Source organism: Ensifer adhaerens (assembly GCF_001270265.1).
Classification (GTDB): Bacteria; Pseudomonadota; Alphaproteobacteria; order Rhizobiales; family Rhizobiaceae; genus Ensifer; species Ensifer adhaerens_B.
Map to the genome: position 1 here is coordinate 1 of NZ_LGAP01000015.1, position 56570 is coordinate 56570.

Below are 56570 nucleotides of genomic sequence, written 5' to 3' on the forward strand. Positions count from 1 at the left end.
GCAGATCACCATACCGGCCAGCGGCTTTTGACATGCCGCATTCAAAGGCCTGACAGAAGACCGCACTCGATCACTGGCATATTTGGGTTAGAAACTTCTTGCCACACGGGCGGCAACCACAGAAGAGACCGCGGTTTGCATTGTTGATGAAACGGGCAAGATTTGCCGGGAGACGAAGGTTGCTACTCACCCCGATGATTTGATCTCGGTGATGAAGGATCCGAAGTGGCAGATTGAGCGGATCGGTCTTGAAGCCGGACCACTGTCGCAATGGCTTTATGAGGGACTTGCTAAGGCAGGTTTGCCGGTGATCTGCATTGAGACCAGGCATGCCAAGGCGTTTTTGAAAGCTCAACCGAATAAGACTGACCGCAACGATGCGCGTGGAATAGCTCAGATGATGCGCGTCAATCTCTATCGGCCTGTGCATGTGAAGACACTGACGAGCCAGAAGCACCGGGCATTGCTGACCGCACGCAAACTCTTGCAGGAAAAAGCCATCGCCATCGAGAATGACATTCGCGGATTGTTGCGCAATTTCGGCCTGAAAGTCGGATTGGTTGGCAAGGTCAAATTCGAGGAGCGGATCAATGAGCTCGTCGAAGACGGGTCTGATCTTCGCGAAATCATGCAGCCTTTGTTGACTGCACGCAAACTGTTGCGCGAAGAGTTCACCAGGCTGCACAAGAAGGTTTTGGATTTGGTCCGTGAGGATGACGTCTGCCGTCGGTTGACGACGATCCCCGGTGTCGGGCCCGTTGTCGCTCTCACCTACACGGCAACCATCGATATTCCCGCGCGGTTTGCACATTCAAAGGCGGTGGGTTCTGTGCTCGGCCTGACGCCGAGGCTGAACGAGTCTGGTGAAAGCAAACGGGTCGGGCGAGTATCCTGTTGTGGTGACGCGATGATGCGATCCCTGCTTTACGAAGCAGCGCAAGTCCTGCTGGCAAATGTTAAGAAATGGTCGTGGCTAAAAGCCTGGGCGATGAATATTGCCAAACGCCGCGGCAGGCAAAAGGCGGTTGTAGCCTTGGCCCGACGGCTTGCGGTGATCATGCACCGCATGTGGAGTGACGGAACCGAATTCTGCTGGACACGGGAGAGCTTGCCTGTTGCTGCGTAATTAGCAATCAGGGTAACGAGAACCAGAGGAGACAAGAAGATTCCGCCGCCGGTGGAACGATGTCCTTCGCAGGACGACGGATGGGGTGAGTTCGCGTGGTTGTCTGTTGCGGTCGCTCATCGCGATCAGGTCGCCGATTAGATTGTTCCGCCCCATTCTTCTGGTCCCATAATGGGAGGGCCACACAGGCCGAGCCCGGAGAGAAGCGCGATACTGCGAAGACATCAATCACCATAGGCACGGATAGGCACGGATAGTCAGAAGGTGCTTGACCTCACCACGCCAAATAGAGAAGACAACCCGCCCCTCAAGGGGCGGGACTTGGCTCTTAAATAGTCTTACTGAACGATTTCCAGATCGTTGATCACGCGCTTGCCGTCGACCTCGGTATAGAACACGAGAACTTTGACGCCGGCGGTGAGGCCTTCGAAGTTGAATTCTTCAGGCGCCTGGTAGCTCTTGCCGTCGTCAAGCTGGAGGCTGAGGCGATCGGTATCGACGCCGGTAATGACAGCCTCTACGTCGGCACTTTCGGCAAGGGCCGACAAAGGCGAAAGCAAGCCGGCGGTGGCCATGAGCGCGGCAATGACAAAACGCATCTTTCTTGCCCTCTTCAATGTATCTGCGATTCTTCTTGTCATCACCCTTTGATCCCCGATTGTGGCAAAAATTGCCTTGCACCGTAGCTTTTGACAGGCATTTCCCCCGTTTTGGGGCTGCCCGGCCGGTCGAGGGAGACTGAACGCCAAGCGTGCAGTTTTCAAGCATTCTGCCGGTGGCGCCGGCGGTGCTTCCGCATTGTATCCCCATGAATTGTAGGGTTTTCCAAAGAAATGTGACGAAAGCCAATCTTAAGACTCGATCGCTACCTTCGGTTGGGGATCGAGGGGAAGAGAGTGAAGATTGTTGACGTTCTGCGCCAACGCATTCGGGCGGCAGCCAGATTTGCGAAACCGTCGCTGATACCGGCAGCCATCGCAGGCATCGTCGTCTTTAGCGGCGGCCACATCTATGAGCGCCAAAATCGCGAAAACTTCCGCAGCGATCTGAGGATCGACGTCGAGAATGAGCTGAACCTCATTGCCAATCGCCTCCAGTCGGAGGTCAACACCAACATCGCCGCCCTCAACGGTTTCGCCAACAGCATCGGCGTTCATCCTGAGATGACCGCCGATGATTTCACGGTCCTGTCGACCAAGCTCTTGTTGCAGAACCCGCAGATGGTGCGCGTGTCGGCCGCCCCGGGCGCTGTGGTGCGCATCGCCTTTCCGCGCGAAAGCCAGCAATGGTTCGTCGGCACCGACTTCAACAAGTTCGGCGCGACCCGGCGTGCCGTGGAGCGGGCTTCGTCCACGGTGAAACCGGTCATGATCGGCCCGATCCGGCTTCCGAGCGGGCGCAGCGGCTTTGAGCTTTTCCTGCCCGTCTTCGCCAAGATCCAGGGGCGCATGGAGCGGTGGGGCTATGTCGAGGCGATTCTCGACGAAAGGGCTGTCTATCGATCCGCCCGACTGCTTGAGGACGGTGTTGAAACGCCGGAAACGACCGGTGACCATCGCCATGTCGACGTACATCTCGCAATCCGCGATGTGTCGGAACCGGAACGCATCCAGGATGCCTTCTTCGGCGATGACAGTGTTTTTCGTGCGGGGCCGGCCAAGCGCCAACTCGTTCTGCCTGGCGGCGTTTGGGAGTTGGCGGCAACCCCGAACGGCGGTTGGGAACAGTTGCCCGAAAACAGCAACGACCTGCGTCTGGCGATTGCGGCCGCGGTCGCCGTCGTCGTCATCCCCATTCTGCTGACAGGCGGCCTGGTCAACGAGCGCCAGCGCAACATCGCCAAGCTCAGGGCGCGCGAAGGCGAAGTGATGACGCTTTCGCATCGCCTCAACCTGGCGCTCGAGGCCTCCAAGATCGGTATATGGGAAATCGATCTGGAAACGCAGGAGCGGTCCTGGGACGACCGCATGTTCCATCTGCACGGGCTGGCCGCCCATGAGGAGGAGCCGACCTATAATGAATGGCGTTCAACCGTTCATCCCGACGATGTCGGCATTGCCGCCAACGCGCTCTTCCGCAGCCTTGACGAGGGCCTCGAGTACCGGTCCCAGTATCGGGTGGCGCTGGCCGACGGCAGTATACGCCACATCCGCAATGTCGGCTCCGGCCATCAGGGGGTCGACGGTCGCTCGAAGATCACCGGCATCAGCTGGGACGTGACCGACGACGTGCTCAAGAACGAAAGGCTCGGGGCTGCCAAGGCCCAGGTCGATCAGCAGAACCTGGAGCTCGAGCGCGCCTTGAAGGGGCTCTACGAGCGCGAGCAGGATCTGGAGAAGCTGTCGCGCCGCCTCGATCTGGCGCTCGACAGCTATCGCTGCGGCATGTGGGAGGCGGATCTCGACAACAACGTCGCCTATTGGGACGAGCGCATGCATCAGCTCTACGGGCTGGTCTATACCGACGGTGCCACCAACGAAGCCACATGGCTCAATGCGCTGCATCCCGATGATCGCGGTTCCGCGCTTCTGGCCGTCAACACGGCGATCGGCGCCCGCGAAACCTATGTGCACCAGTCCCGCGTGGTTCTGGCGGAAGGTGCCGTTCGCCACATTCGCTCGGTCGGCAAATTGCATGTCTCGCCGGAGGGGCGCAGGAAGCTGGTCGGCATCGCGCTTGATGTCACCGACGACGTGGTGATGACCGAACAATTGCGCGCCGCCAAGGCGATGGCCGACGCCAAGAATGCCGAGCTCGAACAGGCGCGGACCCGCATCGAACACAATTCGCTGCACGATCCGCTGACCGGCCTCGGCAATCGCCGCATGCTGGACAAGGCGCTTGAGCGACTGACCGGCCAGAGCACCGATGCGCCCCAGAGTATCGCCATCCTTCACATCGACCTCGACCGTTTCAAGCAGATCAACGACACGCTCGGCCATGCGGCCGGCGATGCGATGCTGGTTCATGCGTCAGAGATCCTGCGCGCCAACATTGCGCCTGCTGATATCGTGGCGCGCATCGGCGGCGACGAATTCGTCGTCGTCGTAACCGGCGCGCCGGGCGATGCGGCACTTGCGGCGCTGTGCGACCGGATCATCGCGGAAATGCGCCAACCCGTCGATTACAACGGGTTTCCCTGTCGATTCGGGGTCAGCATCGGCGTTGCCGTGGTGCGCCAGGCGCACGCCGATGCACGCAAGCTGCTCGTCAATGCCGACATGGCGCTCTACCGTGCGAAGGAGAACGGCCGCAACCGCTATCAGTTCTTCACCCAGGTCCTCCAGGCAGAAGTCGTCACCGCCAAGCGCGTCGCCGATGAAATCCTCGAGGGCATCGAGCGCGACGAGTTCGTGCCCTGGTACCAGCCGCAATTCGATGCCTCGACATTGGCGCTCTCCGGCGTGGAGGCGCTCATTCGCTGGCGCCATCCGCGTCAGGGCATTCTGACGCCGGACAAGTTCCTGGCGATCGCCGATGAACTGAACGTCACCGCGGCCCTCGACCGCCTCGTCCTGGAGAAATCGCTGGCCGACCAGATGCGATGGGCGGCCGCCGGCCTGCGGGTTCCGAAGATCTCCGTCAATGTGTCGGCCAAGCGCCTGCAGGACGAGCGGCTGCTTGCCTCGCTCGAGGGCCTGAGCATCGTGCCGGGGCAGCTTTCCTTCGAACTGGTGGAGTCGATCTTCCTCGATGAAAGCGACGATATCGTCACCGCCAACATCGAGGGCATCAAGAAGCTCGGCATCGACATCGAGATCGACGATTTCGGCACCGGCCATACGTCGATCGTCAGCCTGCTCAGGATCAAGCCGAAGCGGCTGAAGATCGACCGGCAGCTCGTGATTCCGGTGCTCAGCGCCCGTACCGAACAGGCGCTGATCCGGTCGATCATCGACATTGCCCGTTCGCTCGGCATCGAGACTGTGGCCGAGGGGGTGGAGACCATGGCTCATGCCGAAATGCTCGGCATTCTCGGCTGCGATCTGCTGCAGGGCTATGCTTTCTCCAAGCCGCTGAGCGCGGAGAACTTCCTGGCATTCGCTACGGAGCGGGGGCTCAGGCTCGCCTCCTGAGGCGGGCGCAAAATCCCAATGCATGTCGCGCAAAAGTGTGCCGCGGTTTTGCGATAACGACATGCGCAAGAACAAGAGCTTAAAGCGCAACAAGCGAATCCTGGAGATCCCGACGCGCTTTAGCGATGATCGGAAAGACTTCCCCCTGTCCCGGCTTTCCACTAAGAGAGTGGTGCCCGTACATGAAACATGTACGTCCGTTGCTTCTTAGAGTTCGGTTGCCTCATGTCTCACAATACCTTCGGTCACCTCTTCCGCGTCACCACCTGGGGCGAAAGCCACGGCCCGGCGCTTGGCTGCGTGGTGGATGGTTGCCCACCCGGCATTCGTTTCACGCTGGCCGAACTGCAGGCCTGGCTCGACAAGCGCAAGCCCGGCCAGTCGCGCTTCGTCACGCAGCGCCGTGAGGACGATCTCGTCAAGGTTCTCTCCGGTGTGATGCTGGATGAGGACGGCGAGACGATGATCTCCACCGGCACGCCGATCTCGATGTTGATCGAAAACACCGACCAGCGCTCGAAGGATTATTCGGAGATCTCCAAACGCTATCGCCCGGGGCATGCCGATTACACCTACGACGTCAAATACGGCATTCGCGATTATCGTGGTGGCGGTCGTTCGTCGGCGCGCGAAACGGCGGCGCGCGTTGCCGCCGGTGGCATCGCCCGCAAGGTGGTGCCGGGATTGATTGTGCGCGCCGCTCTCGTGCAGATCGGCAAGCACAAGATCGACCGTGCCAATTGGGATTGGGCCGAGGTCAACAACAATCCGTTCTTCGCGCCGGATCCGGCGATCGTGCCCGTCTGGGAGGAGTATCTCGATGGTATCCGCAAGTCCGGGTCGTCCATCGGCGCCGTCGTCGAAGTGGTGGCCGAGGGCGTGCCGGCCGGCATCGGAGCGCCGATCTATGCCAAGCTTGACCAGGACATTGCCGCAAACCTGATGTCGATCAACGCCGTCAAGGGCGTCGAGATCGGCAACGGTTTTGGCGCCGCCGAAATCACCGGCGAGGAAAATGCCGACGAGATGCGCATCGGCGAAGACGGCAAGCCGGCCTTCCTCTCCAACAATGCCGGCGGTATTCTTGGCGGCATCTCAACCGGCCAGCCGGTCATCGCCCGCTTTGCGATCAAGCCGACCTCTTCTATCCTCACCGAGCGTCGTTCGATCGACAGTGACGGCAACGAGGTGGACGTGCGCACCAAGGGGCGTCATGACCCCTGCGTCGGCATTCGCGCCGTGCCGATCGGCGAAGCGATGGTTGCCTGCACGATTGCGGATCACTACCTGCGTGACCGCGGCCAGACCGGCCGGCTTACTGCATAATTCCTCAAATCGGAATCGATTTAAGGGTAAAATTATGCAGCAACTCAAAGTGTTCCAGCGACCTTTGCGCGTCTAAATAGACGCGCGGCGCTGTCAGTAATTCGGGAAGACCAAGATGTCCTATGACCAGAAGCTTGTCGTTGATGCCATCCGTGCCTTCGAAGCCGGCGAGATTGTCGTCGTCACCGACGATGGCGGCCGCGAGAACGAAGGCGACCTGATCGTCGCCGCGGTCCATTGCACGCCGGAGAAGATGGCTTTCATCGTGCGCCACACCTCGGGCATCGTCTGCACGCCGATGCCGCGCGAGGAGGCAAAGCGCCTCAACCTCAACGCCATGGTGGCGGAGAACGACTCGGCGCACACCACGGCCTTTACCGTCTCGGTCGACTTCAAGCACGGCACGACCACCGGCATCTCGGCCGACGACCGGACGTTGACCGTGCGCAACCTCGCCAACCCCAATGTTGGGCCGACCGATTTCGTGCGCCCGGGCCATATCTTCCCGCTGGTCGCCCGCGAAGGCGGCGTTCTGATGCGTTCGGGCCACACGGAGGCCGCCGTCGATCTCTGCAAGCTCGCAAGCCTGCCGCCGATCGGCGTCATCTGCGAACTGGTCAATGATGACGGTACCGTAACGCGCGGCCCGCAGGTCAGCGCGTTTGCTGAAAAGCACGGTTTGAAGCAGGTCTCCGTCGCCGATCTGATCGCCTACCGGCAGCGCAAGGAAACGCTGATCGAGCAGGGCGGTTCGTTCGACATCGAGACACCGTACGGCAAGGCCAAGGGACATTCCTATTCGTTGCCCTGGGATCCGATGCAGCACCTCGCCGTCGTCTTCGGCGACATCCGTGACGGCGTCGATATTCCGGTTCGCCTGCATCTTGAGAATGTCGGCGCTGACGTTTTCGGCAAGGACTGCCAGATCGACCGAATCATGAAGCGCATGGCCGAAGAGGGCAGGGGCGTCATTGTCTATCTGCGCGAAGGCTCGGTCGGCGTCGGCGTGTCGCAGACCGCCCGCAAGGGCAAGCATGAACGCGAAGTCCATGACGAGGCGCAGGCCCGCGAAAGCGAATGGCTTGAGATCGGCCTCGGCGCGCAGATCCTGAAAGATCTCGGCATCAGCTCGATCCGTCTCATCGCCTCGCGCGAGCGCCACTATGTCGGCCTCGAAGGCTTCGGCATCAAGATCGCCGCGACTGACATTATCTAACCCGTTTTCCACCATTCCGATCGGTGAAGCCCGGACGAAAGTCCGGGCTTCTTTGTTTTGCCTGCTTCTCGGCGGCGGAAACGAAAAAGCCGCGCACGAGGCGCGGCTTCGGAAAGCGGTTTGTAATGGCTGCCTTTACGGCAGGGCGTCGTAGCCTTCGCCGAAACCTTTGAGATCGACTGGAATGCCGATGCCTTCTTCCGGCGACTGGAAGACGATGAAGGTTGCCGTCGCGCCCGAGCGGAAGGTCTTCAGCAGTTCGTCTTCAAGCACGACCTCGGCATAGCAGCCATCGGAGAAGCAGCGCACGAAATAGGCGCGGCCGATATCCTTGCCGTCGACATTGAGGCCGAGGCCGTTCGGCAGCAGCACGCCGAGTGGCGCCAGAACGCGCAGGATCTTCGCCTTGCGGTCGGCGGTCTTGAGCACGACGACCGAGAGACCGACTTCCGGCCGGTCTTCGGCGATGACGTTCTGCATCAGGGCGCATTGGTCGGCCGATGCACCTGCCGGCTGATCGCAGACGATTGACCATGCGCCATGGTTGGACTTGACCGTTCCGGGCGCGCCAGCGGGTTGTTGGGCAGCACTCGCCGTGGGAAGGGCGAGAACGGCAAATCCGAGAGCGGCAAGAGCCGACAGTCGGGAGAAAAGGGGCAGGCCCATGTAAACCTCAAAACGTCGAATCATCAGGGCTATTCTTGAAGCGCGCAGGGAGAAATGAAAAGCCCTGTGGGGTACATTCCAGCGCCATATGGCGGAAATTGGGCTCGCTGAGCGCCATTGTCGCGCTGACGTGGCGTGATAGCGCCGTCGGCGGCGCAGATCGAGCCATATAAGTCGATTCGCTTGGGGTTCCGAGGGGTGCCTGTGAGAAAAGTCGCGTTTGTGCAAAAATGCCGCATGGGGTTGATTGCACAGATGTTGCGGCGCTGGGCAAACTGTGGTTTGAAGCGCTGCAGTATCGCAGGGATTCTGCGTTCCGGTTTGATCCTGATCAAGCGCATTGGGGAGACATATTGTGAAAAACAAGGCCTATGCAGTTATGGCAGCGCTTGCCTGTCTGCTTTTTGCTTCGAGCGCCTACGCTGACAAGCCTGTCGATTGGCAGACGAACTTTCAGACGGCTGCGACGGGCATTATGGAAGAAATCACGTGGTTTGAGCACTATACCCTGTGGTTCATTATTCCGATCACTCTCTTTGTCCTCCTGCTGCTGATTGTCGTGGTGGTCAAATTCCGTGAGAGCGCCAACCCGGTTCCCTCCAAGACCAGCCACAACACCGCTATCGAAGTTGTCTGGACCGTCGGTCCGGTCATCATCCTGCTGTTCCTGGCGATTCCGTCCTTCCAGCTTCTGACCGCGCAGCTGACGCCGCCGGCCAATCCGGATCTGACGGTCAAGGCGACGGGCAACCAGTGGTACTGGTCCTATGAATATGAAGTCGGCGAAAGCCCGCTCTCCTTCGATAGCCTGCTGATGAAGGAAGAAGATCGCGCAAGCCTCGGCAAGGAAGACAAGGTCGAGTATCCGCGCCTTCTCGCCGTTGACAACGAAGTCGTCGTGCCGGTCGGCAAGACCGTTCGTCTGCTCGTCACCGCTGCCGATGTTATCCACGCCTTCGCAATGCCCGCCTTCGGCGTTAAGATCGATGCCGTTCCCGGCCGCCTGAACGAAACCTGGTTCAAGGCTGACCGCGAAGGCCTCTACTACGGCCAGTGTTCCGAGCTTTGCGGCAAGGACCACGCCTATATGCCGATCGCCATCCGCGTTGTTTCGCAGGAAAAATACGACGCCTGGCTCGCTGCCGCCGCAACCAACATCGGCGACGCGAACAAGGCGCTCATGGCGTCCATCGACGGCGCGGCCAAGGCCGTTGACGTCGCCGCCAACGCCGCACAGTAATCGGAAGGGGAGCTCGACCCATGGCTGGAACAGCCGTTCATCACGACCAACGCCATGATCACTCCGATCATGGCCACGCAGACCACGCGCACAAGCCGCTGACCTTCTTTCAGCGCTGGTTTCTGTCGACCAACCACAAGGACATCGGCACGCTCTACCTGATCTTCGCGATCATCGCGGGCATCATCGGCGGCACGCTGTCGGTGTTCATGCGCGCCGAGCTGCAGGAGCCGGGCATCCAGATCTTCCACGGCCTGGCGCAGATGGTCTACGGCTTCGAGGGCGACGCTGCCATCGACGGCGGCAAGCACATGTTCAACGTGTTCACCACCGCGCACGCGCTCATCATGATCTTTTTCATGGTCATGCCGGCGCTGATCGGTGGCTTCGCCAACTGGATGGTTCCGATCATGATCGGTGCGCCTGACATGGCGTTCCCGCGCATGAACAACATCTCCTTCTGGCTGATCGTTCCGGCCTTCCTGCTGGTCCTGCTTTCGATGTTCGTCGAAGGTCCGGCAGGCGCCTATGGCGCGGGGGGCGGTTGGACGATCTATCCACCATTCTCGACGTCGGGCATGCCCGGGCCGGCGATGGATCTTGTGATCCTCGGCCTGCACATTGCCGGTGCGTCGTCGATCCTCGGTGCGATCAACTTCATCACCACGATCCTGAACATGCGCGCTCCGGGCATGACGCTGCACAAGATGCCGCTGTTTGCCTGGTCGGTTCTGATCACCGCCTTCCTGCTTCTGCTCTCGCTGCCGGTTCTGGCAGGCGGCATCACCATGCTTTTGACGGACCGCAACTTCGGCACGGCCTTCTTCGCGCCTGAAGGCGGCGGCGACCCGATCCTGTTCCAGCACCTGTTCTGGTTCTTCGGTCACCCGGAAGTGTACATCCTGATCCTGCCGGGCTTCGGCATCGTCAGCCACATCGTTTCCACCTTCTCACGCAAGCCGATCTTCGGTTACCTCGGCATGGCCTACGCCATGGTCGCGATCGGCGCCGTCGGCTTCATCGTGTGGGCGCACCACATGTACACCGTCGGTATGTCGCTCGACACGCAGCGCTACTTCGTCTTCGCGACGATGGTCATCGCTGTTCCGACCGGCGTTAAGATCTTCTCGTGGATCGCGACGATGTGGGGTGGTTCGATCCGCTTCACGACCCCGATGGTCTGGGCGATCGGCTTCATCTTCCTGTTCACCGTCGGTGGTGTCACGGGCGTTCAGCTCGCCAACGCCGGCCTCGACCGTTCGCTGCACGACACCTACTACGTGGTTGCGCACTTCCACTACGTTCTGTCGCTCGGCGCCGTGTTCGCGATCTTCGCCGCCTGGTACTACTGGTTCCCGAAGATGACCGGCTACATGTACTCCGAGTTCCTCGGCAAGCTGCACTTCTGGGTCATGTTCATCGGCGTGAACCTGATCTTCTTCCCGCAGCATTTCCTGGGTCTCGCCGGCATGCCGCGCCGCTACATCGACTATCCGGATGCCTATGCCGGCTGGAACATGGTGTCGTCCTACGGCTCGTACGTCGCAGCCGTCGGCGTGCTGATCTTCCTCTTCTGTGTCGCCGAAGCCTTCGCCAAGAAGCGCGTCGCTGGCGACAATCCGTGGGGCGAGGGTGCGAACACGTTGGAATGGCAGCTGTCTTCGCCGCCGCCGTTCCACCAGTGGGAACAGCTCCCGCGCATCAAGTGATGGGAAAGAAACAGAAGCCGCCGGTTCCGGCGGCTTCACCCCGCCGGAGAGCCGGCAAAAGACGGCCCGTATGGGCAAAAGACGATCAAGGACGAGACATGACGGTCATCGACAATCACGAAGCAGTTGGCAGGGATGGTGCACCGCGCCTGTCCGAGGCCTCTGCACGCGATTATTTCGAGCTTCTAAAGCCCCGCGTCATGTCGCTCGTCGTGTTCACGGCGCTTGCCGGCCTCGTGCTCGCGCCCGGACACATCAATCCCTTCATCGGTTTCATCGCCATCCTGTGCATCGCAGTCGGTGCTGGCGCCTCTGGCGCGCTCAACATGTGGTATGACGCCGACATCGACGCGGTCATGACCCGCACCGCCAAGCGCCCGATCCCGGCAGGCAAGATCCTGCCCGAGGAAGCGCTGGCTTTCGGTCTGACGCTCTCCGCCTTTTCCGTGATCATCCTCGGGCTCGCCGTCAATTGGCTCGCAGCCGGGTTGCTCGCCTTCACCATCTTCTTCTACGCCGTCATCTATACGATGTGGCTCAAGCGCTCGACGCCGCAGAACATCGTCATCGGCGGTGCTGCCGGCGCCTTCCCGCCCATGATCGGCTGGGCCTGCGTGACCGGCAGCGTATCGGTGGAAAGCATCGTCCTCTTCCTCATCACCTTCCTGTGGACACCGGCGCATTTCTGGGCGCTCGCACTGTTCAAGATGGGCGACTACGGCTCCGTCGGCGTACCGATGCTGCCCAATGTCTGCGGCCAGGCGACCACCAAGAAGCAGATCGTCATCTATGCGGTTCTGACGGCCCTGATCGGCATCTGTCCCACCGTGCTCGGCTTTGCGAGCATCGGTTACGGGGCGGTTGCAGCAGCGCTTGGTCTCGGCTTTATCTGGTATTCGATCGGCGTGCTGCGCATGCCTGAGACGGATGAGCGCATGCTGCCCGCCAAGAAGCTTTTCGCCTTCTCGATCATGTATCTGTTCGTGATCTTTTCCGCTCTGATGGCGGATCACCTGATCGTCAATATCTGGCTGAATGCCGGGAGTGTTGCCTGATGGAAACCGTCAAGCTGAACGAAGCCCAGAAGAAGTCCCGCCGCGGCCGCAACATTGCGCTCGGCGTCGTGCTGGCTGGCCTGGTCGTCCTCTTCTATGTCGTCACGCTGATCAAGTTCGGCAACGGCATGGTCAACTGAGGGAAGCGCGATATGACGACCTCCCAGAACCCCGAGCAGAAGCCGCGTTCCAACGGCGTCATCGTCGGTACCTGCCTCGCCTTCGTTGTCGGCATGACCGGCATGGCCTACGCGGCAGTACCGCTCTACGACATGTTCTGCCGCGTCACCGGCTATAACGGCACGACAAAGCGCGTCGAGCAGGCATCGGACGTCATTCTTGACGAGAAGGTCAAGGTCACCTTCGACGCCAATACCTCGGGCGGCCTGCCTTGGGAGTTCAAGCCGGTTCAGCGCGACATTGACGTCAGGATCGGCGAGACCGTGCAGGTGATGTACCGCGCCAAGAACCTTTCGTCGAAGCCGACGACGGGCCAAGCGACGTTCAACGTCACGCCGATGCAGGCCGGCGCCTACTTCAACAAGGTTCAATGCTTCTGCTTTACCGAGACGACCCTGCAGCCGGGAGAGGAGATGGAGATGCCGGTGGTATTCTTCGTCGATCCGGACATGGTCAATGCGGTCGAGACCAAGGACATCAAGACACTGACACTTTCCTACACCTTCTACCCGCGCGAGCCGTCGAAGCCGGTCGCACAGGTGAAGACGGGCGAAACTGAGAACAAACTTTGACTGGAGGCCCGTTTCGGCTATGCCGAAAGGGCGACAAGAGAAAGACCTATCGGGGATTACTGACATGGCCGATGCGCATCAGAAGAATCACGACTACCACATCATCGACCCGAGCCCCTGGCCGTTGCTTGCCTCGATCGGCGCATTCGTCATGGCGTTCGGCGGTGTCGGCTACATGCGCTATCTCTCGGGCGGCTCCTTCAAGCTGTTCGGCGCAGAGCTCGCCAATCCGTGGGTCTTCTTCATCGGTCTCGTCGTCGTTCTCTACACCATGTACGGCTGGTGGTCGGACACGGTGAAGGAAGCGCACGAGGGTCACCACACCCGCGTCGTCTCGCTGCACCTGCGCTACGGCATGATCATGTTCATCGCTTCGGAAGTGATGTTCTTCGTCGCCTGGTTCTGGGCCTATTTCGATGCCAGCCTCTTCCCCGGTGAAGCCATCCAGGCGAGCCGTACGGCCTTTACCGGTGGCGTCTGGCCGCCGAAGGGCATCGAGGTTCTCGATCCCTGGCACCTGCCGCTCTACAACACCGTTATCCTGCTGCTTTCCGGCACGACGGTCACCTGGGCGCACCACGCTCTGCTGCACAACGACCGCAAGGGCCTCGTCTACGGCCTGACGCTGACCGTCCTGCTTGGCGTGCTGTTCTCCTACGTTCAGGGCTTCGAATACGCCCACGCTCCGTTCGCCTTCAAGGACTCGATCTACGGCGCGACCTTCTTCATGGCGACCGGCTTCCACGGCTTCCACGTCCTGGTCGGCACGATCTTCCTGCTGGTCTGCCTGCTGCGCGCGCTGCGCGGAGACTTCACACCGAAGCAGCACTTCGGCTTCGAAGCGGCCGCCTGGTACTGGCACTTCGTTGACGTCGTCTGGCTGTTCCTCTTCTTCTCCATCTACATCTGGGGTGGTTGGGGCGCGCCTGTCGCTCACATGTAAGAGGATTTGAGCTCGAGCTCTTCTCGATCAGGCGGCTGCGACCATGCAGCCGCCTTATTTTTTGTTTGTCTTGTGGTGGCATCGATGGGGCAAGCCGACATGAAAATACGCGTGGCTATGGTGACGGCAGCATGGCTTCTGGCGGGATGCTTTTCAGCCTTTGCCGGCGATCTGGCCGACCGCGTCGTGGTGCACAAGGAAAAGCGGATCCTGCAGCTCTATCGCGGCGGTGAGATGTTGCGCCAATATGCGATCGCTCTTGGTGGCAATCCCATCGGCCACAAGCAGCGCGCAGGCGACCGGCGAACGCCGGAAGGTCTCTATGTCCTGGACTGGCGCAATGACAAGAGCGGTTATCATCTGTCGATGCACGTCTCCTATCCCCGGCCCGAGGATATCACGGCAGCGGCAGCCAAGGGTGTCGATCCCGGCGGCATGATCATGATCCACGGCCAGCCCAATTATTTCGGCTGGCTGGCGTTTATGACGCAGATGTTCGATTGGACGGATGGCTGCATTGCGGTTACGAATGCCGAAATGGACGAAATCTGGGACATGGTTCCCAACAACACCCCGATCGAGATCAATCCGTGAGTGACGACAAAGCCCTCTATCCGCCGGTCGACCCGGTCATGACAGGCATCAAGGGCCTGTGCCCGCGATGCGGCCAGGGAAAGCTGTTCGACGGGTTCCTGACGGTAAAGCCCGCCTGCGCCAGCTGCGATCTCGACTATCGCTTCGCCGATTCGGGCGATGGTCCGGTTGTCTTCGTCATCCTGATTGTCGGCTTCGTCGTCGTCGGCGCGGCACTCTGGATGGAGGTCAATCTCAATCCGCCGCTATGGCTGCATTTCCTGCTCTGGATACCGCTTGCGATCGTGCTCAGCCTTGGCCTGACGCGCATGCTGAAGGGCATCCTGATCAACCTGCAATATCGCAACAACGCGCGGCCTGGCGAGATCGATCGTGGCTGAGATTGAGACCAAGAAGAAGGGCGGCCTTGTCGGGCGCGTCGGCGCATTCCTCCTGCTCGCCATCACCTTCGCCATCCTTATCTCGCTCGGCACCTGGCAGATGCAGCGCCTGCAGTGGAAGGAAGGTCTGCTTCAGGCGATCGCCGCGCGCCGCTCGGCGCCACCGGTGACGCTCGCCGAGATCGAGAAGATTTCAGCCGAAGGCGGGGACATCGATTATCGCACCGTCACCGTTTCCGGCACCTTCGACCACGGCAAGGAGCGACACTTCTTCGCTACCCATAACGGCCGCACCGGCTACTATGTCTTTACGCCCCTCAATATCGAGGACGGCCGTGCCTTGTTCGTCAACCGGGGGTTCGTTCCTTACGAATTGAAGGACGCGTCGACGCGGCTCGCCGGCGAGCTTCCGGCCTCCGTGGCGATCCATGGCCTCGCAAGGCCGAAGCTCACCGAAAAGCCGTCGTCGCTGGTCCCGGACAATGACCTTGCGAAGAACATCTTCTACTGGAAGGACCTCGACACGATGGCATCGTCGGTCGGGCTTTCCGCCGACAAGGTCCTGCCGCTCTTCGTCGATGCCGATGCGACGCCCAATCCGGGCGGACTTCCGATCGGCGGCGTGACCCAGTTCGACCTGCCCAACAGTCATCTGCAATACGCGCTGACCTGGTACGGCCTTGCCGCGGCCCTGGTCGTCGTCAGCGGCGTCTTTGTCATGCGGCGCAAGCCATAGGCGGCCCGCCGACGCCGTGCTATCGCTGACCGACGCAGTTTAGGGGCATGGGCAATGGGCTTGATATCGACGATCCTGATCGCGCTGACGGCGCTTTTGCATCTCGGCTTTCTCGTGCTGGAGATGTTTCTGTGGACCAGGCCTGAGGGGCGTTCGGTTTTCCGCATGACGGTCGAGCAGGCGGAGGCGACCCGGGTGCTCGCCGCCAACCAGGGGCTCTATAACGGCTTTCTCGCAGCCGGCCTTTTCTGGTCCCTCCTGCAGCCGGATGCGTCATTTGCCTTCGAGCTGAAGGTGTTCTTCCTTGTGTGCGTGATCGTTGCCGCTATATATGGCGCGTGGTCCGTCAAGCCGCGCATCCTGTTGATCCAGGGCGGCCCGGCGATTGCAGCCCTTGTTTTCGTTCTACTGGCATCCTGATCCATGGCATCATCCGCGGCAAAATCTCCGATCACCATTCGCCTTTGCGGGCCGCGCGGCTTCTGCGCCGGCGTCGACCGGGCGATCCAGATCGTCGTCCTGGCGCTGAAGGAATTCGGTGCACCGGTCTATGTCCGCCACGAGATCGTGCACAACCGTTATGTGGTCGAAGGACTTGAGGCCAAGGGCGCGATTTTCGTCGAGGAACTCGACGAGATCCCGCCGGAGCATCGCAAACAGCCGGTGGTGTTTTCCGCCCATGGCGTGCCGAAATCGGTGCCTGCGGATGCCGATACGCGCAACCTCTTCTACCTCGACGCCACATGCCCCCTGGTCTCGAAGGTCCACAAGCAGGCGATGCGCCACAACCGGCTCGGCCGCCACGTGGTGCTGATCGGCCATGCCGGCCATCCGGAAGTCATCGGCACGATGGGGCAGCTCCCGGAGGGTGCCGTTTCGCTGGTCGAGACGATCGAGGATGCGGATGTCTACATGCCGCCCGATCCGGACAATCTCGGTTTCGTCACACAGACGACGCTTTCCGTCGACGACACTGCCGGCGTCATCAAGCGGCTGCACGAGCGCTTCCCCAACCTGACGGCGCCGGCAGCCGACTCGATCTGCTATGCCACCACCAACCGCCAGGAAGCAGTCAAGCAGGCGGCACCCGGCTGCGATCTGTTCCTGGTCGTCGGTGCGCCGAATTCGTCGAATTCCAAGCGCCTTGTCGAAGTGGCGCTGAAGGCCGGCGCGAAAAAATCCGTTCTCGTTCAGCGGGCAGCCGAAATCGACTGGGATTCGATCGGCGATATCTCGACCGTCGGCCTGTCTGCAGGCGCATCGGCGCCTGAGGTGATTGTCAACGAGATCATCGAGGCGTTCCGCGAGCGTTACGACGCAGTCGTTGAACTTGCCGACACCGTCGAGGAAAACGAGAACTTCCTCGTCAATCGCGAGATCCGGCACGTGCCGCTGACCGCCGCCGACATGGCCTTCGTCAACGGCGAATAACCCGCATATCTTGAAAGTGAAGAACCGTGGCAGTTTACACCGATATCACGGAAGACGACCTGGGCGCTTTCCTCGAGGCCTATGACGTCGGCCAGCTGACCTCCTACAAGGGCATCGCCGAGGGCGTCGAAAACTCCAACTTCCTGCTGCACACGACGAAGGGCGCCTACATCCTGACGCTCTACGAGAAGCGCGTGAACGCAGGCGACCTGCCGTTCTTCCTGGGGCTGATGCATCACCTGGCCGATGGCGGGCTTTCCTGCCCGCTGCCCTTGCCGCGCGCCGATGGCGAGCTCCTGGGCGAATTGTCGGGCCGTCCGGCCGCCGTGATCTCTTTCCTCGAAGGCATGTGGCTTCGCAAGCCGGAGGCCAAGCATTGCCGCGAGGTCGGCAGGGCGCTGGCAGAGATGCATGTCGCAGGTCAGGGCTTTGGCCTGAAGCGCGCCAATGCGCTTTCCGTCGGTGGCTGGCGGCCGCTGTGGGTCAATTCCGAGGCGCGCGCCGACGAGGTGCAGACCGGTCTCAAGGACGAGATTTCCGCCGAACTCGAGCATCTCGAACGCAACTGGCCGAAGTCGTTGCCGGATGGCGTCATCCATGCCGATCTGTTCCCCGACAATGTCTTCTTCCTCGGCGACCAGCTGTCCGGCCTGATCGACTTCTACTTCGCCTGCAACGATTATCTCGCCTACGATGTGGCCGTCTGCCTCAACTCGTGGTGCTTCGAGAAGAACGGTTCCTACAACATCACCAAGGGCATGGCGCTGCTTTCGGGCTATGAGAGCGTGCGCAAGCTGACGGCGGACGAGGTCGAAGCCCTGCCGCTGCTCTGCCGCGGTTCGGCGCTGCGCTTCTTCCTGACGCGTCTCTATGATTGGCTGATGACGCCGGCCGGCGCCCTGGTCGTCAAGAAGGACCCGCTTGAGTATCTGACGAAGATCCGCTTCCACCGGGCGATCGTTTCCAGCGCCGAGTATGGCCTCCGGCTGGAAGAGGCTTCGGCATGAAGCACGTGGACATCTTCACCGACGGCGCCTGCTCGGGCAATCCCGGGCCGGGCGGCTGGGGCGCGGTGCTGCGCTATGGCGAGGTGGAAAAGGACCTCTGCGGCGGCGAGGCGGAAACGACCAACAACCGCATGGAGCTTCTGGCTGCGATCTCGGCGCTCGACGCGCTGAAGAGCGCCTGCGAGGTCGACCTGCACACCGACAGCAAATACGTGATGGACGGCATCTCCAAGTGGATCCACGGCTGGAAGAAGAACGGCTGGAAGACCGCGGACAAGAAGCCGGTGAAGAACGGCGAACTCTGGCAGGCGCTGGACGAGGCCAACCGACGCCATAAGGTCACCTGGCATTGGGTCAAGGGCCATGCCGGCCATCCGGAAAATGAACGCGCCGACGAACTCGCCCGCAAGGGCATGGAGCCCTACAAGAAAGGGCGCCGTCCAGATCCTCTCTCAATAAAAAACGGGCCGTAGGGGCCCGTTTCTTTTTTGATCGATGTCTGCGCTCAGAGCTGTTCCAGCATCGCGGCTGCACCCGATACCGTCGCCTGGCCCGGGCTTTCCTCGAGGTTGAGCGTCTTCACCACGCCGTCTTCGACGAGCATGGAATAACGCTTGGAGCGGATGCCGAGCGTGCCGGCGGAAAGATCGATATCCATGCCAAGCGCCTTGGTGAAGGCGGCATTCCAGTCCGAGAGGAAATGGATCTTGCCCATGCCGCCCGACGACGTCGCCCACGCGCCCATGACATGCAGGTCGTTGACGGCAACCACGGCAATATCATCGATACCGCGCGACAGGATCGCGTCACGGTTTTCGAGATAGCCGGGAAGATGGTTGAGCGAGCAGGTTGGCGTGAACGCGCCCGGCACGGCGAAGAGCACGACGCGCTTGCCCTTGAAAAGCTGTTCGGTCGTCACTTCCACCGGACCATCGGCGGTCTTTTCCTTGAAGGTTGCAGCAGGCAGCTTGTCTCCGACGGCAATGGTCACGGCATTCTCCTTGCGTTGCGCGCGTGGCCAGACCGGCATTCCGGCAGGCGTTGTCGCGGCTTGAGTTGTCTTGCTTCCGGGCGTCTCCTGCGGGCGTCTTTGGACGCTATCGCCTGAAACCGGCAGGACTATAGAGGCGCATCAATCAAAGGCAAGGGTCGTTTCCATGCTGCGTCCGTCCGCACGCACGGTGACGATGACCGGCTTTCCCTTCAGGCTCTTGTCCTTGCCGGAGAGCCGAACGGGGATCTCCGCCTGGAGCTCGGCGCCGTCCATCTTGGTAATCACCGGCTTGCCGAAGGAGACGCCGGAGGCGCCGGCAAGAAACAGTTCGCGGTGATCCTTGCCGGTATCCGGCGGCAGCCGCACCGAGAGGTGCACGGCTGCCTTCTGCTCGTCATAGGTGGCTGTCGTCACCTTGAAATCTTCGGAGGGAGGTTCCGGCAGGGCAGCGACTGCGTCATCGATGCGGGCGGCATCGAGCGGGTTGTCGAAGTCGTCGTGCTTGAGCGTCAGGTCCAATTCGCCCTGCACCGGAATGCAGATGTCCTCGCATATCCCGAGAAACACCGAGGCGCGGATTTTCACGTCTCCCTCACCGAGCAGGCGCTTTAGGGTGAGCGGGAAGGCAACCGACTTGTCGTAGCCGACATAGCGCACGACACCGTCGTCGAAGGTCTTGGGAACGGGAAAGCCGATCTTCTCAAGAACGACGCCCGCGGCTGGATCGAGCGTGATCTGCGGGGGAATGCCGCTGGCGCCGGGCTCGCGCCAATAGGTCTTCCAGCCGGGGTTTAGCTTGACCTCGAGCGTTGCGCGGATCGTGCCGTCCTGCTGCGGCGGAGCAGCGACAAGTCGGATCATGCCGCCGGCCGACGTCATCCATTCGCTGGTCGCGGCTTGAGCGCCGGCGGGCAGAAAAAATGCGACGAGAAGGCTTGCCGTGCCGATGCGCTGGACCATCTTCTTATATGTGGGGCGTTTGATCATGGCTAAAGCAATATCGCTTTTGCCGGCAGCGCTCCAGCCGCCCCTTTGGGCGCGGAGATCATAAATGTTTGATCAGGCAGGGCACGGCAAACGCGGTACGTGCATTATTTGGCGGTCGCGACGTTGAAGCGCTTTTCATTTCGCGGCGAATTGGTAGGCTGTCTGCATTATGGCAATACCCATGGCACAGAAGAAACGGGAACGCGGTTTCCTTGACGGTCAGTTCTTGATCGCCATGCCTGGGATGTTTGACACGAATTTTGCTCGCACCGTCATCTTCATCTGCGCCCATTCGGATGACGGCGCCATGGGGTTCATCCTCAATCGGCCGCAGCAACTCACCTTCGCCGATGTTCTGATGCACCTTGAGATTCTCGACGAGGACGAGGCGATCCGTCTGCCGGCGATGACGCGCGACTTCCAGATTCAGACTGGCGGGCCGGTCGAGACCGGGCGTGGTTTCGTGCTGCATTCGGACGACTATTTGAGCGATTCCAGCATTCCGGTCAGCGATGACATTTGCCTGACCGCCACGCTCGACATCGTCCGCGCGATCTCGCGCGGGGAGGGGCCGCATCGGGCAACGATGATGCTGGGTTATGCGGGCTGGGGTCCCGGCCAGCTCGAGGCGGAAATCACGCAGAATGGCTGGCTGACCTGCCCGGCGCACGAGGAACTGATCTTCGACAAGGCCCTCGGCGACAAATACGACCGCGCCCTCGCTTTGATGGGCGTCAGCCCGGCGATGCTGTCGATCGATGCCGGCCACGCCTGATACCGGGCGCCGCATTTCCGGACAATTCGCATCATCCACGTTGAGACACAGAGGTAGCGGCAACGTTCGCCACGTCGACGTGGCTCGTCCCGGTTGGGCTTAGAGCAATTCCAGGAAAAGTGTGAAACGGTTTTCCGCCCTGAATTGCGTAGTTTCAAAGAGTTGGATCATTTCGCTGTTTCGATGAAACAATGAAATGATTTAGGCCCGTTTCATCAGCGGAAATCGCTCTTTCAACAGCCGCAGGATCGACTCCGAGCCGATCGGCGGGCCGAACAGGAAGCTCTGGCCGTAATCGCAGCCCATCTGCGAAAGCTGGATCGCGTCTTCCTCGGATTCGATCCCTTCGGCCACGACCTGCATGTCGAGTTCGCGCGCCATGGTGATCACCGAGCGCAGCAGAATACCGCGTTTGTCGCTCGGGTCGCGCACCAGCGCCTTGTCGATCTTGATCGTATCGAAGGGGAAGCGGGTGAGATAGGAGAGCGACGAGTGGCCCGTGCCGAAGTCGTCGAGCGCCAGCTTCAGCCCGGCTTCCTTCAGTTTCTCGAGAACGAGCCGCGCCTGCTCCGGATTCTCCATTACGAGAGATTCCGTCAGCTCCATCTTCACCTTGGCCGGATCGCAACGGTTCTTGTTGAGAACCGCCCGAACGTCGTCATAGAGCTCGTTGTTGAGAAGCTGTGCGCTGGAGAGATTGATCGACACGAAGATCGGCAGGTCGCCGGTCTGGATCTGCCATTCCGTGAGGTCGCTGGTTGCCTTGTCGAAGGCGAACATGCCGAGCTGGTTGATCAGCTCGGAATTCTCGGCGATCGGGATGAATTCGGTCGGCGAGACATTGCCGCGCTTGGGGTGATCCCAGCGCATCAGCGCCTCGAAGCCGGCGATCTCGGCGTCGCTGAGCCGGACGATCGGCTGGTAGACCAACGACAGTTCCTTGCGCTCGATGGCGCGCTTGAGGTCGGCTTCGAGCTGCATGCGATCCGAGCCGGAGGTTCTAAAGGCCGGGCGGAAAGGCTCGACGCGGTTGCCGCCCTCCTTCTTGGCGCGGAACATCGCCAGCTCCGCATCGTCGATCAGGCCGGCAGCACTCTGTTCCTGGTCGAGCCAGGAGACGAGGCCGATGGAGGCGGTGAGGTTGATTTCCCGGTTGCCGTAGTTGAGCGGCACCATGATCGCCTTGCTGACCGCATCGGCGAAATCGGCGACCTTGGCGGGGTCGCGCTCCGACATCAGGATCAACCCGAACTGGTCGCCGCCGAGCCGAGCGAGCGTATCTTGCGGGCGCAGCAGACGGCGCAGCCGGCGCGTCAGTGCGATCAGGATGTTGTCGCCGGCAGCAATGCCGAGCAGGTCGTTGACCTGCTTGTAGCGGTCGATGTCGATCGCAAGCACGGTCGGGCGTGCCGTCGTTGAGCTGTCGGCCATCAGCAGAATGGCCTGCAGGCGGTCGAGGAAGACCTGACGATTGGGAAGGCCGGTCAGATTGTCGTGAAGAGCGTTGTGCAGCAGGCGCTCGACCGAATTGCGCTGCTCGGTGATGTCGATGATCGTGCCGACGCAGCGGATGATCTCGCCATTGGCGCCAAGCACCGGGCGAGCGCGGATCGACAGCCAGTGATAATGGCCATCCTCTGCACGCACGCGGAATTCGTGGTTGAGTTTGCCGCGGCGGTGTTCGAGCAGGACATCGAGAGTGGCGCGAAAGCGATCGCGGTCATCCGGGTGCAGGCGCGGCAGCCAGTTGCGCAAGGGGCCGTGCATCGAGCCCATCGACAGGCCGAGCTGCAGGGAGATGTCGGGAATGGTGACGACGCGGTCACGCGCCACGTCCCAGTCCCAGACCGTATCGCCGGAGCCCGTCAGCGCCAGCGACTGGCGCTCCAGATCGGAAAACAGGCCCTGCTGGTAGGCGCCGCCGGCAAAGGCGTGCTGCATGACGGTGAAACCGATCAAGAGCACGATCAGGACGAGACCACCGCCGAGCGCCGGCTGAACGATGTCGTTGGCCAGCTGGCCGGTGACCGTGAGCCAGGCACCGAAGAGCCAGACCAGAATGAGCAGCCAGGCCGGTACCAGCAGAATGGCACGGTCGTAGCGGTTGAAGCCGAGATAGGCGATCAGCACGATCCCGACCGTTGCCGTAAGTGCGAAAGAGAGGCGGGCGATACCCGACGCGATTGCCGGATCATAGACGGCAACGCCGAAGAGCAGGCCGAGGCCGAGGATCCAGGCGAGCGTCGCGTAGCCCAGATGCTGGTGCCAGCGATTGAGGTTGAGATAGGTGAAGAGGAAGATCACGAGACCTGCCGCCAGGAAGACCTCGGTGCCCGCTCGCCATATTCGCTCGTCGCCGGCCGTCACACTGATGAGCTTGGACAGAAAGCCGAAATCGACGCAGATATAGGCCAGCACCGCCCAGGCGAGCGCCGCCGTCGCCGGCAGCATTGACGTCCCCTTGACCACGAACAGGATCGTCAGGAACACGGCAAGAAGGCCGGCGATGCCGAGCACGATGCCGCGATAGAGCGTGAAGGCGTTGACCGTGTCCTTGTAGGCGTCCGGCTGCCAGAGGTAGATCTGCGGCAGCTCCGGGGTCGCCAGCTCGGCGACGAAGGTGATGACGGCGCCCGGGTTGAGGGTGATCTGGAAGACGTCCGAATCGTCGCTCGGCAGCCGTTCGAGCGCAAAGCCCTCGCTCGGCGTGATCGACAGGATGCGTTGCGACCCGAGGTCGGGCCAGAAGAGCTTGGAATTCACCAGGCGGAAATGCGGCGCGACGATCACGCGATCGAGCTGCTCGCCCGAGACGTTGGCGAGCGCGAAAACCGCCCAGTCGCCCTGATGGTTCTCGGTGCTGGAGCGCACCTCGATGCGCCGGACGATGCCGTCGGCACCCGGCGCTGTCGAAACCTGGAAGGCCTCGCTGCGGCCGCTGTAGATCTCGGTCGTCGCGGTCAGGTCGAGTGCGGTGTCTTCGCGCGAAATCTTGACCGGCTCAAGAGCATGGGCAATGCCGCCAAACGCGCAGAAAAGCGTCGTGAGTGCAATCAGAAACGCTGCCAGCTTCGAGGCTGACCATGCGAAGGGCGAGCGGGTTAGAGGCATCAAAGGGGCAATTTCCTGTTCGGTACGGCATCATCGGACAGGAGAGAGAAAAGCACATGGTCGCGCCATTGCCCGTTTATCCTCAAGTACTGTCTTAAGTAGCCTTCACGCTCAAAACCGGCCTTTTCAAGGAGCCGGATGCTCCTTGAGTTCTCCGGAATACAGGCTGCTTCAATACGGTGCAACTCAAGGCTCGAAAAGATGTAGGGAATCGCGAGCTTGAGGGCGGCAAACATGTGGCCGTGGCCGGCATGGCGCTCGCCCATCCAGTAGCCGATCATGCAGTTTTGCCCGGCGCCACGGCGGATGTGACCGATGGTGAGCCCTCCGAGCAGGGTCTCTGCTGGCTTGTGGAAAAGAAAAAGCGGCACGGCCTGGCCGGACGCGAATTCCTGCTCGTTGCGGATGACGCGGCCGCGGAAGGCGCTCTCCGTCATTTCGTCGGCGCGCCAGGTCGGTTCCCACGGCTCCAGAAAGCTGCGGCTCTCGCTTCTAAGCTGGTACCATTGGCGATAATCGGCGTAGCGGGGGAGGCGGAGCAGGTAATCCTGATTGGCGATCTCGATCGTCTCGGGCTGCCGCGACAGGAACCGAAAAACCGATCGTGTCATATGTGCCTCCGAGGCCTTCCAGTTGAACGCGCGGAAGATCCTTAACCGCCCGGCGGACAGCGCCCTTTGCGCTGTCGCAAATCCAAGCGTTGCACAACTTTGCGCACAAATCGAATCCGATTTTACGAAAAGTCGCAAACACTTCGCCGACCGGGCGCCATGATGGGCCCGGCCGAAACCAGGTGTTCCGGATCAGCTTGCGACGGCGTGTGCGACGACGGTTTTTCCGGTGAGCGACGACAGGATGTCGTTCATCGGCGCCAACTGTTCGAGCGGTCCGATCGCCGACAGCGTCGGAGCGGTGTCGAAGAACAGGCGGCCTGCCAGATCGGTCAGGCGCTCGATGGTGATGCCCGACAGGCGCTCCATCAGCTCCTCGTTCGGGATCGGGCGACCGTAGAGCATCATCTGGCGGGCGATCTGGCCCGCGCGCGCAGCCGGGCTTTCCTGGCCCATCAGCAGTTGGGCGCGGATCTGGGCGCGGGCGCGCTCGATTTCCTGCTGTTCGATGTTCATCGACGATTTGCGCAGCTCATCGACGATGACGGGCATCAGTTCCGGCAGGTTTTCTCCGCCGGTTGCCGCATGTACGCCGAAGATGCCGGTGTCGGAGAAGCCCCAATGGAAGGCATAGACCGAGTAGCAGAGGCCGCGGTGCTCGCGCACTTCCTGGAAAAGGCGCGAAGACATGCCGCCACCGAGAATGTTGGCGAGGATCTGTGAACAGTAGAAGTCGCGGGCGTGATAGGCCTTGCCTTCGAACCCGAGCAGGATCTGCGCGTCCATCAGGTCGCGGGTTTCGCGGCTTTCGCCGCCGGTGTAGATCGCGGTTTCGAGGACCGGCGTTGTGAGCGGCGTGCGCGGCAGCGTCGAGAAACGTTCCTCGACCTGGCGCACGAAAGCCTCGTGCTCGACGGCGCCGGCCGCGACGACGAACATCCGGTCGGTGGTGTAGTTGCGGCCGAGATACTGGCGGATCTGGTCGGCGGAGAACGACATCACCGTCTCGGGCGTGCCGAGGATCGGGCGTCCAACCGTCTGGTCGCGGTACGCGGTTTCGGCGAAGCGGTCGAAGACGACGTCGTCAGGCGTGTCGTCGGCAGCGCCGATCTCCTGCAGGATCACGTGTTTTTCGCGGCGCAGTTCTTCCTCGTCGAAACTCGACTCGGTGAGGATGTCGGCGAGGATGTCGACCGCCAGCGGCACGTGATCCTTGAGGACGCGCGCGTAGTAGGACGTCGTTTCGGTCGAGGTCGCGGCGTTGACTTCGCCGCCGACATTCTCGATTTCCTCGGCGATCTGGCGGGCGGTGCGCCGGCTTGTGCCTTTGAAAGCCATGTGCTCAAGCAAATGGGCGATGCCATGTTCGCCCACGGTTTCGTTGCGTGAACCCGATTTGATCCACACGCCGAGCGCCACGCTTTCGAGATGCGGCATCTGCTCGGTTACCACCGTCAACCCGGAAGGGAGCCGGGTGCACTCAACTTTCATCATACGTTTCTTCTCGTTCTTACCCCTGGAGACGGGTGCGCTCGCCGATAAAGGTCTCGACGCTCTTCAGGTCCGCATCCAGGATATCGAAACGCTCCTCCCTGTTCATCAGGTCAGCAAGCCACGTCGGAAGCGCCGGGTCAATACCACTTGCCGATTTTACGGCGTCGGGGAATTTCGCGGGATGGGCGGTTGCAAGCGTCACCATCGGGGCCGAAGCCTTCTCGTGCTTGGCGGCGACGAAGACACCGATGGCGCTGTGCGGGTCGAGCAGGTAGCCGGTGTCTCCCAGGGTCTTGGCAATGGTCTTGGCGACGTCCTTTTCGGAAGCGCGCCCGGAGCGGAACTCCTTGCGGATCGCCTTCAGCGCCTTTTCGCGGATGGCAAAGGAGCCGGACTGCTTGAGGCTGTCCATCGCCGAGCGCACTTCGGCCGGGTCGCGATCGTTGGCTTCGAACAGAAGCCGTTCGAAGTTGGACGAGATCTGGATATCCATCGACGGCGACGTGGTCGCCTTGACCTCGCGCATTTCGTAGCGGCCGGTCTTCAGTGTGCGGGCGAGAATGTCGTTTTCGTTGGTGGCGACGATCAGCTTGTCGATCGGCAGGCCCATGCGCTTGGCGACGTAGCCGGCGAAGATATCGCCGAAATTGCCCGTCGGCACGGTGAAGGAAATCTTGCGGTCCGGTCCACCGAGCGCGATCGCGGTGGTGAAATAGTAGACGATCTGGGCCATGATCCGCGCCCAGTTGATCGAGTTGACGCCCGAAAGCTTGACGCGATCGCGGAAGGCGGCGTCGTTGAACATGCCTTTGACGAGGTTCTGGCAGTCGTCGAAATTGCCCTTGACGGCGATGGCGTGGACGTTGCCGGCCTTCGACGTCGTCATCTGGCGCTGCTGCACCGGCGAAACCTTGCCATGCGGAAAGAGGATGAAGATGTCGGTGCGCTCGCGCCCGGCAAAGGCGTCGATGGCCGCACCTCCGGTATCGCCCGAGGTCGCGCCGACGATGGTCGCCCGTTCGCCGCGCTCGGCGAGCACATAGTCCATCAGGCGGGCGAGCAACTGCATCGCCACGTCCTTGAAGGCGAGCGTCGAGCCGTGGAACAGTTCCATGACGAAGGCATTGGGGCCGGTCTGGACGAGGGGGGCGATAGCCGGGTGACGGAACGTGGCATAGGCCTCGTCGATCATCTCGCGAAACTTTGCCGAGGGGATCTCGCCGTGGATGAAGGGCTCGAGTACGGCGAAGGCGATGTCCTGATAGGATTTGCCGCGCAGCGCTCGAATTTCTTTCTTCGACAGCGTCGGCCATTCCTTGGGAAGGTAGAGACCACCGTCGCGCGCAAGGCCCGCAAGCAGCGCATCGCAGAAGCCGAGAGGAGCGGCCTCGCCGCGCGTCGAGATATACTTCACCATCCTAGTCCTTCGTCTTGCCTTCGGATCGCGGCGACCCTATGCGAACCGGCCGCGGCGCGTCTGTCTTATTGCGTCAGTCCTTGACAAAGTCCCCACGCATTCTTGTCACCGGTGCAATTTCCGGCCTTAGCGTCGTTTCGGAAAAATCCGATCGAGGTGGCTGACCCAATCGATTTTTCAATTCGCCGCTGCTATAGACGATGCCCGAAGGCCATGAAAGGCCTTCCGGCCGAGATTTCGGTCAAGGAGTTTCAACCGGTTCAGTAGAGGTTGTTCAACGTGTTTGGCAAAGTATCCCGGCCTGTCCTCGCAATATCCTTTCTCGCGGTCCTCGCCGGCTGTAACAAGACGCAATCCGGCGGAGCGATCGATGCGGGTGGCAGCGCCGCAGCACCGACGCCGGCCGTCGTCCAGGCCGCATGCCCGCAGGTGGTCTTGAGAGACGGCACCTCGTCGTTCCGGACCTATGCGAAGGGCGGCAAGGACGATCCGACCAAGGTCATCTACCAGGCGTCGCTGGCCGACACGACGCGGCAATGCGTTCAGAGCGAAAACGCCCTGACGGTCACCGTCGTGGTTCAGGGCCGTGTCGTCAGCGGTCCCGCGGGTGGTCCCGGCAAGATCACCATGCCGATCCGTGTCGCCGCAACCGACGAAGAAAAGACGCTCTATTCCGAGCTGACGCAGCACGCCGTTGAGATCCCGGCAAACGGCTCGACCCAGTTCGTCTTCACCAAGACGGACGTCGCGCTGCCGGCCGGCGCAGGGTCCAACGCCAAGGTCTTCGTCGGCTTCGACGAAGGTCCGCCGGCCAAGCGCAAGAAGTAAGCAACTGTAACGGTTGCCTGAAACGAAAAACGCCGGGGCAAGCCCCGGCGTTTTCATTTGGTGACTACAAGAAATTACTCGGCAGCGACGCTCTTGCCGCCTTCCCACTTGTAGAGCGAGAAAGCTTGCGAGGTGAGGTCGCCGGCCTCGCCGTAGGTGAGCTTGCCGAGTACCGTTTCGATCGGCTCGCCGGACTTGATCGCGGTCGCAACCGCGGTCGCATCCTCGGCGGAGCCGGCCTTCTCGATGCCGGCCTTCAGCACCTGCACGGCGGCGTAGGCGTTGAGCGTGAAGGCTTCGGCCGGAATGTTCTTCGCCTTCAGCGCCTCGACGGCCGGAGCCGACGCCGGGTTGCGGGTCGCATCGCTGGCATTGGTGTAGATCGTGCCGGTCGCAGCTTCGCCACCGATCGCCCAGAACTCGGTGTTGGACAGGCCGTCGCCGCCGAAGATCTGCGCGGTCACGCCCTGGTCGTGCATCTGGCGTGCGAGCAGACCGCCTTCCGGATGATAGCCGCCGAAATAGACGACATCGACATTTTCCGCCTTCAGACGGGTGACGATCGCGCTGAAGTCCTTGTCGCCCGGGTTGAGACCTTCGTAGACGACTTCAGTGATGCCGCCGGCGTTGATCCCTTTCTTGAAGCCGTCGGCAAGGCCCTTGCCGTAGGGAGCCTTGTCGTGCAGGACGGCGATCTTCTTGTCCTTGAGGTTCTTGACCACATAGGCCGCCGCGACCTCGGCCTGCTGGTCGTCGCGACCGCAGGTGCGCAGCACGTTCCACAGGCCGCGGGTGGTCAGGTCAGGCGTGGTTGCCGTCGGCGTCACCATCAGGATGCCGTTTTCGGCGAGAACGTCCGAAGCTGCCATCGACGTGCCCGACAGGACCGGCCCGACGACGAAGCGGATGCCTTCACCGGCCGCCTGGTTTGCGACCGACACGGCCTGCTTCGGGTCGCCGGCATCGTCCATCATCTTCAGCACGATCTTTTCGCCGTTGATGCCTCCGGCTTTATTGATCTCTTCCGCGGCCGCTTCCGCGCCGTTCTTGACCTGCTCGCCATAGGCCGCGACCGGGCCGGTCAGCGGCGTGATGACACCAACGGTGATATCGGCAAAGGCGAGCGGCCCGAAGGCGACGCTGGCTGCCAGGGTCAAGCCCGTCAACAGTGAAAGACGCATGATGTTTCCTCCTAGAAAAATACCCCTGTGGGGCTTGCTTGATATGGCCCTCGTGCGCGGTGCGAAAACCGGGGAGATCTTCGGAGGGACAGCCATGGCACATCAATGTGACATCGTGTCCCTCGGCGCCTAATCGGACGCCCGCCGTGGTGGCCGAGAGCTTTTTCCCGCCCCGGTGAACGGCCGGGGCGAAAGGGGTCTGCAGGCGGCTTGAGCCAGGCTTTGCCGGATCAGGCCGTCATCGATTCCGACCACTCGGAAAGAGCGGCGATCACACCCGGCAGCGCCGACATGCGCGAAATCACCGTTTCGGCACCCGCATCGGTCAGCTGGTCGGCATGCGAGGGATGGGTGTGCGAGCCGCCGGTAAAGCCGACGACGCGCATGCCGGCCGCGCGCGCGCCATGGATGCCGTGCACGGAATCCTCGATCACCAGGATGCGCGATGGGGCGACGCCCATCTGCTTGGCGCCGTGCAGGAAGATGTCCGGCTTCGGCTTGACGCGGTCCGCTCCAAGGTCGCGGGCGGAATAGATGTGGCGGCCGAAGTGGTCCTTGATGCCGACCTTGCCGAGCATCATGGCAAGCCGCGCCGAGGTCGAGTTGGAGCAGATGCAATGCGGCAGCGTCAGCTGCGCCAGCATCGGCTTGACGCCTTCGATGATTTTGAGATCGCGCGCAAGGCGCTCGTCGAGGATCGTGTCGACCTTGCTGATGAGCGAGGCCGAAAGCGGGATGCTCGCTTCCTTTTCGATCTGCAGCAGCGTGTTCTGCCAGGTCATGCCGGCAAAGCGTTCGGCCATCTCCTCGACGCTGATCGGGTAGCCGGCTTCGGTCAAAAGGGCCGCTTCGACTTCCGAGGCGATGATTTCCGAATCGACGAGAACGCCGTCGCAATCGAAAATGATGAGGTCGATATCGTTCATTTGGGTCAGTTCCCTGGGAGAAGGAGGCGCCGCAGGCAGGGGGAGGGTCTCTTTCGCGGCGCGTGCTTTTGTACGCCGAAGGTTTATACGATGGCGGCCGAAATCTCAACCTTTGGAAATCGTCGAAAGGCCGTCGCCGCTTGCTCGACAGGCCCTGCCAGCACCTCTAGATGTAACCGATGGACAAGCAACGGGACGATACCATCGCAAGCCGCATCAGCCGGGCACTGGCCGAGAGGATCATCTCGGGTGTGCTGACGCCGGGCGAGCGCTTGCGTCAGGATCACATTGCCGAGGAATTCGGCGCCAGCCACGTGCCGGTGCGCGAGGCGTTCAGGCTCTTGGAGGCGCAGGGGCTCGCCGTCAGCGAACCGCGTCGCGGCGTCCGCGTTGCAGCGTTCGACCTCAAGGAAGTCCGCGAGGTTGCCGAGATGCGCGCGGTTCTCGAGGTGCTGGCGCTCCGTCATGCGATCCCGCATCTGACCGCTGCCATCCTCGATCGCGCCGAGGCGGCAACGGTGGCCGCGGACACCTCGCGTGATGTACGCTCCTGGGAGGCTGCCAATCGCGCTTTCCACCGGCTGATCCTTGAGCCCTGCGCCATGCCGCGGCTGCTGGCCTCGATCGACGACCTGCATGCGGCCAGCGCCCGTTTTCTGTTTTCAGCCTGGCGGACCAGCTGGGAAGCGCGCACCGACCATGACCATCGCGCGATCCTTGCCGCCTTGCGGGAAGGGCGAGGCGACGAGGCGGCAAAAATCCTCGAGCGCCATGTCGGCTGGATCGGCAAGACGCCGGTCAAGACCGCTGCCGGCGAGACGCGCGAGGCGTTTTCCATCGTCGGATAAGCGTTCGAGCGCAGCCGTTAGTCGCAACACTCGCGGCGATCTGGGACATCCTTGACAGGCGCGCCGAACCGGGATCGGTGCTGGTGCTCGATGCCAGCAGGTTGCAACGGTTGCGTTCGGCCTTCGCCAGGGGACGGACCCGCGGCGGCCTGCGCCGAATGCGAATGGGCCGTTCTCTGCGGCAAAGTATCGAGTGACGGTTTTAGGGGTGTCCTGGTGCGTGTGGGCCCGGACTCGTGTTCACTGCGGGAAGAGGCCTGAAAAGGCCTTCTCGCCGCTATCGGTGAAGCGGATGGCGCGGCTGTTGTTCTCGCGTTTTGCCCAGCCCTTGTCGAGGAAGAGCGTCAGCAGCGCCTCGCCGAGCGAGCCTGCGAGATGCGAGCGGCGCTCGCTCCAGTCGAGGCAGGTTCGGCAGATCGGCCGGCGGGATTTCTTCAGGGATGCGTAGCTTATGCCGAGCGCCTCGATGCGGATCTGGCCCGCATCGGTCAAGGCGAGATCGTCGCCCGCAACCTCGATCTGTTTTGCCGCGATCAGGCTGTCGAGCATGCGCACGCCGTAGTCTCCGGCCAGGTGGTTGTAGCAGACGCGGGCCTTGCGCAGCGCCGGATCCTTGGGCCCGGGGCGATGCCGGTTCATGCCGCGGCTGGCGGCAAACCCCATGAGGTTTTCGAGCATCAGCCCGACCTCGTCTTCGGCCAGCTGGTAGTAGCGGTGACGGCCCTGCTTGCGCTGGGTCAGCAGGCCCCCGGCCTCGAGCTTGGAAAGATGCGAACTGGCCGTCTGCAGCGTGATGCCCGCATGGGTGGCAAGCTCCGTTGGCGTCAGCGCTCGTCCGCCCATCAGCGCGGTCAGCATGTTGGCGCGGGCCGGATCGCCGATCAGCGAACCGATGAGAGCGATGTCTGGACCTTCCTTCATACTTCGATGGTAGTCGAAGCATTAAGGGCCGGCAAGCGGGCATAGTGGGTTCATCGAAAGACACAAATGAGGAACCGAAAATGATCACCTGCTTCATCCGCTACGAAATCGACCCCTTCAAGAAGGAGGAGTTCGCAACCTATTCCCGCAACTGGGGCGAGGCGATCCCGCGCTGTGGCGCCGATCTCATCGGTTACTTCGGGCCACACGAGGGTTCCGCGACGACGGCCTACGGCGTCTATAATATCGACAGCCTTGCCGCCTACGAAGCCTATCGTGCCCGGCTTGCCGCCGACCCTCTGGGCCGTGAGAACTATGCGTTCGCGCGCAAAGAACGTTTTATCCTTAGGGAGGACCGAATCTTCCTGAAAAACGTTTCGGTGCCGGGTGGAAGGGATTGAGCTCATGATCGCCGTTATTTTCGAAGTGCTGCCGGCCGAAGGCCGTCGCGATACCTACCTCGGCATCGCCGCCGACCTGCGCCCGCTGCTCGACGGCATCGACGGGTTCATCTCGATCGAGCGCTTTCAAAGCCTCGCCGATCCGAACAAAGTCCTGTCGCTGTCGTTCTGGCGCGATGAGGCTGCCGTCAAGGAATGGCGTAACGGTGCCGAGCACCGCGCCGCCCAGGAAGCCGGCCGTCGGGATGTCTTTGCCGACTACCGACTGCGCATCGCGTCGGTCGTGCGCGACTATGGCTTGAACGAGCGGCATCAGGCGCCGCTCGACAGCCGCGCTTTTCACGAGGCTTGACGGCCACCGGCAGGCGAACCGATTGGCCCTGCATCGTTAATACGAAATTTTTCGTGATGGCCTTCAGGCTTTGGTAACCATCTTCGGTAACCATAAGCTCCATAGTCCGTCCCGAGTAAGCGTATTTGCGAGTTGTCCATGTCTTCAGTTGTTTCGCTTGCCGAAGTCTCCCGTTCCGCCCGTCCGCTGGGCTGGCTCGATTCCATCATCAAGGGTGACTGCGTGGCAGCGCTCAATGCGCTTCCCGACAATTCGGTCGATGTCGTTTTCGCCGATCCGCCCTACAACCTGCAGCTTGGCGGCATGCTGACCCGCCCCGACCAGTCGGTCGTCGACGCCGTCGATGACGAGTGGGACCAGTTCGCTTCCTTCGAAGCCTATGACGCCTTCACCCGCGCCTGGCTGCTGGCCTGCCGCCGTGTGCTGAAACCAACAGGAACGCTCTGGGTCATCGGCTCCTACCACAACATTTTCCGTGTCGGTGCGATCCTGCAGGACCTGCATTTCTGGATCCTCAACGACATCATTTGGCGCAAGACAAACCCGATGCCGAACTTCAAGGGCCGTCGGTTCCAGAACGCCCATGAAACGCTGATCTGGGCGACGCCGAACGCCAGCGCCAAGGGCTACACCTTCAATTACGATGCAATGAAGGCGGCCAATGACGACGTGCAGATGCGCTCCGATTGGCTGTTCCCGATCTGCTCGGGCCATGAACGCCTGAAGGGCGACGACGGCAAGAAGGTGCACCCGACGCAAAAGCCGGAAGCGCTGCTTGCCCGCATTATGATGGCATCGACAAAGCCGGGCGATGTCATCCTCGATCCCTTCTTCGGTTCCGGCACCACCGGCGCCGTTGCCAAGCGCCTCGGCCGTCACTTCGTCGGCATCGAGCGCGAACAGGACTATATCGACGCGGCATCGGCGCGCATTGACGCCGTCGAGCCGCTCGGCAAGGCCATGCTGTCCGTCATGACCGGCAAGAAGGCCGAGCCGCGTGTGGCATTCAATACGCTGATCGAAAGCGGATTGATCAAGCCCGGCACCGTCCTGACCGATGCCAAGCGACGTCATAGCGCGATCGTGCGCGCCGACGGCACGCTTGCCTCAGGCGGCGAGGCCGGCTCAATTCATCGCCTGGGCGCCAAGGTCCAGGGTCTCGATGCCTGCAACGGATGGACATTCTGGCATTTCGAAGAAGGGAACACCCTGAAGCCCATCGACGAACTCAGAACCGTCATTCGAAATGACCTGGCAAAACTGAACTGATCAACCAGTTCCGCCAGGTCCTTCGAAAAGCACTCTGCCCGGTTTATGTACCTTCAGTCCCGGAAGGAGAGCTTTAAACGCCCGGAATCCGCAAGGCTTCCGGGCGTTTGTATTTTCCGAATTGTCAATCGTCGTCGAAAACCTCGACCGCGACGATCCGTCCTTCGTCGTCGAAATGAAGAAACTCGACACCTGAACGCTCTATCCGCTCGCCGGTCCTGGCGTTCGTTGCCACCAGCTGCCATTTGGCTCGCGCCGACGAGGGCGAAAGCGTTTCGATCAAGCTGTCTTCAGCCACCTGGTCCGGATAAACCAGAAAATAGTCGCGAAAGGCGGAGAGGATTGCGGCCCGTCCGGCAAGCGTGCCGACGCCGTTTGAGACGTAGCGCGCATTCTCGGCGAAAGCGTCGGCTATGGTCTGGAAATCGAGCGCGTTGATCGCCGCATGGTAGCGTGCGGTCAGCGCGGAGGGATCGCCGGGCATCGCGATAACCCGGATCAGCGCTGGACGCCGTAGGCGGCGAGATCGGCTTTCAGTTTTTCCGGGTCGGTGAAATGCACCGCGTGCCAGCCGGCCAGACGCGCGCCCTCGACATTGGGCATGCTGTCGTCGATGAACAGCGTCGCCGGTGGGTAGAGGTCGAAGGCGCGGGCATGAGTCTCGTAGATCGCGACATCCGGCTTGATCAGGCCAACATCGCCCGAGACGGTGACGCCGCGCGGCAGGGTGAGGAACGGATAGAGCTGCTGCGCCTCGCGGAACGTGTCGGAGGCGAAATTGGTCAGCATCGTCACGTCGCGGCCCTCGGCGATCAGGTTCTCCATCAACGAGACCGTTTCGACATAGGCGTGCGGTACCATCTCCTGCCAATGCTTGCGGAAGGCGCGGATCTGCTCTTCCCGGTCGGGATGATCCTTGATCAGCAGAGCCTCTGCTTCTTCCCAGGAGCGGCCACGATCCTGCTCGATATTCCAGTCATGGGTGCAGACATTGGCGAAGAACCATTGCCGCTCGGCCTCGTCGGGAATGATGCGGCTGAAGGGCAGGTTCGGGTCGTAGTGGATCAGCACCCTGCCGATGTCGAAGACGATGTGGCGGATTTCGATGCTGCTCATGAACCTGTTCCTCGTTCGATCTTCTCAGCGCTCGGCTTTGAAGGCATCTGGTATCGCCTGGGCGATCGCTTTTTTCATAACCGTCGGCAGTGCTTGGGCTTTCAGCGACGAGACCGGCTCCCACCAGCCGTCGTTTCCGGTCTCGGCGCGCGCGACATTGGCCCTGTAGATCGACAGGCGCAACTCGAAATGCGTGAAGACATGGGTAATGGTGCCGCAGTCTTCCCAGGCCGCCGCAAATGGCTGGGCCTCGACCGAAGTCTCGCCGTCCTGCCGTGCCGTCCAAGCGGTGCCGGGCACTTCGGTCATGCCGCCGAGAAGGCCGGTTTCGCCGCGCTTGCGCAGATAGACGGTGTCGCGAGCATCGATCGCCACGAAGGCGGCGCCGAGCCTCAGCGGCTTGTCCTTCTTCTTCGCCTTGCGCGGAAAGGTCTCGGGATCGGCGACGGAAAGCGCCAGACAGTGCGGCCGAAACGGACAGAGCGAACAGGCGGGGCGCTTCGGCGTGCAGATCGTCGCGCCGAGATCCATCATTGCCTGGGCGAAATCGCCCGGCCTGTCGGCGGGCGTCAAAGCTGCGACTTGGCTACGCATTTCCGGCTTGGCCGCCGGCAGCGGCGTTTCGATGGCATAGAGCCGCGAGATCACCCGCTCGACATTGCCGTCAAGCACAGCACTTTGGCGGTTGAACGCGATGGCGGCGACAGCTGCGGCGGTATAGTCGCCAATGCCGGGCAGGGCCTTCAGCCCTTCCTCGGTGTCGGGGAAGCGGCCGCCGTGATCGCGCGCCACGGCCTCGGCGCATTTCTTCAGATTGCGCGCCCGTGCGTAGTAGCCGAGCCCGGCCCAGGCCTTCATCACGTCTTCATTGTCGGCGGCGGCGAGATCTTCGACCGCCGGCCACAAGGTCAGGAACTTCTCGAAATAGGCCTTCACCGCCTGCACGGTCGTCTGCTGCAGCATGACCTCCGACATCCAGATATGATACGGATTGGCGACCCCGCCCTGACGCGCCATCGGCGGCGAGCCCCGCCACGGAAGCTCGCGGTGGTGCCGGTCGTACCATTCAAGAAGAAGCGGGGCGGCCTTCGCCGCCGTGATTGTATTTTCCATGATTTGCCGGAGGTTCCTTTTCCGGCCTATACTTGGCGAAGGCGAGCCGGCGCATCAAGGCTCAATCGACATTGCATACAGAAAGTCGCGTTCGTGAGTGAACAGAAGTCCCGCAGGGGTGTGGTCCAGATCAGCGAGGTCGCCAACGGCCTGATCGATCCGGTGCTCGCCAAGCGCGCCGGCATCAACACCATGCTGCTCGGCTCCTGGGACGAGATCGCCGGCGCTGATTTCGCCGACTGCACCCGGCCGGAAAAGATCGTATGGCCGCGCCGTGCCTCCGAAATTGCCGGCGAGGGTGGCCACCAGCCCGGCGTCCTCACCGTCGCCTGCGAGGGTGCGCGTGCACTTTTTCTCACGCATGCCCAGGGCGAGCTGATCCAGCGCATCAACGGCTTCTTCGGCTTTTACGCCATCGGCCAACTGCGGATCGTGCAGAAGCCGGTATCGCCGCCGCCCAAACGCAATCGCACGCCACGCCCGCTTTCCGGCGAACCGGCCCGCCGGCTCGAAACCATGGTCGAGGGTATCGAGAGCGAAGAGTTGAAGGCAGCGCTGCGGCGGCTCGGGACTGCAGTGATGTCGCAACGCCGGCGTTAGGGCCGCACCATCACGCGGTCACAATTCTTTGAATTCTGTTGAAACGCTGCCCCTTGCCGCCCCGCGCGCGGCAAGATATCGAATCCGCACTGTAATTCCCTCCGAACACGGGTAAAATTCATGTCCGCTTCCGCAATGAACCTTTCGAAACGCCTGCTCAGCGGTGTTGCCATCGCGACCGTCGCTCTTGTGCTTGCCGCCTGCAGCGATGAGAAGAAGGAGCAGGCCTCGGCGACCCCGACCGAAACCACGGAAACGGCCGCCAAAACCGATGCCAAGCCAGCCGATGCCAAGCCGGCCGACGCGATGACCACCGCTTCGACGACGAGTGCCGCAACAACGACCACGGAAGCCAAGCCCGCCGGCACCGAAGTCGCTCAGTCGACGGCTGCCCCGGCAGCAAAGGTCGAGCTGCCGAGCTCGGAAGGCTCCGTCGACATGGCCAAGCTGCTCGAGCCCGGTGCATTGCCGGAAATGGCGATCGGCGATGCCAACGCGCCGGTGACCATCGTCGAATACATGTCGATGACCTGCCCGCACTGCGCCGCCTTCCACAACAACACCTTCGAAGCGATCAAGACGAAGTACATCGACAGCGGCAAGGTTCGCTTCATCCTGCGCGAATTCCCGTTCGATCCGCGGGCGGCGGCCGCTTTCATGCTGGCCCGTTGCGCGCCGGAGGGACAGTATTTCCCGATGGTCTCGATGCTGTTCAAGCAGCAGCAGCAGTGGGCCGCGGCCCAGAATGGTCGCGATGCATTGCTGCAGATGTCCAAACTCGCCGGTTTTACACAGGAGAGCTTCGAGTCCTGCTTGACGAACCAAAAACTTCTGGATGATGTGAACGCAGTCATGCAAAAGGGCGCAAAGGACTTTGGCGTGCAATCGACGCCGACCTTCTTCGTCAATGGAGAGCACTATTCTGGGGATATGTCGGTTGACGTTATGTCGGCCCTCATCGACAGCAAGCTCTGATCCTTCGCTTTTCCTGAAAACGGGCGACGGCAGCAGCCGTGCGCCCGTTTTTTATGCCCGGCAGTCGGGTGACGAGGGGCGCTCTGCGCCAGCGTTTGCCGCATGAAGTTCAACAAGCTTCGTCTGCTCGGCTTCAAATCCTTCGTCGAACCCAGCGAATTCATCATCGAGCGCGGCCTGACCGGCATCGTCGGCCCGAACGGCTGCGGCAAGTCGAACCTTGTCGAGGCATTGCGCTGGGTGATGGGCGAAAACTCCTACAAGAACATGCGCGCGTCCGGCATGGACGACGTGATCTTTTCGGGATCCGGCAATCGCCCGGCGCGCAACACCGCCGAAGTCGGCCTCTACCTCGACAACAGCGATCGCACCGCGCCGGCCGCCTTCAATGACAGCGACGAAATCCAGGTGACGCGCCGCATCGAGCGTGAACAGGGCTCGGTTTACAGGATCAACGGCAAGGAAGCGCGCGCCAAGGATGTGCAGCTGCTCTTTGCCGACGCGTCCACCGGCGCCCGCTCGCCATCGATGGTCGGCCAGGGCCGCATCGGCGAACTGATTGCGGCCAAGCCGCAGGCCCGACGCCAGCTTCTTGAAGAGGCGGCCGGCATTTCCGGCCTGCATTCGCGCCGGCACGAGGCCGAGCTGCGGCTGAAGGCGGCCGAAACCAACCTCGAGCGCCTGGACGATGTCACCTCGCAGCTCGAAAGCCAGATCGAGAGCCTGAAACGGCAGGCGCGCCAGGCCAATCGCTTCAAGATGCTGTCTGCCGATATCCGCAAGCATGAGGCGATCCTGTTCCACATCCGCTGGGTTCACGCCAAGGAAGCCGAAGCCGAGGCGACCAGCCAGCTCAACCAGGTGACGGCACTCGTCGCCGAAAAGGCGCAGGCCCAGATGCAGGCCGCCAAGGATCAGGCGATTTCCAGCCTGAAACTGCCGGAGCTGCGCGAGAACGAGGCGAAACTGGCCGCCGCATTGCAGCGCCTGCAGATCGCCCGTTCGCAGCTGGAGGAAGATGCCGGCCGCATCCTGCGCCGCCGTGATGAGTTGCAGCGCCGCCTGGCGCAGCTGGCCGAAGATATCGCTCGCGAGGAGCGCCTGGTTGCCGACAATGCCGGCATTCTCGCTCGCCTCGACGAAGAAGACGAGGAACTGCGCGAGCTGCTTGCCGAGGCGGACGACCGGGCAAGCGAAGCCCGGGAACGGCTGGAAGAGGCAAACGAAAAGCTCTCAGTGAGCGAAGCCGATCTGAGCCGGCTGACGGCCGAGCGTGCCGAGGCACAGGCCGGCCGCAACCAGCTTGAGCGCGCGCTGCGTGATCTCTCGGAGCGGCAGGCGCGGCTGGCGCGCCAGCTCTCCGATCAGGCCCGTGATCTTGACGAACTCGACCGGCAGATGGCGACGCTGCCCGACCCGCACGAGAAGCAGGGCCAGGTCGAAGTGGCCGAGGCCGCACTTGAAGACGCCGAGGCGAATGTCGCCGATATCGAAGAAGCCCTTGCCGAAACCCGCCGCGCCGAGGCTGACGCCCGCCCGCCGGTCGATCGGGCGCGGGCTGTCCTGAACGGCATCGAGACCGAGGCGCGCACGATCCGCCGTATGCTCGAAGCAGCTGGCGGTGGCGCCTATCCGGCGGTTGTCGAGGAGATGAAGGTTGACCGCGGCTTCGAGACGGCGCTTGGCGCGGCACTTGGCGACGATCTCGATTCGCCGCTCGATAGCGCCGCACCCGCCCATTGGCGCGCACCGGGCGACCATTCCGGCGATGCCGCCTTGCCGCAAGGGGTGCGTTCGCTGATCGAGCATGTTCGCGCGCCGCAGGCGTTGACGCGTGCCTTGAGCCAGATCGGCATCGTCGACAGCGAGGCCGAGGCCGAGCGGCTGATGCCGCTGCTGAAGTCCGGCCAGAGCCTGGTGACGAAGCAGGGCTCCGTCTGGCGGTGGGACGGCCATGTGACCGGTTCCGAGGCGCCGAGTGCGGCTGCACTCAGGCTCGCCCAGAAGCACCGCCTTGCCGAACTCGACGCGGAGGCGGACGATGCCGGAGAGGCGCTCCGCCGTGCCGAGGCCGATCTTGCCGCTGCCGGCTCGCGCATCCGCGCGGAGGATGAACGGTTAAGGCTTGCCCGCGACGCCCAGCGCATGATCACCCGCCAGCTTGGCGAAGCGCGTGATGCGCTGGCGGCGGCCGAGCGCGCATCGGGCGATCTGTCGCGCCGCCGTGCGGTTGTTGCCGAAACCAAGAGCCAGCTCGAAAGCCAGCTCGAAGAGATCGCCGAACAGATCGAGACGGCCAACGACGCCCTTGCCGATGCGCCGGATCTTTCCGAGCTCGAGCTGAAGCTGCGCACGCAAACGGCAGATGTCGCGGCCGACCGCGCAGCGGTTGCCGAAAGGCGCGCAGCCCATGATGGTCTTGCGCGCGAGAACGAAGCGCGCCAGCGCCGCATCACGGCGATATCAGGCGAGCGCCAGACCTGGAAGGCTAGGGCGGCCAGCGCCGAGGAGCATATCGCCACCCTCAGGGATCGCGAGGCGGAAGCGCGCGACGAGGTCGAAGACCTGATGGATGCGCCCGACGAGTTCGAGGACAAGCGGCGCGCGCTGATGAACGAGTTGCAGAAGGCCGAGGCTTCACGCCGCGAGGCCGCCGATATCCTGGCCGAGGCCGAGGGTCGCCAGCGTGAGGCCGACCGCATGGCCGCGACCGCGCTCTCGGAGCTGGCGGAATCGCGTGAAAAGCGTGGCCGCGCCGAGGAGCGGCTGGTGTCGAGCCGCGAGCGCCGCGTCGAGATCGAGGCCCGCATCCAGGAGGCGCTTTCCTGCGCTCCGCACGAGGTGATGCGGCTGACCGGGCTTGCCGCCGACGAGGCGCTGCCGGATATGCGCAATGTCGAGCGCGAACTGGAACGGCTGAAGATCGAGCGCGAGCGCCTTGGCGCCGTCAACCTCCGGGCCGAAGAGGAACAGAAGGAGCTTTCCGAGCGGCTGGCTCTGCTCTTGAAGGAGCGCGACGACGTCATCGAGGCGATCCGCAAGCTGCGCAGCGCCATCCAGAACCTCAATCGTGAGGGTCGAGAGCGGCTGATCGTCGCCTTCGACGTGGTCAACGCCCAGTTCCAGCGGCTCTTCACCCATCTCTTCGGCGGCGGCACGGCCGAACTGCAACTGATCGAGAGCGACGACCCGCTTGAAGCCGGCCTTGAAATCCTTGCCCGCCCGCCGGGCAAGAAGCCACAGACCATGACATTGCTGTCGGGCGGCGAACAGGCGCTGACAGCGATGGCGCTGATCTTCGCGGTCTTCCTCACCAATCCGGCGCCGATCTGCGTGCTCGACGAAGTCGACGCGCCGCTCGACGACCACAATGTCGAGCGCTACTGCAACCTGATGGACGAGATGGCGGCTTCGACCGAAACCCGCTTCGTCATCATCACCCATAACCCGATCACCATGGCCCGCATGAACCGCCTGTTCGGCGTCACCATGGCGGAGCAGGGCGTGTCCCAGCTCGTTTCCGTCGACCTGCAGACGGCAGAGCGGCTCCGGGAAGTGGTCTAAGCGGTCACTCGAATTCGAGGACGAGACCGCCCGTTCCATCGGTTGACCCCATATCATCCCACGTGTCGACGTAAACGGACTTCGTGTCGACTTTGCCCTTTCGATGAGCGTAGTACATGCCGATATCGTCGCCCTTCTTGTTTTCGTTCGGCATGTCGGTGAACCATTTTGTGTAGGTCAACGCGGTGCCATTGTCCCACCGCCAGCCGCCCTTTGGCTCCCTTCCCTGCGGGTCTTGCGTAAGGCCAATCCAGGGGCCCATCTTGTAGCTGACGTTTCCCGAGGGGTCGTAGCCCATCTCGAAGAAGCTCTGGTCGGCATTGAAAAGCGATGCGACGAAGGCGTTCTCTTCCTCTGAGGAAATCGCTGCAAGGTGCGCCCCGCAGCCGCTGGCGATCCCCCGCGCATACACTGCCAGGATCGTTCCCGTTCGCACGGCAACATAGAGGTGCCCGCCGAACACGCCATATACGGTCTCGAAGTGGCGCAGGCAGGTCAGCGCCTCCAGCACGCGCTTGTCGGTTTCAAGGCCTTCGAGGTTGGCGACATCGTAGCGGCGGGCTTTCGGCGCGCTGTAGATCCCCTCCGAACTGTCATTGACCTTTATGCCGAGGGTTGCTGCCGTGCGCTCGGTGATGAAACCGCTGGCTGGCTGGCGGTTGGTGCTCTGGAAGAGTTTGATCGCCTCCCGCGTCCGCCCCCCGAAAACGCCATCCGCGACGCCGGCCGCAAATCCCTTGGCGGCGAGTGCCAGCTGGACGTTTCGTCGCCGGTCCTTGTCCGGCAGAAGCCGCGCTTCGACCGACTGCGGCAGATGCGACTGGTTGCGTGACCCCGCGGGTTCGATCTGCGCCAGCGTCTGGCGTCCGAGTTCCGCGTATTCGCCCGTGCGATGCTTTTCGACGAAGAAGTGCCAGATCCGTGGCGTGCCGACCCTGAGGGTCTTCTTGAAATCCTTCTCCGCCTCGAGTGCCGCGGAGTCCGTCGTTGGCACTGGTAGTACCGGCAGGGCGGCCTGGGCCTGCGGAGCCGCTTCCTCCGGCCCAAAGTAGAATTCCAGTGACAGGGAGGAAAGGATCTGTGGGGATTGTTTGCCGCCCGTATCCTTGCGCACGTCGCGAACCACCCGCTTGAAGGCAGTGCCGACCTCAAGCCCGGGGCCGGACAGGTTGGCGATCAGCGCACGGGTGAAGGGCGAATGCCCGTCGGTGCCGTCGGCGGCGACCTGTCCCGGGGCGGCAGCAAAAGCGACCAGCGTGCCGGCCCCTTGCATTTCTATCGGTGCAAGTCCGCGCGTGGCACCGCCGCGGGTGGCGCCGTCGACGTCGACATTCAGCTTGTTGGCAAGCGGATTGTTGCGGCAGGCGTCGAGGAATACCAGGGATATCCTTGCGCGCTTTTCGAGTGCGTTGATGATCTCGGACAGTGCCACGGTTTCTGCCGGTACATCGAACTCGCTTTCAAGCCTGGCATCCGTTCCGATCAGAAAATTCTCGCCGTGGAGCTGCATGCCATGGCCGGCAAAATAGAACAGCGCAATATCCTGCGGCCCGATCTTCCGGGAGAAGCGTGCGAGCGCCTCGGCAAAGCTCCTTCGATCGGCATTCAGCACGAGATCGGCTTCAAATCCTTGGCGCTGCAGGAAGCCGCTGAAGGCTTCGGCGTCGCGAGATGCGTTCGGCAAGGTGCCGGCGATCGCGTAATTGCTCATGCCGACGATAAGCGCCAGCCGCTTGCCGACATTGTCGGCGAAGGCGGGGCCTGCGGCAAACAACAGCACCAGAAACGAAAGCACCGAAAAGCTCAGTTCCGCACGACATTTCATGACATGCCTCCAAGCCTACAGGACTGAAACGGATCGCCATGATGGGATATTCGTCGATGTGCCCCTCATCGCCTCATAATATTAGATGTTGATGATGGATGCTGCAATGTGCGCCCGTTGACATGCCTCTGAGGCGTCGGTCGCCATTGCGGCCGATAGGCTCCGCTCTATGCCGCTTCCCGAAGATCGGGAATGCCCCGTTGCTCGCGCCAGGACGACGGATTTTTGCCGGTGACACGGAGGAACTCGCGGTTGAAGTTCGATTTCGTCAGGAAACCGGCCTCGAAGGCAATCTGCGTGATCGCCTCGTCGGTGGTCAGAAGCAGCCGGCAGGCTTCCTCGACCCGGTAGTTGTTGACGTATTGCGAGACGCTGATGCCGTGGATCCGGTTGATGGCGTTGGAAATGCGCCGTGCCGGCACGCCGAGTTTGCGCGCGATCCGCGAGAGGTTGAGCTCGAGATCCTTGTAGAGTGCCTTCTTGCGCATCAGTTCCTGGACTGCGTTGACGACTTCGGCATCTTCTTCCGTTGCGGCGCGCTCTTGCGGCGAAGGCGCCGCCTCCTGGCGTTCGCTGTCGGTGGATGTGTCGAAGCTGGCGATCGACGCGGCGGTGCCGAGTATCAGCAGGGCGAGCACGTTGCCGGCCGCCACGATCGCGCCGGAATAGGCGCCACCGTTGCGCATCTGGTCGAAGCCGATGGCGACGTCGCTGAGGGCTGACGCAACGAGCGCCCATCCCGTGATCTGCAGCGAGCGGTAGGATCGAAGCACGCCGTCGAGGCGCGATGTGACCAGTCCATTCGGTCCCAGCCGCGCAAGCCAGAGCAAGGCAATGCCGTAGCTAAGAAAGAACAGGATGATCGCGGTGCCGACCGCATCGCGCCAGGCAAACATCATTGCCCCGACGATGAGCGCGGGCAGGAGGTGCCAGGCGATCGGCCCCAGGCGTGGCTGACTGTCGCTTGTCAGGCTGCTGAAACATACCCACGCCAAGGCCGCGTTGAAGGTCGCAAGCATCGCCTGTGCCGGCAGAATGGCGCGAATATCATAGCCCCACCGGATGCCGATCAGCATGGATTGCAGCGCATAGGCACACACGAGCAGCAGGAACAGGCGCTGCTCGAATGTCATGGCCTCGTCACGTTGCCAAAGCATCCGGACGATCACGATGAGCAGCAGCAGGGAAACGATGAAGGGTAACGGCACGAACAGCATGAGCAGATGGATTCTTCGGAGGGGACGGTGGAGACGACAGATGCAGGCGATGATGCCCTTGATCGCGTTCACGGTCGACCCAAAACGCGATCAAGGTCGCCGCTACGTTGGATGTCGGGCGAGCTATTCCGGTCCGGCGATGGTGCCGGATCGAACGAATGGAGCGTCACATGCTGATCGCACTGCCAGCAATGGTTCTTGCCCCCATCCTTATCGTCGCCATGGCGAGTAATGCCGAGACATCGCCGACTGAGATCGATATCGCCGGCGTCACGGCAATTGTCGCGAGGGGGGAGGCAAGCACAATCGAACTCACCAGCAATGAGGCTTTGCCCTACAGGGCTTCTGCCCGCAGCCACCGTTCCGGTTGGTTTGCACCCTTCTATTCCAGTTGGTTCTATAGCGACTGCGTAACGGACAGCCGGATGCGTGTCGAAGTTTCGACCCTTTACATCGATGTGGCGGCACCGTCCTGGCCGGAACTGGAGGACTGCAAGGTCGAGCTTCACGCCAACCTGAAAAAAGGAGCAACGGTCTCGATCGAGCAACCGGCATTCCAGGCGAGGCTTGACGGTGAGTTTTCGGCGGTTGTCCTCAAAGGCAAGGCGGCAGACGTTTCGATCGAGGGGCATGTCGGACAGGCCAGGCTCGATGTAGACGCCCTGCGAGCGCGGCTGATCTATGAAAAGACGCAGCAGTCCGAGACCGTGGAGATCTCCGGAAAGGCACTCGACATTCATCTTGGCTTCGATACGGCAAGTTTCATCGATTATCAGGTGGCGGCCACGGCCTCCTGGGTCGACAGTTCGCGAACGGCGATCCCCGGTGCCAAGCCACAAGTTCGCATCAGCGGGGAGATGGTGCGTGCGACGATCCGCTGAGCCTCGCCTTCCACCCCGCCGTGCGCGCGACAGTCGCAAAAAATGATGCGCTGCAGCATAAAACTTCGGCGGATGCATTTCCAGGCCGAAGCATATACTGTAAATCGTCATAAAAGACTGTTTCTGGGTGGAGAGCAGGCATGAGGAAATGGGTTTACACCTTCGGTGGGGGCAAGGCCGAAGGGCGTGCTGGTGATCGTGACCGGCTGGGCGGCAAGGGTGCGAACCTTGCCGAAATGTGCAGTCTCGGCCTGCCGGTGCCGCCGGGATTGACCATCATCACCGATGCCTGCAACAGCTATTTCGACAACGGCCGCGAAATGCCGGAGGGCCTGCACGATCAGGTGCGTGAAGGCATTCGCCGGATGGAGGAGGTCACCGGCCGAATCTTCGGCGACACCAACCGTCCGCTGCTGCTTTCCGTGCGTTCGGGCGCCCGCGCCTCGATGCCGGGCATGATGGACACGGTTTTGAATCTTGGCCTCAACGACCAATCGGTGCATGCGCTCGGTCACGACGCCGGCGATGCGCGCTTTGCCTGGGATAGCTACCGCCGCTTCATCCAGATGTATGGCGACGTCGTCATGGGCGTCGACCATGATGTGTTCGAAGAGATCCTGGAAGACGAGAAGGCCCGCCTCGGCCACGAGCAAGATCCCGAGCTCTCCGCGGTCGAATGGCAGCATGTCATCAGCCGCTACAAGGAAGCGATCGAGGAAGCGCTCGGCGAGCCGTTTCCGCAGGATCCGGAAATCCAGCTCTGGGGCGCCATCGGCGCCGTCTTCTCCAGCTGGATGAACCCGCGCGCCATCACCTACCGCCACCTGCACAGCATCCCGGCGGCCTGGGGCACGGCGGTCAACGTCCAGGCGATGGTCTTCGGCAATCTCGGCAATTCGTCGGCAACCGGCGTCGCGTTTACCCGCAATCCGTCGACAGGAGAAAATGAGCTTTACGGCGAGTTCCTCGTCAATGCGCAGGGTGAGGACGTCGTTGCCGGCATCCGCACGCCGCAAAACATCACCGAGGCTGCCCGTATCGCATCCGGCTCCGACAAGCCGTCGCTCGAAAAGTTGATGCCGGAGGCCTTCGCCGAATTCCGCGCGATCTGCGACAAGCTCGAGCACCACTATCGCGACATGCAGGATCTCGAATTCACCATCGAGCGCGGCACCCTCTGGATGCTGCAGACACGCTCCGGCAAGCGCACGGCCAAGGCAGCCCTGAAGATAGCCGTCGACATGGCGGAGGAGGGACTGGTCTCAAAGAACGAGGCGGTTGCCCGCATCGATCCGGCTTCGCTCGACCAGTTGCTGCACCCGACGATCGATCCGCATGCGCGCCGCGATATCATCGGCTCCGGCCTGCCGGCTTCGCCGGGAGCTGCGACCGGCGAGATCGTGTTCACCTCGGAAGAAGCCGTTCAGGCTGACAAGGAAGGCCGCAAGGTCATTCTCGTGCGCATCGAGACCAGCCCGGAAGACATCCACGGCATGCACGCCGCCGAAGGCATCCTGACGACGCGCGGCGGCATGACCAGCCACGCCGCGGTGGTGGCGCGCGGCATGGGCACCCCTTGCGTCTCCGGTGCCGGCAGCATCCGCGTCGATCCGCGCAACGAGTTGCTGATCACCCCCAGCGTGACGCTGAAGAAGGGCGATATCATCACCATCGACGGCTCGTCCGGCCAGGTGCTGAAAGGCGTGATCGCCATGCTTCAGCCGGAACTGTCGGGCGACTTTGGAAAGATCATGGCCTGGGCGGACGCCAGCCGCCGCATGACCGTGCGCACCAACGCCGAAACGCCGGCCGATGCGCGTGCCGCCCGCTCCTTCGGTGCCGAGGGCATCGGCCTTTGCCGTACCGAGCACATGTTCTTCGAGGACGGCCGCATCAATGTCATGCGCGAGATGATTCTGGCGGAAGACGAGGCTGGCCGGCGGCTGGCGCTTGCCAAGCTGCTGCCGATGCAGCGCTCGGACTTCGTAGAGCTCTTTTCCATCATGCATGGGCTGCCGGTGACGATCCGTCTGCTTGACCCGCCGTTGCACGAATTCCTGCCGAAGACCGACGAGGAGATCGCCGATGTCGCCGGTGTCTTGTCGCTTGATCCATCCGCCCTGCGCCAGCGTGTCGACCATTTGCACGAGTTCAACCCGATGCTCGGCCACCGCGGCTGCCGATTGGCCATTTCCTATCCGGAGATCGCCGAGATGCAGGCCCGCGCGATCTTCGAGGCGGCGGTCGAAGCCGCGCGCGAAACCGGTGCTCCTGTCGTGCCTGAAATCATGGTGCCGCTCGTCGGCCTGCGCGCCGAACTCGACTACGTCAAGGAGCGCATCGATGCGGTGGCAAAGGCGGTCATCGGCGAAGCCGGCATCGACATCGACTATCTCGTCGGTACGATGATCGAGCTGCCGCGCGCGGCACTTCGCGCCGATGTGATCGCGGAAGCAGCCGACTTCTTCTCGTTTGGTACCAACGACCTGACACAGACGACGTTCGGCATTTCGCGCGATGACGCCTCGCAGTTTCTGGCGACTTACCAGCAGAAGGGCATCATCGATCAGGACCCCTTCGTCTCGCTCGACTTCGATGGCGTCGGCGAACTGATCCAGATTGCTGCGGAGCGTGGGCGTCGGACCAAGAACGGACTGAAACTCGGCATCTGCGGCGAGCATGGCGGCGATCCGGCCTCGATCCGCTTCTGTGAAGAAACAGGTCTCGACTATGTCTCCTGTTCGCCCTTCCGCGTGCCGATCGCCCGGCTGGCCGCCGCGCAGGCGGCGATCAACGGCAAGGCGTAAGGCGTTATCAACACCGCTTACAAGGTCAACGCCCCGGGAGCGCGATGCCCCCGAGGCGTTGGTATATAGTTTCAGGGTTAAAGCGCGTGGCGATCTCCAGGATTCGCTTGCTGCGCTTTGAGTTCTTGTTTGTGCGCATGTCGTTATCGCAAAACCGCTGCACGCTTTTGCGCGACATGCTTTAGTTTGCCTGCACGATAACCGGGCGCGCAATCACGACCGGGCGGTTCCAGCCCCACATCATCGTATCATTGTCGTAGCGGAAGCTGCGCGCTTCGGCGCGGCGGTCGAGCTCGATGCGTTGCAGGCAAGTGGCGAACGCATCGGTGCCTCGCCGGAAGCCGTAGGAGGCGCAGGTGTTGCCGTCGGCGGCGCGCCGCTCTTCGGGCGTCATCGTCTGGCAGGCCGCAAGCAAGAGCCCGACGGCGGCAAGGGTCAGCAGTTTGGTTTTCATCGTATTCATGCCTCCTGAGCGGATGCAGACCGGTTCGGCGAAAGATCGTCTTTGCCTGTGCCCGAAACTCGTCCTTGTCAGGAGGTCGGGCACACCGCGCCGCTCAGGTCTTTGCCGCCGCCTGCAGGACAGAGCTCTGCCGCATGAAAGGCTGTCGTGTCCACCCTGATTTTTTCGGGAATCGCCGTGAAGACCGACGTGGCAGATCGTGCAATCGCCGGTCGAGGCTTCGGTGCAGCCACAAGGCCAATTCGGGACCTCAGGCAGGAACGCACCACGCGGATTTTGCATTCACGATTCAATCGCATGGAGGCATGATGGGCCTGCCGGTATCCAGCCGTCAATCCGTTTCGGCACGCCCCGATAATCACATACGCTCGAGCACGCCGACAAAGGATTCGGCGAAGCTCTTCAGGTCCTGGGTACTCTCGCCGGGGTGCTCGAGCCGGATCGTCGAGCCTTCTTCCTCAAGGCAAACGAACAGGATTGGCGAGGCGTCGCCTTCGGTCTCGCCGAGGCGAAGGACGGCGATGCTCAGGCAGTCCTCGATCAGGCCGGAAGCCGGCAAGGCGAAGAGAAATTCGCCGCCAACATTGTCGGCCATCGTTCGGATGAAGGCGGTGAAATCGTCCTTGCTTCCGGAGAAGCTGTCGAGGGAGAGCTCCAGCTCAAGCAGCGCCATCGGTATGCCGGCGTCAGCCGTTGGGGGCGGTGCGGCGTGGGTGGCGGTTGCCACGGCTGCTTGCGATGCGACCATGATGTCTCTCCGTCTTGCCGTGCTGGATCCGTTCCCAGGCGTCGGCCATTGCCTCCGGTTGATGATCCACTGCGGTCTTTGCCGCCGTGCGGGCATATTCCTGATGTCTGATAGGTGGTTAACGAGAATGGCGATTTTGCGGCAAGGCTTGCCTTGCGCTCAACCCATGTCACCAGCCGCACTCTATTGCCTGTTTTCATGGCCCCGGCCATGGTCTAAGAATGCAGGTCTGTTTCGATGCAGGGGATTGATTCCGTTACATGATGGTCCGGTACGAGCGCCCCTATTCCTATGCCGCCCATTGGGCGCGCCGCTTTGCCCGCATAGCCTTTGCGATCTTCGCACTGTCCCTGCTTGCGCACCGGTTCGGCCCGTTGACGACGCCGCATCTCCTTGGACTGGTCGGGCTTTCCGGTGCCTTTGCGCTGCTCGGCGTCCTGCTTGCCGTGGTAGGGCTCGCTCGACTTTGGCAGGTTGCCGCGATCGGCGGCATCGCCTCCGCCTCGGCACTTGTCTATGCCGCGCCGACGCTCGGTTTCATCGGCTTCGGCGTCGCGCAGTATCTGACCCGACCGGCGATCTACGATGTCAGCACCGACACGGTGACGCCGCCGCCGTGGCTGAAGGTTCCGCAGACGGAAGAGAGCTGGCTGAAGCGCAATCCGGCCGTGACGCCCGAGGATCGCGAAGCACAGATCGTTGCCTATCCCGGCCTGACCGGGCGACGTTACGACGGCGCGCTCGACCGCGTGTTCCAGGGGGTGCGCAATGTCGTCGAGAAGACGCGCGTCGGCATCACGCAGGAACTCGGCGTTGAAAATACGCGCGCCGATCTCGAGGATCTGGCGGTCCGGCCGAATGCCGGGGCGGACGCCGCCGCCGAGCCGGAGAATATACCCGTGCCGGAAACCCGGCCGGAAATGGCGCTCGAGGGCGCAATCCCGGGACGGCGTTCCAGCGACGTCGTGCTTCAGGGGGAATGGCGCACGCTGATTGCCGGTTTTCGTTTCGACGTGCTGATCCGCCTGCGCGAAGAAGCGGAAACGACGTTCGTCGACCTGCGTGTCGCGTCCCGCTACGGTCAGCACGATCTCGGTATCGGCGCCGCCTTCGCCGATCAGTTTCTGCGGGCGCTCGATGCGCAGCTGCTCGGTATCGCCGGCGATTGATCGATCAAGGCGCTGTGCGCCTCACGCGATGAACCGCCCGCGTTCTTCCGCAGTCGGCACCATGCAGGTCTGGCGGCGTCCGGCGATGCGATAGCGGTTTTTCGCGACGAGATCGTAGAGCGGGTCGCGAACGGCCGCGGGCAGGATGCGGCAGATATTCACCAGCGACCATGGCAGGCCTAACCCTGCAAGCGTGCGGATCGATCCGTCCGACTTGAAACGCGCGATGCCGTTCTCGATCAGGATGTTGCTTTCATAGTTGTCCTCATCGAGGCCGTAATGCCTGTAGAGCGCCCGGCCGAGCGGCGACTGCGCCGTCAGGTAGCGATAGCGTGCCTGCCGGTCATGCCGCAGCATGAAGCGCACCCAGCCCGAGCAGAAGATGCATTCGCCGTCGAAGACGATCACCGGGCGATCGTCGGGAAAGTGCGGCACCGTCGGGTCGTCGCGGTAGCTGTGGGCTCGTTGCCGCATGTTCAGCCGGCTCCCCCCGGCGCCAGGCGATAGTCGCCGAAAAGGGAAGGCGGCCCATCGGTCTCAACGCGCCCCTGTTCGAGCAGGTCTTCGAGATGCGCCAGCACGGAGAGGGCGGCCGCGCCATGCAATCTGAGGTCGGTCGAGGCATAGATCACCTTGACCATGTCGGGGATCTTGCTGTCGCCGGCCCGGACACGTTCGAGCACGGCGCGCTCCCGCATGCGGCGATGAGCGCGCAGCCCCCGGAGAAACGATGCCGGCTCGATGACAGGCCCGCCATGGCCGGGCAGATACAGCCGGTCGTCGCGCGTGAGCAGCTTTTCCAGCGAGGCCATGTAATCCGCCATGGCGCCATCCGGCGGGGCGACGATCGTCGTCGCCCAGGCCATGACGTGATCGGCGGAAAACACGGTGCCGGTGCCGTCGAGCGCAAAGACCATATGGTTGGCGGTGTGGCCGGGGGTGGCAAGCCCCGTCAGCGCCCAGCCGTCACCTTCGATCCGCCCGCCATCGGCAAGAACGATGTCGGGCGAAAATTCCATGTCGGAGCTCTCGGCGAAGGGGTTGATCTCGCCTTCATGCAAAGGTCTGGCGGCGCGGTGTGGCCCTTCGCCGACGATCGTTGCCCCAGTCGCGGCCTTCAGCCGTCGCGCCAGCGGCGAGTGATCGCGGTGGGTGTGGCTGACGGCGATGTGGGTTACTTCCCGGCCTTTGAGCGCCGTCATCAGCGCCTGAAAATGCGCTTCATCGTCCGGGCCTGGATCGATCACCGCCACCGAGCGGTCGCCGACGATATAGCTGTTGGTGCCGTGAAAGGTGAAGGGGCCGGGATTGTTGACGGTGATGCGCTGAACGCCGTCGGCAACGGTCACGGCCTCGCCATGCGCCGGCTTGAAATCGAGGTCGAAGTCGGGGCCTTGCATGCGTCTTTTCCTGGCCTTCACTTGTATTCGATCTCGATGAACGACATCGGTGCGCTGCCGGCATTGACGACATTGTGCGCCATTCCGGCCTCGCGCCGGTAGGCCGCTCCCTTGGCGATGTCTATCCGCCGGCTGCCGCCTTCCTCCTCCAGCAGGAACTGGCAGTCGGTCATCGGCACGACGACATAACCCAGACCATGGACATGATGGCCGGTATCGGCACCGGGCGCGAAGTCCCATCGGGTAATGCGCACCACGGCATCGTCGACGAGAATGCTGGGCACGGCAGGCGGACGGGCGCGAAACTGGCTCATCGGGGTCTCCATTCGCGCCGGAGAATAGGAGGTGACGGTCGCGAAGGGAAGGGCGATGCGGCGCCAGGCGCTGGCGTTTCGCCGGGGGCAAAGTGAATGCTGGCGAACAAAGCCCAACAAAACCGCTGAAACCGCAAACTTAATCATTGTGACACGGCACGAGCTTTGCTAATCAGGCGCTCGATTTGGCGAGTCTATTTCTCGCCAGCTCCGTTGGGGCGTAGCCAAGCGGTAAGGCAGCGGTTTTTGGTACCGCCATCCCCTGGTTCGAATCCAGGCGCCCCAGCCATTATCTTGTTATCTAATGAAATCAACTAGTTATGATGTATCGGAAGATGCGAAACCGGAACACTTTTCCGGTGCATAATTCCGGATCATGGCGCGCCTTCTTGATCGTGATTCATAGTGCGGCATTCTGCATCATCGCCTGCCTTGGCTGGATCCCACGACAACACCACCTCTGCCTTGTTCTAGAGACAGGGAGAGCATTATGCCCGAAACTATCAAATGCATGGCGTGTGGGGCGGAGTATGAAGTCTGCTTCAATTCGAAGAAGGGGCACGTGACCGACGTCTTGTCCTGTCACCAGTGCCCGACTGACTTCGGACCCTATCAGGGTACGTATAGATTTCTGAAGCAGATATGGAACGCCTCTATTGCGGAGCAACGGCGCTCATAAACTTGATGCCGAAGTCAGTTAAGCGAAGCTCCTTAAAGATTCTGGTGCCGGTCTGTGGCTCGCCTCTGCCATTCGCATAAAGCGGTTCCTGCTTGGCGCTGTCGTAGAAGGCGCTAAGTCCGAGTGCATAAAGGTGTTGACCGTAAAACTCGATGTTGTCAGGGAAGGTCAAACCGTCGCGAGGAATTTCATCGACTTCAACGTGATGCCCGGTGAAGATGTTCTTTGCGGCGTCATAGTCACTCGTATACTGCTGACGAATTGCGCTGCCTTCCTTGAAGCGACTCCACATTGCTTGAAGCAATAATGCCTCGTCGGATGATATCTGTTTGATCAAAAGCGGAAACGCCGGGTGCGCATTGTGAACGCGTTCGCTATCCATGCTGGACGTCAGCAATTGTGAAAACATCTCATCAATTGGCGTGCCTTCCGGCTCATACCGGATACCCTCAAGGACCGGCCCCAAGATCTGAGGCGGTGGGGCTATGCGGTTCGCCTCTGGCACGCGGCGAATCGACGTGTCGATGTATTGCCGAAATCGATCTTGCAAGGCTGCCGTCAATTGGAAGGGCGCGAGAACCAAATGAAGAGTCTTGGTCAAGTCCTCGATCACCGAACCGATCTGCTTCGCGCCGGGCTTCACGGCATCGTCATAGGCATCTTTGACGGGGATTTGCTTCGCGACTTCTGTCGCGATTGCTACGGCAAGGTCTGTTCCTTCCGCCATCTTGATCTCCTGGTGGTTCGGCGTTGCCTCACTTAGTAACAAAAAGTCCGCCAATCCAATTTTCCTGTTTGGGCTGGGCGACCGATGCCTTGCATTAGCCGATTTCTACCTACGTTGTGATCGTGGACGCTAAATTAAATGGCGCGCATAAACTTAATTTTTATTTGGTTATATTTGAAAATTTAGGAGATATGAATTGGGACAAGCAAAAGCAGAAATGATGCGTCGAGAGGACCTACGCAACTTGGCCGACGAAGTGGCTTTAAGGGCCAAAGCAATCCATGAATGTGAAAGACACAGCGGCATATATTTGACTAACTCTGATCCGGATGCCGAGCGGCTTGCCTATGCCATGGGCACGAACATGGTGAAAAACCGCGAAGTTGACGGTTCGCGACAAGAGTTCATGGATGCAATCAAAGAAGCGATCTCAGAAGCGGGATGGGAGTGCCCATCGTGCGAGAAAGACAGGCATGATTGAGTAAGTTAGAAGCCCGCCCACTGAGGTCGGCGGGCTTCGATTCAGGTCTGGCGCTCCTTCCACGCGTCTATCATTGCGTTGATCTTCGGTTGCACCATACGCCGTGCCACCTCGCGATCCACGCCTTCTAAAAGCAGCGTATCGTAGTGGGTCATGGTGTGTGGCGAAGCGTGATCTGCATGGTGTGCCGACCGCCTCATCTATGGTAGCGCCGTTCCAATCCATCCTTGCAATTTCTGCAACAAAAAACCCGCCAACGGACGCTGGCGGGTCTCGAATGTCTGTCGTTGGATGCGCTGGCTATCAGCTCGCCGCTGCAGCCGGCTTCTCCGCCTTGGCGCCGCCGAGGAATTCTTCGCACCAGCTCGGGCCGTCGGCGCGCTTGTGGTCGCCGACCAGGCGGATTGAGCGGATGACATAGTCGGAAGAGACGGTCAGTTGCACCGAGCAGCTCAGATATTCCGTGCGGGCCGAGGAAATTCGCTTGCCGCGCTTGCCGTCCTTGCCGGTTTCGTATTGGGCCGCAACCTTGCGGGTCTTGTAGCCGCCCTTCCAGTTGTAGACGGTGGAGCTGCCGCTTTCGACGTCGGAAAGCGGGGGGCCATACTGGGCGAAGAAGCCGCCGGCCGGCTGACCGAGCCAACGGGATTCAACCGCGTTCTTGGAAATCCCCGTCGTCGTGGTGCAGCCTGCGAGCGCAAGCGCGAGGCCTGCCACCGTCATCATGCGGAAGTTCATGTTTTCGTCCCTTTGGCTCTCGTTCTGAAATAGGCGTGGCGCGCGGGCCCCAATCCCCTGAGTTTGCGCGCTTTCCGTTGAGCCTCTAGCGCCAAAAGCCGGTAAAGAAAATCCGCAGTCTGCATTCTGTTTAAGGAAAATGCGGAGCGTTGCAGAAAGTCCCTATTTGGCCCGGCAAGCTCACCGCAACGGGATCCGTTGGGACGGATTTCGATCTGATCAACCGCCGCTGCGGGCATGGGAAACCGTGCCACATATCGATGCGAATCGTTCTGTCGAGGGACGGCCGTTGGCAAAGTCGGCGACGAGATGGAAAGGCTGTCTGCCTGCTGCCGCGCAGGCACGGATTGCCCCGGTGCATCTGGCAAGGAGGGTTCCGGTCGGCGGACTATTCTCCGATCAGCTTGCAGCCGATCTTGGTGTCGCTTCCGGCGATCGCGTTCAGCGGGCCATCACAGACATCGCAGTCGAGCAGGTTGTCCGGGCCTGGAGAGAGCCGGCCTCGGTTTCTGCCTCGGTTTTCCACAGCTCCGGCTTTTTTGGCGAGACCGAGAAGGTTTTTCGCAATAGGCGCTTGTGCAATCCAAAAGCCTGTTCTATAGAGGCGCCGCTGGTCACGGAGTGTAGCGCAGTCTGGTAGCGCACCACGTTCGGGACGTGGGGGTCGCAAGTTCGAATCTTGCCACTCCGACCAGCTAAATCAATCCCTTAATTCATATTCTGTTCGGCCCGTATCTTGATGCGGACCGATTGCGGACGTTTTCAGCGCACGCAAGCCGTGCTTTGTAAAAGGCCCGCCTCTCACGCCGATAGACTTGCTCCAAATTCGGCGCAGGCCGCCGATCCGCTCTCTCGTTCAACGTCTTCTTCAAATCCCATAGCGGTCGTCCAACTCCCCCGGCGCGCAGTTTGCAGCCCGGATTGCGCTGTTCGTCGAATAACAGTGCATTATTGGATGTTCGACTTGTTGGATCGTAACCAAGGGTTGTAAGCTCGGTAGCTACATTATCGTTGTCGAGAGGAGAAGGAATGTTCATCAGGCGGGCAATAGCCGCATCGGCGCTGGTTCTGGCGAGCCATGGCCTGGCGCAGGCACAGAGCTGCGAAAAGAATTTCAAGGTATCCGGTGTGCCGTTGGTCACGGCCATCAGCTACAAGACCTGGCAGGAATTCGCCAAGCTGAAACCTGAAACCGCGTTGCAGCGACTTGCCCAAGGTGTTGCCGCCGAAGGGTTCTCGGGCATCAAGGTCAACAAGTCGCTCGGCACCGTTGACGCATTTCAGGAAACGACGGGTTCGGGCCGGATCCAGACATTGCGCGTCGTCGCCCGCAAGCGCGGCGCCGGCACGCGCGTCGATGCCATCTTTGATATCCAGGCCG

The 56570-nt window shown here is 61.8% G+C and carries 54 protein-coding genes, 2 tRNA genes and 1 pseudogene (1 of these 57 running past the window's edge); 33 read left to right on the plus strand and 24 right to left on the minus strand.

The genetic code is table 11. The features are described 5' to 3' along the window. Nucleotides 1–121: 121 nt before the first annotated feature. Nucleotides 122–1126: pseudogene (locus AC244_RS20330) on the plus strand (IS110 family transposase); the annotation flags it as partial. A 338-nt stretch (nucleotides 1127–1464) separates the two neighbouring features. Here AC244_RS20330 and AC244_RS20335 read toward each other — a convergent pair. Next, nucleotides 1465–1725, minus strand: a complete 261-nt coding sequence (locus tag AC244_RS20335; protein ID WP_053250645.1) for a DUF1344 domain-containing protein — start codon at nucleotides 1723–1725, stop codon at nucleotides 1465–1467. Between the two features lie 297 nt (nucleotides 1726–2022). Between AC244_RS20335 and AC244_RS20340 the strand changes: the two genes are divergently transcribed. From AC244_RS20340 to ribB, 3 genes are all read left to right on the plus strand, one after another. Further along, complete coding sequence (locus AC244_RS20340) at nucleotides 2023–5202, plus strand: EAL domain-containing protein (RefSeq protein WP_053250646.1); 3180 nt, start codon at nucleotides 2023–2025, stop codon at nucleotides 5200–5202. Nucleotides 5203–5427: 225 nt separating this feature from the next. Further along, entirely contained in the window at nucleotides 5428–6528 is a 1101-nt protein-coding gene (gene aroC, locus AC244_RS20345) for a chorismate synthase (RefSeq protein WP_053250778.1), read from the plus strand. A gap of 115 nt (nucleotides 6529–6643) precedes the next feature. Next, on the plus strand, nucleotides 6644–7744 hold the full coding sequence (gene ribB, locus AC244_RS20350; RefSeq protein WP_053250647.1) for a 3,4-dihydroxy-2-butanone-4-phosphate synthase: 1101 nt from the start codon (nucleotides 6644–6646) through the stop codon (nucleotides 7742–7744). Between the two features lie 135 nt (nucleotides 7745–7879). On the opposite strand, the gene AC244_RS20355 is transcribed toward ribB, so the two are convergent. Continuing rightward, nucleotides 7880–8410 carry an invasion associated locus B family protein gene (locus AC244_RS20355; protein ID WP_053250648.1) on the minus strand — a complete coding sequence of 177 codons (531 nt, stop codon included), beginning with the start codon at nucleotides 8408–8410 and terminating at the stop codon, nucleotides 7880–7882. Between the two features lie 355 nt (nucleotides 8411–8765). Between AC244_RS20355 and coxB the strand changes: the two genes are divergently transcribed. From coxB to rnhA, 13 genes are all read left to right on the plus strand, one after another. Beyond that, nucleotides 8766–9650, plus strand: coding sequence for a cytochrome c oxidase subunit II (coxB, locus tag AC244_RS20360; protein WP_082366992.1), 885 nt, complete (start codon nucleotides 8766–8768; stop codon nucleotides 9648–9650). Nucleotides 9651–9670: 20 nt separating this feature from the next. Then, a complete protein-coding gene (gene ctaD / locus AC244_RS20365; RefSeq protein ID WP_053250649.1) occupies nucleotides 9671–11359 on the plus strand; it encodes a cytochrome c oxidase subunit I in 1689 nt (562 codons plus the stop codon). Nucleotides 11360–11457: 98 nt separating this feature from the next. After that, on the plus strand, nucleotides 11458–12414 hold the full coding sequence (locus tag AC244_RS20370; protein ID WP_053250650.1) for a heme o synthase: 957 nt from the start codon (nucleotides 11458–11460) through the stop codon (nucleotides 12412–12414). Beyond that, entirely contained in the window at nucleotides 12414–12554 is a 141-nt protein-coding gene (locus AC244_RS37620; protein ID WP_053250651.1) for a hypothetical protein, read from the plus strand. Before AC244_RS20370 ends, AC244_RS37620 begins: the two co-directional genes overlap by 1 nt. Before the next feature lie 12 nt (nucleotides 12555–12566). Beyond that, nucleotides 12567–13166 carry a cytochrome c oxidase assembly protein gene (locus AC244_RS20380; RefSeq protein WP_053250652.1) on the plus strand — a complete coding sequence of 200 codons (600 nt, stop codon included), beginning with the start codon at nucleotides 12567–12569 and terminating at the stop codon, nucleotides 13164–13166. 64 nt (nucleotides 13167–13230) lie between these two features. Continuing rightward, nucleotides 13231–14109 carry a cytochrome c oxidase subunit 3 gene (locus AC244_RS20385; protein WP_053250653.1) on the plus strand — a complete coding sequence of 293 codons (879 nt, stop codon included), beginning with the start codon at nucleotides 13231–13233 and terminating at the stop codon, nucleotides 14107–14109. Between the two features lie 99 nt (nucleotides 14110–14208). After that, nucleotides 14209–14703, plus strand: a complete 495-nt coding sequence (locus AC244_RS20390; protein WP_053250654.1) for a L,D-transpeptidase family protein — start codon at nucleotides 14209–14211, stop codon at nucleotides 14701–14703. Continuing rightward, nucleotides 14700–15083 (plus strand): DUF983 domain-containing protein, encoded by a 384-nt coding sequence (locus AC244_RS20395; protein ID WP_053250655.1) that lies wholly within the window; start codon nucleotides 14700–14702, stop codon nucleotides 15081–15083. The genes AC244_RS20390 and AC244_RS20395 overlap by 4 nt, the downstream gene beginning before the upstream one ends. Continuing rightward, the gene (locus AC244_RS20400; protein ID WP_053250656.1) at nucleotides 15076–15819 is read left to right on the plus strand and encodes an SURF1 family protein; all 744 of its coding nucleotides are present in this window, start codon (nucleotides 15076–15078) and stop codon (nucleotides 15817–15819) included. Before AC244_RS20395 ends, AC244_RS20400 begins: the two co-directional genes overlap by 8 nt. 54 nt (nucleotides 15820–15873) lie before the next feature. Beyond that, complete coding sequence (locus AC244_RS20405) at nucleotides 15874–16239, plus strand: DUF1304 domain-containing protein (RefSeq protein WP_053250657.1); 366 nt, start codon at nucleotides 15874–15876, stop codon at nucleotides 16237–16239. Between the two features lie 3 nt (nucleotides 16240–16242). Continuing rightward, entirely contained in the window at nucleotides 16243–17250 is a 1008-nt protein-coding gene (gene ispH, locus AC244_RS20410; protein ID WP_053250658.1) for a 4-hydroxy-3-methylbut-2-enyl diphosphate reductase, read from the plus strand. A gap of 26 nt (nucleotides 17251–17276) precedes the next feature. After that, complete coding sequence (locus tag AC244_RS20415) at nucleotides 17277–18257, plus strand: homoserine kinase (RefSeq protein WP_053250659.1); 981 nt, start codon at nucleotides 17277–17279, stop codon at nucleotides 18255–18257. Then, a complete protein-coding gene (gene rnhA, locus AC244_RS20420; RefSeq protein WP_053250660.1) occupies nucleotides 18254–18730 on the plus strand; it encodes a ribonuclease HI in 477 nt (158 codons plus the stop codon). The genes AC244_RS20415 and rnhA overlap by 4 nt, the downstream gene beginning before the upstream one ends. A 32-nt stretch (nucleotides 18731–18762) precedes the next feature. Here rnhA and AC244_RS20425 read toward each other — a convergent pair whose 3' ends face one another. Then, nucleotides 18763–19248, minus strand: coding sequence for a peroxiredoxin (locus AC244_RS20425; RefSeq protein WP_053250780.1), 486 nt, complete (start codon nucleotides 19246–19248; stop codon nucleotides 18763–18765). 141 nt (nucleotides 19249–19389) lie between these two features. Beyond that, nucleotides 19390–20238 carry a protein-disulfide reductase DsbD domain-containing protein gene (locus tag AC244_RS20430; RefSeq protein ID WP_053250661.1) on the minus strand — a complete coding sequence of 283 codons (849 nt, stop codon included), beginning with the start codon at nucleotides 20236–20238 and terminating at the stop codon, nucleotides 19390–19392. Between the two features lie 181 nt (nucleotides 20239–20419). Here AC244_RS20430 and AC244_RS20435 point away from each other — a divergent pair, with 181 nt between their 5' ends. Beyond that, nucleotides 20420–21013, plus strand: a complete 594-nt coding sequence (locus AC244_RS20435; protein ID WP_413813739.1) for a YqgE/AlgH family protein — start codon at nucleotides 20420–20422, stop codon at nucleotides 21011–21013. Between the two features lie 201 nt (nucleotides 21014–21214). Here AC244_RS20435 and AC244_RS20440 read toward each other — a convergent pair whose 3' ends face one another. The 4 genes from AC244_RS20440 to thrC form a co-directional block, all read right to left on the minus strand. Next, nucleotides 21215–24124 (minus strand): EAL domain-containing protein, encoded by a 2910-nt coding sequence (locus AC244_RS20440; RefSeq protein ID WP_053250663.1) that lies wholly within the window; start codon nucleotides 24122–24124, stop codon nucleotides 21215–21217. Further along, the gene (locus AC244_RS20445; RefSeq protein WP_053250664.1) at nucleotides 24124–24735 is read right to left on the minus strand and encodes a GNAT family N-acetyltransferase; all 612 of its coding nucleotides are present in this window, start codon (nucleotides 24733–24735) and stop codon (nucleotides 24124–24126) included. The genes AC244_RS20440 and AC244_RS20445 overlap by 1 nt, the downstream gene beginning before the upstream one ends. Before the next feature lie 192 nt (nucleotides 24736–24927). Further along, nucleotides 24928–26229, minus strand: coding sequence for a M16 family metallopeptidase (locus AC244_RS20450; protein WP_053250665.1), 1302 nt, complete (start codon nucleotides 26227–26229; stop codon nucleotides 24928–24930). A gap of 16 nt (nucleotides 26230–26245) precedes the next feature. Next, nucleotides 26246–27646 carry a threonine synthase gene (gene thrC, locus AC244_RS20455; protein ID WP_082367007.1) on the minus strand — a complete coding sequence of 467 codons (1401 nt, stop codon included), beginning with the start codon at nucleotides 27644–27646 and terminating at the stop codon, nucleotides 26246–26248. A gap of 279 nt (nucleotides 27647–27925) precedes the next feature. Here thrC and AC244_RS20460 point away from each other — a divergent pair, with 279 nt between their 5' ends. Continuing rightward, complete coding sequence (locus tag AC244_RS20460; RefSeq protein WP_053250782.1) at nucleotides 27926–28474, plus strand: hypothetical protein; 549 nt, start codon at nucleotides 27926–27928, stop codon at nucleotides 28472–28474. Between the two features lie 74 nt (nucleotides 28475–28548). On the opposite strand, the gene AC244_RS20465 is transcribed toward AC244_RS20460, so the two are convergent. After that, nucleotides 28549–29655: an ABC transporter substrate-binding protein gene (locus AC244_RS20465; protein ID WP_053250666.1), complete on the minus strand. Its 1107-nt coding sequence runs from the start codon at nucleotides 29653–29655 to the stop codon at nucleotides 28549–28551. Between the two features lie 230 nt (nucleotides 29656–29885). After that, nucleotides 29886–30581 carry an HAD family hydrolase gene (locus tag AC244_RS20470; RefSeq protein WP_053250667.1) on the minus strand — a complete coding sequence of 232 codons (696 nt, stop codon included), beginning with the start codon at nucleotides 30579–30581 and terminating at the stop codon, nucleotides 29886–29888. 179 nt (nucleotides 30582–30760) lie between these two features. Between AC244_RS20470 and AC244_RS20475 the strand changes: the two genes are divergently transcribed. Continuing rightward, nucleotides 30761–31429, plus strand: coding sequence for a GntR family transcriptional regulator (locus AC244_RS20475; protein ID WP_053250668.1), 669 nt, complete (start codon nucleotides 30761–30763; stop codon nucleotides 31427–31429). 240 nt (nucleotides 31430–31669) lie between these two features. Here AC244_RS20475 and AC244_RS20480 read toward each other — a convergent pair whose 3' ends face one another. Next, on the minus strand, nucleotides 31670–32350 hold the full coding sequence (locus AC244_RS20480; RefSeq protein WP_053250669.1) for an ArsR/SmtB family transcription factor: 681 nt from the start codon (nucleotides 32348–32350) through the stop codon (nucleotides 31670–31672). Nucleotides 32351–32430: 80 nt separating this feature from the next. Between AC244_RS20480 and AC244_RS20485 the strand changes: the two genes are divergently transcribed. The 3 genes from AC244_RS20485 to AC244_RS20495 all read left to right on the plus strand — a co-directional run bounded on the left by AC244_RS20485 (nucleotide 32431) and on the right by AC244_RS20495 (nucleotide 34372). Further along, a complete protein-coding gene (locus tag AC244_RS20485; RefSeq protein WP_053250670.1) occupies nucleotides 32431–32751 on the plus strand; it encodes an NIPSNAP family protein in 321 nt (106 codons plus the stop codon). Nucleotides 32752–32755: 4 nt separating this feature from the next. Next, complete coding sequence (locus AC244_RS20490; protein ID WP_053250671.1) at nucleotides 32756–33103, plus strand: antibiotic biosynthesis monooxygenase family protein; 348 nt, start codon at nucleotides 32756–32758, stop codon at nucleotides 33101–33103. Nucleotides 33104–33241: 138 nt separating this feature from the next. Continuing rightward, a complete protein-coding gene (locus AC244_RS20495; RefSeq protein ID WP_053250672.1) occupies nucleotides 33242–34372 on the plus strand; it encodes a site-specific DNA-methyltransferase in 1131 nt (376 codons plus the stop codon). Between the two features lie 124 nt (nucleotides 34373–34496). Here AC244_RS20495 and AC244_RS20500 read toward each other — a convergent pair whose 3' ends face one another. The 3 genes from AC244_RS20500 to mutY are packed head-to-tail and all read right to left on the minus strand — an operon-like array spanning nucleotide 34497 to nucleotide 36601. Then, nucleotides 34497–34856 (minus strand): nuclear transport factor 2 family protein, encoded by a 360-nt coding sequence (locus AC244_RS20500; protein WP_053250673.1) that lies wholly within the window; start codon nucleotides 34854–34856, stop codon nucleotides 34497–34499. A gap of 14 nt (nucleotides 34857–34870) precedes the next feature. Then, the gene (locus AC244_RS20505) at nucleotides 34871–35488 is read right to left on the minus strand and encodes an HAD family hydrolase (protein WP_053250674.1); all 618 of its coding nucleotides are present in this window, start codon (nucleotides 35486–35488) and stop codon (nucleotides 34871–34873) included. A gap of 24 nt (nucleotides 35489–35512) precedes the next feature. After that, on the minus strand, nucleotides 35513–36601 hold the full coding sequence (mutY, locus tag AC244_RS20510) for an A/G-specific adenine glycosylase (protein ID WP_053250675.1): 1089 nt from the start codon (nucleotides 36599–36601) through the stop codon (nucleotides 35513–35515). 93 nt (nucleotides 36602–36694) lie between these two features. Between mutY and AC244_RS20515 the strand changes: the two genes are divergently transcribed. The 3 genes from AC244_RS20515 to smc all read left to right on the plus strand — a co-directional run bounded on the left by AC244_RS20515 (nucleotide 36695) and on the right by smc (nucleotide 41740). Then, nucleotides 36695–37201, plus strand: a complete 507-nt coding sequence (locus tag AC244_RS20515; RefSeq protein WP_053250676.1) for a DUF721 domain-containing protein — start codon at nucleotides 36695–36697, stop codon at nucleotides 37199–37201. A 120-nt stretch (nucleotides 37202–37321) separates the two neighbouring features. Beyond that, the gene (locus AC244_RS20520; RefSeq protein ID WP_082367010.1) at nucleotides 37322–38176 is read left to right on the plus strand and encodes a DsbA family protein; all 855 of its coding nucleotides are present in this window, start codon (nucleotides 37322–37324) and stop codon (nucleotides 38174–38176) included. A 102-nt stretch (nucleotides 38177–38278) separates the two neighbouring features. Continuing rightward, complete coding sequence (gene smc / locus AC244_RS20525; RefSeq protein ID WP_053250677.1) at nucleotides 38279–41740, plus strand: chromosome segregation protein SMC; 3462 nt, start codon at nucleotides 38279–38281, stop codon at nucleotides 41738–41740. Between the two features lie 4 nt (nucleotides 41741–41744). On the opposite strand, the gene AC244_RS20530 is transcribed toward smc, so the two are convergent. Beyond that, nucleotides 41745–43565, minus strand: coding sequence for a caspase family protein (locus AC244_RS20530; RefSeq protein ID WP_053250678.1), 1821 nt, complete (start codon nucleotides 43563–43565; stop codon nucleotides 41745–41747). 167 nt (nucleotides 43566–43732) lie between these two features. After that, nucleotides 43733–44854, minus strand: coding sequence for a helix-turn-helix domain-containing protein (locus AC244_RS20535; RefSeq protein WP_234716992.1), 1122 nt, complete (start codon nucleotides 44852–44854; stop codon nucleotides 43733–43735). 98 nt (nucleotides 44855–44952) lie between these two features. Between AC244_RS20535 and AC244_RS20540 the strand changes: the two genes are divergently transcribed. Next, the gene (locus tag AC244_RS20540) at nucleotides 44953–45663 is read left to right on the plus strand and encodes a hypothetical protein (protein ID WP_053250679.1); all 711 of its coding nucleotides are present in this window, start codon (nucleotides 44953–44955) and stop codon (nucleotides 45661–45663) included. A gap of 140 nt (nucleotides 45664–45803) precedes the next feature. Beyond that, nucleotides 45804–48470, plus strand: a complete 2667-nt coding sequence (gene ppdK / locus AC244_RS20545; protein ID WP_053250680.1) for a pyruvate, phosphate dikinase — start codon at nucleotides 45804–45806, stop codon at nucleotides 48468–48470. A gap of 181 nt (nucleotides 48471–48651) precedes the next feature. On the opposite strand, the gene AC244_RS20550 is transcribed toward ppdK, so the two are convergent. Both AC244_RS20550 and AC244_RS20555 read right to left on the minus strand, forming a co-directional pair. Beyond that, nucleotides 48652–48933, minus strand: a complete 282-nt coding sequence (locus AC244_RS20550; RefSeq protein ID WP_053250681.1) for a hypothetical protein — start codon at nucleotides 48931–48933, stop codon at nucleotides 48652–48654. Between the two features lie 358 nt (nucleotides 48934–49291). Then, nucleotides 49292–49681, minus strand: a complete 390-nt coding sequence (locus tag AC244_RS20555) for a hypothetical protein (protein WP_053250682.1) — start codon at nucleotides 49679–49681, stop codon at nucleotides 49292–49294. A gap of 260 nt (nucleotides 49682–49941) precedes the next feature. On the opposite strand from AC244_RS20555, the gene AC244_RS20560 reads away from it, so the two are divergent. Then, a complete protein-coding gene (locus tag AC244_RS20560) occupies nucleotides 49942–50850 on the plus strand; it encodes a DUF1499 domain-containing protein (protein WP_053250683.1) in 909 nt (302 codons plus the stop codon). 21 nt (nucleotides 50851–50871) lie between these two features. Here AC244_RS20560 and AC244_RS20565 read toward each other — a convergent pair whose 3' ends face one another. The 3 genes from AC244_RS20565 to AC244_RS20575 are packed head-to-tail and all read right to left on the minus strand — an operon-like array spanning nucleotide 50872 to nucleotide 52564. Further along, nucleotides 50872–51324 (minus strand): thiol-disulfide oxidoreductase DCC family protein, encoded by a 453-nt coding sequence (locus tag AC244_RS20565; protein ID WP_053250684.1) that lies wholly within the window; start codon nucleotides 51322–51324, stop codon nucleotides 50872–50874. Between the two features lie 2 nt (nucleotides 51325–51326). Next, nucleotides 51327–52250: an MBL fold metallo-hydrolase gene (locus AC244_RS20570; RefSeq protein ID WP_053250685.1), complete on the minus strand. Its 924-nt coding sequence runs from the start codon at nucleotides 52248–52250 to the stop codon at nucleotides 51327–51329. Between the two features lie 17 nt (nucleotides 52251–52267). After that, a complete protein-coding gene (locus AC244_RS20575; protein WP_053250686.1) occupies nucleotides 52268–52564 on the minus strand; it encodes a cupin domain-containing protein in 297 nt (98 codons plus the stop codon). Between the two features lie 214 nt (nucleotides 52565–52778). Here AC244_RS20575 and AC244_RS20580 point away from each other — a divergent pair. Next, a tRNA-Gln gene (locus tag AC244_RS20580) sits at nucleotides 52779–52853 on the plus strand. A gap of 364 nt (nucleotides 52854–53217) precedes the next feature. Here AC244_RS20580 and AC244_RS20585 read toward each other — a convergent pair. Then, nucleotides 53218–54024: a DUF4393 domain-containing protein gene (locus tag AC244_RS20585; protein WP_053250687.1), complete on the minus strand. Its 807-nt coding sequence runs from the start codon at nucleotides 54022–54024 to the stop codon at nucleotides 53218–53220. A 142-nt stretch (nucleotides 54025–54166) separates the two neighbouring features. Here AC244_RS20585 and AC244_RS20590 point away from each other — a divergent pair, with 142 nt between their 5' ends. Next, entirely contained in the window at nucleotides 54167–54451 is a 285-nt protein-coding gene (locus tag AC244_RS20590; protein WP_152976039.1) for a hypothetical protein, read from the plus strand. Nucleotides 54452–54492: 41 nt separating this feature from the next. Here AC244_RS20590 and AC244_RS38880 read toward each other — a convergent pair whose 3' ends face one another. Beyond that, complete coding sequence (locus AC244_RS38880; protein WP_082367013.1) at nucleotides 54493–54651, minus strand: DUF2293 domain-containing protein; 159 nt, start codon at nucleotides 54649–54651, stop codon at nucleotides 54493–54495. Between the two features lie 103 nt (nucleotides 54652–54754). Continuing rightward, complete coding sequence (locus AC244_RS20595) at nucleotides 54755–55189, minus strand: hypothetical protein (RefSeq protein ID WP_053250689.1); 435 nt, start codon at nucleotides 55187–55189, stop codon at nucleotides 54755–54757. 617 nt (nucleotides 55190–55806) lie between these two features. Here AC244_RS20595 and AC244_RS20600 point away from each other — a divergent pair. Beyond that, nucleotides 55807–55883: transfer RNA gene (locus AC244_RS20600), tRNA-Pro, on the plus strand. Nucleotides 55884–56224: 341 nt separating this feature from the next. Then, nucleotides 56225–56570 carry the 5' portion of a hypothetical protein gene (locus tag AC244_RS20605; protein ID WP_053250785.1) on the plus strand. It continues 68 nt past the right edge of the window, so 346 of the gene's 414 nt are visible here — the first part of the coding sequence; it begins with the start codon at nucleotides 56225–56227; its stop codon lies off the right edge, out of view.

Bases quoted from the DNA above. Each gene is read 5' to 3' on its own strand.
- ribB (WP_053250647.1), top strand. From the start codon at position 6,644: ATGTCCTATGACCAGAAGCTTGTCGTTGATGCCATCCGTGCCTTCGAA.
- AC244_RS20550 (WP_053250681.1), bottom strand. From the start codon at position 48,933: ATGAATACGATGAAAACCAAACTGCTGACCCTTGCCGCCGTCGGGCTC.
- AC244_RS37620 (WP_053250651.1), top strand. From the start codon at position 12,414: ATGGAAACCGTCAAGCTGAACGAAGCCCAGAAGAAGTCCCGCCGCGGC.
- AC244_RS20370 (WP_053250650.1), top strand. From the start codon at position 11,458: ATGACGGTCATCGACAATCACGAAGCAGTTGGCAGGGATGGTGCACCG.
- rnhA (WP_053250660.1), top strand. From the start codon at position 18,254: ATGAAGCACGTGGACATCTTCACCGACGGCGCCTGCTCGGGCAATCCC.
- ispH (WP_053250658.1), top strand. From the start codon at position 16,243: ATGGCATCATCCGCGGCAAAATCTCCGATCACCATTCGCCTTTGCGGG.
- AC244_RS20480 (WP_053250669.1), bottom strand. From the start codon at position 32,350: ATGAAGGAAGGTCCAGACATCGCTCTCATCGGTTCGCTGATCGGCGAT.
- AC244_RS20390 (WP_053250654.1), top strand. From the start codon at position 14,209: ATGAAAATACGCGTGGCTATGGTGACGGCAGCATGGCTTCTGGCGGGA.
- AC244_RS20335 (WP_053250645.1), bottom strand. From the start codon at position 1,725: ATGCGTTTTGTCATTGCCGCGCTCATGGCCACCGCCGGCTTGCTTTCG.
- AC244_RS20570 (WP_053250685.1), bottom strand. From the start codon at position 52,250: ATGCAAGGCCCCGACTTCGACCTCGATTTCAAGCCGGCGCATGGCGAG.
- AC244_RS20565 (WP_053250684.1), bottom strand. From the start codon at position 51,324: ATGCGGCAACGAGCCCACAGCTACCGCGACGACCCGACGGTGCCGCAC.
- mutY (WP_053250675.1), bottom strand. From the start codon at position 36,601: ATGGAAAATACAATCACGGCGGCGAAGGCCGCCCCGCTTCTTCTTGAA.
- AC244_RS20440 (WP_053250663.1), bottom strand. From the start codon at position 24,124: ATGCCTCTAACCCGCTCGCCCTTCGCATGGTCAGCCTCGAAGCTGGCA.
- AC244_RS20380 (WP_053250652.1), top strand. From the start codon at position 12,567: ATGACGACCTCCCAGAACCCCGAGCAGAAGCCGCGTTCCAACGGCGTC.
- AC244_RS20555 (WP_053250682.1), bottom strand. From the start codon at position 49,681: ATGGTCGCATCGCAAGCAGCCGTGGCAACCGCCACCCACGCCGCACCG.
- aroC (WP_053250778.1), top strand. From the start codon at position 5,428: ATGTCTCACAATACCTTCGGTCACCTCTTCCGCGTCACCACCTGGGGC.
- AC244_RS20575 (WP_053250686.1), bottom strand. From the start codon at position 52,564: ATGAGCCAGTTTCGCGCCCGTCCGCCTGCCGTGCCCAGCATTCTCGTC.
- AC244_RS20520 (WP_082367010.1), top strand. From the start codon at position 37,322: ATGTCCGCTTCCGCAATGAACCTTTCGAAACGCCTGCTCAGCGGTGTT.
- AC244_RS20530 (WP_053250678.1), bottom strand. From the start codon at position 43,565: ATGAAATGTCGTGCGGAACTGAGCTTTTCGGTGCTTTCGTTTCTGGTG.
- AC244_RS20595 (WP_053250689.1), bottom strand. From the start codon at position 55,189: ATGAACTTCCGCATGATGACGGTGGCAGGCCTCGCGCTTGCGCTCGCA.
- AC244_RS20445 (WP_053250664.1), bottom strand. From the start codon at position 24,735: ATGACACGATCGGTTTTTCGGTTCCTGTCGCGGCAGCCCGAGACGATC.
- AC244_RS20495 (WP_053250672.1), top strand. From the start codon at position 33,242: ATGTCTTCAGTTGTTTCGCTTGCCGAAGTCTCCCGTTCCGCCCGTCCG.
- AC244_RS20540 (WP_053250679.1), top strand. From the start codon at position 44,953: ATGCTGATCGCACTGCCAGCAATGGTTCTTGCCCCCATCCTTATCGTC.
- AC244_RS20405 (WP_053250657.1), top strand. From the start codon at position 15,874: ATGGGCTTGATATCGACGATCCTGATCGCGCTGACGGCGCTTTTGCAT.
- AC244_RS20560 (WP_053250683.1), top strand. From the start codon at position 49,942: ATGATGGTCCGGTACGAGCGCCCCTATTCCTATGCCGCCCATTGGGCG.
- AC244_RS20465 (WP_053250666.1), bottom strand. From the start codon at position 29,655: ATGCGTCTTTCACTGTTGACGGGCTTGACCCTGGCAGCCAGCGTCGCC.
- AC244_RS20475 (WP_053250668.1), top strand. From the start codon at position 30,761: ATGGACAAGCAACGGGACGATACCATCGCAAGCCGCATCAGCCGGGCA.
- AC244_RS20500 (WP_053250673.1), bottom strand. From the start codon at position 34,856: ATGCCCGGCGATCCCTCCGCGCTGACCGCACGCTACCATGCGGCGATC.
- AC244_RS38880 (WP_082367013.1), bottom strand. From the start codon at position 54,651: ATGAGGCGGTCGGCACACCATGCAGATCACGCTTCGCCACACACCATG.
- ppdK (WP_053250680.1), top strand. From the start codon at position 45,804: ATGAGGAAATGGGTTTACACCTTCGGTGGGGGCAAGGCCGAAGGGCGT.
- AC244_RS20430 (WP_053250661.1), bottom strand. From the start codon at position 20,238: ATGATCAAACGCCCCACATATAAGAAGATGGTCCAGCGCATCGGCACG.
- AC244_RS20490 (WP_053250671.1), top strand. From the start codon at position 32,756: ATGATCGCCGTTATTTTCGAAGTGCTGCCGGCCGAAGGCCGTCGCGAT.
- thrC (WP_082367007.1), bottom strand. From the start codon at position 27,646: ATGGTGAAGTATATCTCGACGCGCGGCGAGGCCGCTCCTCTCGGCTTC.
- smc (WP_053250677.1), top strand. From the start codon at position 38,279: ATGAAGTTCAACAAGCTTCGTCTGCTCGGCTTCAAATCCTTCGTCGAA.
- AC244_RS20355 (WP_053250648.1), bottom strand. From the start codon at position 8,410: ATGGGCCTGCCCCTTTTCTCCCGACTGTCGGCTCTTGCCGCTCTCGGA.
- AC244_RS20485 (WP_053250670.1), top strand. From the start codon at position 32,431: ATGATCACCTGCTTCATCCGCTACGAAATCGACCCCTTCAAGAAGGAG.
- AC244_RS20470 (WP_053250667.1), bottom strand. From the start codon at position 30,581: ATGAACGATATCGACCTCATCATTTTCGATTGCGACGGCGTTCTCGTC.
- ctaD (WP_053250649.1), top strand. From the start codon at position 9,671: ATGGCTGGAACAGCCGTTCATCACGACCAACGCCATGATCACTCCGAT.
- AC244_RS20385 (WP_053250653.1), top strand. From the start codon at position 13,231: ATGGCCGATGCGCATCAGAAGAATCACGACTACCACATCATCGACCCG.
- AC244_RS20435 (WP_413813739.1), top strand. From the start codon at position 20,420: ATGGCACAGAAGAAACGGGAACGCGGTTTCCTTGACGGTCAGTTCTTG.
- AC244_RS20505 (WP_053250674.1), bottom strand. From the start codon at position 35,488: ATGAGCAGCATCGAAATCCGCCACATCGTCTTCGACATCGGCAGGGTG.
- AC244_RS20450 (WP_053250665.1), bottom strand. From the start codon at position 26,229: ATGATGAAAGTTGAGTGCACCCGGCTCCCTTCCGGGTTGACGGTGGTA.